The following is a 47,990-nucleotide window of genomic DNA, read 5'->3' on the forward strand; positions in this document are numbered from 1 at the left end:
CCGGGAGGCGCTCGACCGCGCCGCCCCGGACAATCCCGTGCTGCTCTCCCACGCGTCGGGACATATGGGGGCGGTCAATTCGGCGGCGCTCCGGGAGATGGGGATCACCGCGGACACCCCCGATCCGGACGGCGGGCGGATCGGCAGGGTGGACGCCTCCCGGGAACCGGACGGCTATCTCGAGGAGACGGCGTTCATCTCCCGTTCCAACGCGGTCCCGCTGCCCTCGGAGGAGGAGCGGTTCCGCCAGATGGAGATGGCGCAGGACGCCTACCTGCGGTACGGCATCACGACGGCGCAGGACGGCTTGACCCGTCCGGCCGAGTGGGAGCTGCTGAAGGGGATGTCGGAGGCGGGGAAGCTCCGGCTCGACGTGGTGAGCTACCTCGATCAGAAGCAGTGCCCCGGGCTTCTCAGGGAGAACCCGGAGTGGTACGGCCGGTACCGCGGGAACCTGCGCATCGGCGGATATAAGATTTTCCTCGACGGCTCGCCGCAGGGACGCACCGCGTGGATGAGCGAGCCCTATGAGGGCGCGGCGGACGGCTACCGGGGCTACCCCTCCTATACCGACGAACAGCTGGAGGCCTTCGTGCGGCAGGCGGTGGACGAACGGGTGCAGCAGCTCGTGCACTGCAACGGCGACGCGGCCTGCGGACAGCTCATCGGCGCTTACCAAAAGGTCGCGGGCGGGGACCTGGGGCTTCGCCCGGTGATGATCCACGCGCAGCTCGTGCGGGAGGACCAGCTCGCCGAGATGGCGAAGCTCGGCATGATCGCCTCCTTCTTCGTGGCGCACACCTGGTTTTGGGGGGACGTGCACCTCAAGAATTTCGGCGCGGCCCGCGCCGAAAAGATCAGCCCCGCCGCGAGCGCGCTCCGGGAGGGGGTCGTCTACACCTTCCACCAGGACACGCCGGTCATCCAGCCGGATATGCTCTTCACCGTCTGGTGCGCGGTCAACCGGCGCACCAGGGCGGGCGTTGTGCTCGGCCCGGAGGAGCGGCTCTCCGTAACGGACGCGCTGCGCGGGGTCACGGCGAACGCGGCCTACCAGTATTTTGAGGAGGACCGGAAGGGGACCATCCGCGCGGGCAAGCGGGCGGATCTGGTCGTGCTCGACCGCAATCCGCTGGATGTCCCGGCGGAGGAGCTGAAAAACCTGCGGGTGCTGGCGACCATCAAGGCGGGGGAACCGCTCTATCGAAAGGAATGACAGCAAGTTGAACTACCGTGAAGAGATCGCGGCCTACCGGCCGCGCGGGGAGGAGGAGGCCGCCGACCAGGCGCTCATTCTCTCGATGATCGAACATTTTCCCGATACGGTGCTCACACGCGAATGCCTCGCGGGGCACATCACCTCGTCGGGCTTTATCGTCAATGAGACGCGCGACAAGACGCTGATGGCGTGGCACAACATCTACCGCTCGTGGGCGTGGACGGGCGGCCACGCGGACGGCGCGCCCGACCTGCTCGCGGTCGCGCTGCGGGAGGCGCGCGAGGAGACGGGCATCCTGCGGGTGTCGCCCCTCTCCCGGGAGATTGCGGGGCTGGACGTGCTGACGGTGCCGGGGCATGTGAAGCGGGGGAAATACGTCCCCACCCACCTGCACCTGTCGGTCTCCTACCTGCTGTCCGCGCCGGAGGACCAGCCGCTGGCCGTCAAGAGCGACGAGAACAGCGGGGTGCAGTGGATCCCGATCAGCGAGATCGAAAGCTACAGCAGCGAACCGGAGATGTACCCCGTCTACCGCAAGCTGGTGGAACGGATGCGAAAGCTGCCGTGAGGCTGGAGGAGATCGTAGAACCGCTGCTCGGCTGGTACGCGGAAAACGCCCGCGACCTGCCCTGGCGGCGGGAGGTCACCCCCTACCGCGTGTGGATCTCCGAGATCATGCTCCAGCAGACCCGCGTGGAGGCGGTCAAGGGGTATTTCGCGCGGTTTATCGGCGCGCTGCCCGGCCCGGCGGAGCTGGCCGCCGTCGACGAGCGGGAGCTGCTGAAGCTGTGGGAGGGACTCGGCTACTACAGCCGCGCCCGCAACCTCCAAAAGGCCGCGCGGGTGATCATGGAAACGTACGGCGGGGAACTGCCCGCCTCCCACGAGGAGCTGCTGACGCTGCCGGGCGTCGGCCCCTACACGGCCGGGGCGGTCGCGTCGATCGCGTTCGGCCTTCCCGAGCCCGCCGTGGACGGCAACGTGCTGCGGGTGCTCTCCCGGCTGACGGCGGATAACAGCGACATCGCGGACCCCGCGGTCAAGCGCGCCGCCGAACGGACGGTGCGCGGGATCATCCCCGCCGGGCGCGCGGGGGCGTTCAACCAGGCGCTCATGGAACTGGGCGCGACCGTCTGCGCGCCGAACGGCCCGCCCGCCTGCGGGCGCTGCCCGCTCGCGGGCCTCTGCGCGGCGCACGCGGCGGGAAACGAAACAGCCTATCCCGTCAAGGCCGCGAAGAAGGCGCGCCGCGTCGAGGAGCGCACCGTGCTCCTGCTCGTGCGGGACGAGCTGCTCGCGCTGCGCCGCCGCCCGGCGAAGGGGCTGCTGGCGGGGCTGTGGGAGCTGCCCAACCTGCCGGGCGCGCTCGACGGCGCCGGCGCCGTCGAGGCGGCGCGGACGCTGGGGCTGGCCCCGCTGCGGGTGGAGCCGCTCGGCCCGGCCAAGCACATCTTCACCCACATCGAGTGGCACATGACCGGCTACCGCGTCACCGTCGAGGAGGCGCAGGCGGGGGAGGGGCTCGAGTGGATCGATCCCAGGGGGCTGCGGGAGGACTATCCGCTGCCCTCCGCGTTTTCGGCCTACCTCGCGCCCTATCTCGCTGCGGGCGGGTGACGCCGCCCGGACGTCAGGAGAAATCCGATGGAAGTCCGGCGACCGGAGATGGGAGACCGCCCGTTGGGCGGTCTCTTTTTGTCAGGGAGATTTTTCAAGCGGGGTTGCCGAAACAGGGAAAATGTGCTATAATAACACCATCCTAAACTGGGGGAATGTTTCGTCCCCCTGTAAGCTGTAACCGGGACCGCCGGGCCCGCCCCGCGGCCGTGTGCGCCATGACGGATGGCCGTCTGCCGAGATTCGATTCGACAGGCGGCTTTGCGTTATTCAAAGTTTGGAAACGAATTGTCCATAATTTTTTGGTATAATAAGGTGATTCATTAAATCAATAAAAACATAAAGAGGAACAGAAAGGGAGTGTGACACATGTCGTCCAACAACCCGTATTCCGAGATTACGCAGGAAATACTGGACCTTTCCGAGCTCTGTCGGAAGGGCAGCGCCATTGACCCCGCGCTGTATGAGAAACTGGACGTGAAACGCGGCCTGCGCGACATCAACGGCAAGGGCGTGCTCGCGGGGCTCACCGAGATCTCCGAAATCCAGTCCAGCATGGTGGACGAGAGCGGCTCGACCATCCCCTGTGAGGGCAAGCTCTTCTACCACGGCATCAACATCAAGGACCTCGTCTCCGGATTCATCCGCGAAAAGCGGTTCGGTTTCGAGGAAGCCGTCTACCTGCTGCTCTTCGGGCAGCTGCCCAGCGAACGGCAGCTGAAGGATTTCTCGGCCCTGCTCGCCCGTTACCGCACGCTCCCGACCAGCTTTGTGCGCGACATCATCATGAAGGCGCCGAGCCGCGACATGATGAACACCCTCGCGCGCAGCGTGCTCACCCTCTATTCCTACGACGACCGCGCTGACGACATCAGCATCCCCAACGTGCTGCGCCAGTGCCTCCAGCTCATCGCGCTCTTCCCGCTGCTGTCGGTTTACGGCTACCAGGCCTACAACCACTACCACGAGGGACAGAGCCTCTATATCCACGCGCCCGACCCCGAGCTTTCGACGGCAGAGAACATCCTGCGCATCCTGCGCCCCGACAGCAAGTACACCGCCCTGGAGGCCCGCGTGCTCGACGTGGCGCTCGTGCTCCACGCGGAGCACGGCGGCGGCAACAACTCGACCTTCACCACCCATGTCGTCTCCTCCTCCGCGACCGACACCTATTCGGTCATCGCGGCCGCGATCGGCTCCCTCAAGGGCCCGCGGCACGGCGGCGCAAACATCAAGGTCGTCAAGATGTTCGACGACATGAAGAAGACCCTGCCCGACTGGACCGACGAGGACGCCGTGCGCGGCTACCTCAAGGCGCTGCTCAACAAGCAGGCGTTCGACCACGCGGGGCTCATCTACGGCATGGGCCACGCGGTCTACTCCCTCTCCGACCCGCGCGCCGACATCTTCCGCGCGTTCGTCAAATCGCTGTCGGAGGAGAAGGGGCTCGACAAGGAATACGAGCTCTACTCCCTCGTCGAGCGGCTCGCCCCCGAGGTCATCGGCGAGGAGCGCCGCATCTACAAAGGCGTCTCCGCCAACGTCGACTTCTACAGCGGCTTCGTCTACAGCATGCTCGACCTGCCGACCGAGCTGTTCACCCCGATCTTCGCCATCGCGCGCATCGCGGGCTGGAGCGCCCACCGCATCGAGGAACTGTGCAACGCGGGCAAGATCATCCGCCCCGCCTACCAGAGCGTGGCGCCCCGCGCCGACTACATCCCGCTGCACGAGCGGCAATAACGGAAGCCCAGAGGCCCGCCGTCCGGCGGGCCTCTTTTTTGTGCGCCGAAATCCATAAAGGCGGGGGCGGGGACGGGCCTGCGATTTGTCGATTTTGCGGGAATGGCATTTTGGGAGAAGATGTGTTAAGATAGACTGATGGAAAGAGAGGGGTACGGAATGAACCGGCAAATCAAAACCAGCGAGCTGCTTCGGCGGTTCGCTCCTTATTTTAAGAAATACCGCGGGGTGCTGGCGCTCGACCTCTTCTGCGCCTCGCTGACGACGGTGTGCGAGCTGGTGCTGCCGCTGATGGTGCGGTATATCACCGACCTCGGCATGAACGACCTGGCGAGCCTCACCGTTTCGCTCATCCTGAAGATCGGGCTGCTCTATCTGCTGCTGCGGGTGATCGACATGGCCGCCAACTACTACATGCAGAACATCGGCCACATCATGGGCGCGCACATCGAGACGGACATGCGCAGCGACCTGTTCGAGCATCTCCAGCGGCTCTCCTTCACCTATTTCGACAGCACCAAAATCGGCCAGCTGATGGCGCGTATCACGAGCGACCTGTTCGACGTGACCGAGTTCGCCCACCACTGCCCCGAGGAGTACTTTATCGCGGCGCTCAAGATCGTCGTGTCCTTCATCATCCTCGCGAACACCAACCTCTGGCTCACGCTGATCATCTTCGCGCTCATCCCGCTGATGGTCCTCTGCGCCACCTATTTTAACCAGCGGATGCGCCGCGCCTTCAAAAAGTCGCGCAACCAGATCGGCGAGCTCAACGCGCAGGTGGAGGACAGCCTGCTCGGCATCCGGGTGGTCAAATCGTTCGCCAACGAGCAGATCGAGCGGGAGAAGTTCCGCGAGGGCAACGAGGAATTCCTCGACATCAAGCGGGAGCAGTACCACTACATGGCGGGCTTCGGCAGCGTGACCCGCATCTTCGACGGCATCATGTACGCCGCCGTGATGATCGCGGGCGGGCTCTTCATGATCTACGGGCAGATCAACGCGGCCGACCTGATGGCCTACCTGCTCTATGTGACGACGCTGCTCACCACCATCCGCAGGATCGTCGAGTTCACCGAACAGTTCCAGCGCGGCATGACGGGCATCGAGCGGTTCCTTGAGGTGGTCGACGCGCCGGTGGACATCCACGACGCGCCCGGCGCGAAGGAGCTTCGGGACGTGGCGGGCGACATCGCCTTCGAGCATGTGGCCTTCCACTATTCGGACGACGACCACTGCGTGCTCTCGGACATCAACCTGCATGTGCGCCCGGGGGACAGCGTGGCCCTCGTCGGGCCGTCGGGCGGCGGCAAGACGACGCTTTGCAGCCTCATCCCGCGCTTTTACGACGTGACCGAGGGGCGCATCCTCGTCGACGGGCAGGATATCCGCGGTCTCACGCTCGAGTCCCTGCGCAAGAATATCGGCGTCGTGCAGCAGGAGGTCTACCTCTTCGCGGGCAGCGTCTTTGAAAATATCTCCTACGGCCGCCCGGGGGCGAGCCGCGAGGAGGTCGTCGAGGCGGCGAAGCTCGCGGGCGCGCACGACTTCATCATGGAGTTCCCCGACGGGTACGACACCTACGTGGGGGAGCGCGGAGTGCGCCTCTCGGGCGGGCAGAAGCAGCGGATCAGCATCGCGCGGGTCTTCCTCAAGAACCCGCCCATCCTCATCCTCGACGAGGCGACCTCCGCGCTCGACAACGAGAGCGAACGGATCGTCCAGCAGTCGCTTGAGACGCTTGCGAAGGGGCGGACCACCTTTACGATCGCCCACCGCCTGACGACCATCCGCGGCGCGCAGCTCATCCTCGTGCTGACCGAGGAGGGGATCGCCGAGCAGGGCACCCACGCCGAGCTGATGGCGAAGGGCGGGCTCTACCACCGCCTCTACAGCATGTACACCGAGATGGAATAGGCTTTTGGCGCGGAAGGATCGATGAAATGGTAAGGGATATGACGGCCGGCAGCCCGTCGAAGATCCTTGTGACCTTCGCGCTGCCCATGATCCTCGGCAACGTCTTTCAGCAGCTCTACAACATCGTGGACTCGGTGGTGGTGGGGAACTTCGTGGGCTCCGACGCGCTCGCGGCGGTCGGGGCCTCCTATCCGGTCACCTTCCTGTTCATCGCGGTCGCCACCGGCGCCTCGATCGGCTGTTCGGTGGTGATCTCGCAGTTTTACGGCGCCAAGCGGATCACCGAGATGAAATCGTCGGTCTTTACCGCGCTCACCTCGATGATGACGCTGAGCGCCCTGCTTTTGCTCGCCGGGCTGCTGCTCGCGCGCCCGCTGCTTTTGCTCATGCGCACGCCGGGCAACATCTTTTCCGACGCGGACGCCTACCTGCGCATCTATGTGGCGGCGGTGCCCTTCCTATTTCTCTACAACACCTCGACGGCCGCCTTCAACGCCCTCGGGGACAGCCGCACCCCCCTCTGGCTGCTGATGCTCTCGTCGGTGACCAACATCTTCCTCGACCTGCTCTTCGTCATCCGGTTCGGGATGGGGGTGCCGGGCGTGGCGTGGGCGACCCTCATCGCGCAGGCGCTCGCCTCCCTGCTGGCGTTTTTCGTGCTGCTGCGCCGCCTCAGGCGGATGCCGTGCGAGGGGAAGCCCCGCGTCTTTGAATGCGAGCGCCTCCGGCACATCTGCCGGGTGGCGGTGCCGTCGATCGTCCAGCAGTCGATCGTCTCGTTCGGCGCGCTCTTCGTGCAGGCGCTCGTCAACGGCTACGGCTCCGACGTGATCGCGGGCTACACCGCCGCGACCAAGATCGACAGCATCGCGATCATGCCGATGCTCAACGTCGGCAACGCCGTCTCCTCCTTCACCGCGCAGAACATCGGCGCGGCGAAGCCCGGGCGGGTGGGGAAGGGCCTGCGCGCGGCGGTCGTGATGTCGGCGGTCATCGGCGGCGCGACCACCGCCGTGCTGTGGGGGTTCGGCCCGCAGTTCGTCGGGCTCTTCGTCGATTCCTCCGCCAACGCCGCAGTGATCGCGGCGGGCGTCGAATACCTCACCGTCGTCTCCCTCTTCTACGCGGCGATGGGGATCATGTGCGATTTCAACGGCGTGCTGCGCGGCGCGGGGGACATGAAGGTGTTCATGATCGGGACGCTGGGCAATTTTTCGGCGCGCGTCGTCCTCGCCTACACGCTCGCGGCGTTTATCGGGGAGGCCGCCGTCTGGTGGTCGATCCCGATGGGCTGGACGATCGGCCTCGTCATCGCGGCCGCCCGGTTCTTTTCGGGCGGCTGGAAAACGAAATCCATCATTGAGGACGCGCCCCGCTGAAGGCGCGCCCGGACAGGAGCTCTATGCCAGCACAATCGCTTGCCGGAAAGGCGCAGCGCGCCGAGGTCCGGTCGGAATATTTCCGCTACCTCGTCCCGACGATCATCGGACAGGTGGCGCATTGCTGCTACTGCCTGGCCGACGTCTTTTTCGTCGGCATGGCGGTGGGGGAAAACGGGCTCGCGGCGCTCAACGTCGCGCTGCCCATCTTTACCGTCTACACCACCTTTTCCATCCTGATCGGCGTCGGCGCGGCGACCACGATCTCGGTCTGCCGCGGCGAGGGGGACCCCGAAAGCGGCGACCGCGTCTTTACGATGGCGGTCGTTTCGGTGCTTGCGGCCGGCGCGCTGCTCTCCGTCTTCGGGACGCTCTTCCTGCGGCAGATCGCCTGCCTCTTCGGCGCGACCGACCTGATCGTCGGGAACGTCGTCGCCTACCTGTCTCCGATCAGTCCCCTCTGCTTCGTCTATATGCTTTCGAGCGCGATGTGCGTCATCGTGCGCAGCGACGGCAATCCCCGGCTCGTGATGGTCGCGGGAGCGGCGGGCAACGCCGCCAACATCCTGCTCGACTATCTCTTCGTGATCCCGCTGGGGATGGGGACGTTCGGCGCGGGGCTTGCGACAATCATCGGCCCCTTCATCACCTGCGGGCTGCTGAGCCTGCACTTTGTCACCCGCCGTAACGAGGTGCGCTTCACCCGGCGGTTCTTCTCTCCCCGCCTCTGGTGGCGGATGGTCAAAAACGGCGCGGGCTCGGGGGTGCTTGAGACCTCGGCGGGCTTCGTCATTCTCATGTTCAACATCGTGCTCATCCGGGTGGGCGGGGAGACGGCGGTCGCGGTCTTCTCGATCATCTCCAATATCGGCTATGTGGGCAAGGGCATCTTCAACGGCATGGCGCAGGCCGCCCAGCCGATCATCTCGATCAGCTACGGCTCGGGCTGGTACGGGAGGATGAAGGCGGTCGACCGGGTCGCGGCGGCCACGGCGGTGCTCTTTTCGCTCGCGGTCTACGGGGTCATCCTGCTCTTCCCGGGGCAGATCATCGGGCTTTTCATCTCGACCGACGCGCGGGTGCTCGCCATCGGCGTGCCCGCCGTGACGCTCTACTTCCTCTCGCTGCCCTTCACCGGCGCGAACACGATCCTCATGTACTATTTCCAGTCGATCGAGCAGTCGCTCTGTACGACGGCCGTCGCACTGCTGCGCGGCATCGTGCTCGTCTACCTGGCGCTGCGGGCCTTCTCCGCGCTGTGGGGACTCAGCGGCGTGTGGCTCGCGCTTTTCGCGGCGGAGGCGCTCACCTTCGCGATCTTCTTCCCCGTCAAGCTGCGCCTCAACCGCGGGTTCCGGGAGACGGACGACGGCCCGAAGCAATCTCTGTGAGGTGGATGATATGAAAAAGCTGGTTTTTTGCCTGTGCGTTTTCCTCCTGCTGTCCGGCTGCGCCCGGCCGATGAGCATGGACACCGTCGGGAAGGAGCCGAATTTTGCCGGGGTCGTCGAAGAGGCGCGCGAGGGGAGCATCCTCGTCCGCGTCAACGAAGACGAGGAGGTCTGCCGTACCAGCGATCTCGTCAGCGTCTCGCTGGACGCGGCGCTGGAGGACAGCATGACGCACTTCAGCGTGGGGGACGCGGTGCGCGTCTACTACGACGGGACGATCGCCGAGAGCTACCCGGCGCAGGTCGACACGGTGTACGCGATCATTCTGGTGAAGCCCCCGGAGGACGGGCAGGCCCGGTGATTGCGGTCCGCGGGCGGGTGGAAAAACCGCTGGCAGAAAGAGTATGACATGTCGTGCAATTCGACAAAAAGAATCCTGCAAGATCGTACATTTTAAATCAACCCTCCAATCTTTCAAAACGGTGCATTTTCCAATTGAAAATGCTGGCGGAATCCTGTAAACTGGAAGTGTATTTTGATTGCGGAGGTGGCGGAAATGGCTCTTCTGATGGGCGAATGCGGATCATCAAGGGAGAGCTGCATCCGGCTGGCAGGCGGCCTTTTGGGGCGCGCGGCGGGCGGGTCCGCCATGCCTTCGCGGAAGTAGTGCAGGTTGCGAGCGATCGCAGCCTGTTTTTCATTTGCAGAAAACAAAATCGGAAATGGAAAGGGAAGTGTCGGAATTGGCGGACAAAAAAGTAGCGGTTATTATGGGCAGCGACAGCGACCTGCCGGTCGTCAAGGGCGCGATCGATACCCTCAAGGGGTTTGGCATCGGCGTGGAGGTCCACGTCATGAGCGCGCACCGGACCCCCGCGCTCGCGTGCGAGTTCGCGGCGTCGGCGCGCGACCACGGCTTTGCCGCGATCATCGCGGCGGCGGGCAAGGCGGCGCACCTGGCGGGTGTGCTGGCGGCGCACACGACGCTGCCGGTCATCGGCATCCCGGTCAAATCCTCCACCCTCGACGGTCTGGACGCCCTGCTCGCGACGGTGCAGATGCCCTCCGGCATCCCGGTGGCGACGGTGGCGATCGACGGCGCGCAGAACGCGGCGATCCTCGCGGCGCAGATCATCGGCGTGACCGACGCGGAGGTCGCGTACAAGCTGTCGCTCAGGAAGGAAGAGATGAAGCAGGGCGTCATCGAGAAGGACCGCAAGCTCCAGGAGCAGCTCGGCTGATCTCTCCGCCAAAATGCGCACGATCATCGGAAGATTCAAATACTTCAGGACTTTAGGAGGAAACAGAAATGGAAAAAAGGGAACAGCTCTACGAGGGAAAAGCCAAGAAGGTCTTTGCGACCGACGACCCGAACGCCTACATCGTCTCCTATAAGGACGACGCGACCGCCTTCAACGGCCAGAAGAAGGGCACCATCGCCGAAAAGGGCATCATCAACAATAAGGTCTCCAACCACCTGATGAAGATGCTCGAGGAGAACGGCATCCCCACCCACCTGATTGAGGAGCTCTCCGACCGCGAGACCCTCGTTAAAAAGGTCACGATCGTCCCGCTCGAGGTCATCGTCCGCAACATCGCGGCCGGCTCCCTCTCCAAGCGGCTCGGCCTGCCCGAGGGCAAGAAGCTCGCCAAGACGGTGCTCGAGTACAGCTACAAGGACGACGAGCTCGGCGACCCGATGATCAACGACTACCATGTGTTCGCGATGGAGCTGGCCACCCCCGAGGAGCTCAAGACGATCGCCGGCTACGCCTTCAAAATCAACGACCTGCTCGCCGCCTACCTCAAGGATCTCGGCATCGAGCTCATCGACTTCAAGCTCGAATTCGGCAAGACCCCCGACGGCCGGATCATCCTCGCCGACGAAATTTCTCCCGACACCTGCCGCTTCTGGGACAGCAAGACGGGCGAAAAGCTCGACAAGGACCGTTTCCGCCGCGACATGGGCGGCGTCGAAGGGGCGTACCACGAAGTGATGCGCCGCCTGCTCGGCGAATAAATGAGAGAGATCCACGAATTTCCGATGGAGGGAATCGATTTGTACAGCGAACTGCATGAGGAGTGCGGCGTTTTCGGCATCTACGAAAACAGCCGCACCGACGTGGCGACCAGCGCCTATTTCGCGCTTTACGCGCTCCAGCACCGCGGCCAGGAGAGCTGCGGTATCGCGGTGAATGACGACGGCGTCATCAACTGCCACAAAAACGTGGGCCTTGTGCCCGACGTCTTCAACCGGGACGTGCTCGAAAGCCTCGGGCAGGGCAATATGGCGGTGGGCCACTGCCGCTATTCGACGACGGGCAACGGCAGCGTCGTCAACGCCCAGCCGCTCGTCGTGCGCCACTGCAAGGGCACGATGGCGCTCGCCCACAACGGCAACCTCGTCAACGCCCCCGACCTGCGCCGCCAGCTCGAAATGAACGGCGCGATCTTCCACACGACCAACGACAGCGAGGTCATCAGCTATATCATCACCCGCGAGCGGCTGCTCTCCCCGAGCATCGAGGAGGCGGTCGCCAAGGCGATGTACACGCTCAAGGGGGCCTATTCGCTCATCGTCATGTCCCCCAAAAAGCTGATCGCCGCCCGCGACCCCAACGGCTTCCGGCCGCTGTGCGTCGGCAAAACGGAGAACGGCTATGCCTTCGCCTCTGAGAGCTGCGCCTTCGACAGCATCGGCGCGCAGTTTTTGCGGGATGTCGAGCCGGGCGAGATCGTGGTCGCCGAGGACGGGGAGCTCCGGAGCATCCGCACCCACTGCGGCGGCAGGAGCAGCTTCTGCGTCTTTGAATACGTCTACTTCGCGCGCCCCGACTCGGTGGTCGAGGGGGTGAGCGTCCACGAGGCGCGCCAGCGCGCCGGGCGGATCCTCTACCGCGAGCACCCGATCGAGGCGGACGTCGTCATCGGCGTGCCCGATTCGGGCCTCGACGCGGCGCTCGGCTATTCGCGCGAATCGGGCATCCCCTACGGCGTCGGCTTCATCAAGAACCGCTACGTCGGGCGCACCTTCATCCAGCCCACCCAGGGCCAGCGGGAAAACGCGGTGCGCATCAAGCTCAACGTCATCGCCGAGACGGTGAAGGACAAGCGGGTCGTGCTGATCGACGATTCGATCGTGCGCGGGACCACCTGCGGGCGGATCGTCAAGCTGCTGCGGGAGGCGGGCGCCAAGGAGGTGCACTTCGCCGTTTCCGCGCCGCCCTTCCGGAATCCCTGCTTCTTCGGCACCGACATCGACAGCCGCGACAAGCTGATCGCCTGCAGGATGACGATCCCCGAGATTGCAAAGACGATCGGCGTCGACTCCCTCCATTACCTGAGCGTCGAGGGGGTCCAGCAGATCGCCCGCGGGGCGCACTGCGGCTTCTGCGTCGGCTGCTTCACGGGCGAATACCCGATCAAGGTGCCCGACGAGACCCCTAAGGACAAGTTTGAACACAAGATCAGCGAGAAGGCCAAGCGGAGGGAACAGGCATGAACAACAGCTATTCCGAGAGCTATAAGGCGGCGGGCGTCGACGTCACCGCCGGATACAGGGCGGTCGAACTGATGAAGTCGCATGTGGCGCGCACGATGACGGGCGGCGTGCTCGGCGGTCTCGGCGGGTTCGGCGGCCTCTTCGAGCTCGATTTGGCGGGCATGCCCAACCCGGTGCTCTGCGCGGGCACCGACGGGGTCGGCACCAAGCTGAAGCTCGCCTTTTTGATGGACAGGCACGACACCGTCGGCATCGACTGCGTGGCGATGTGCGTCAACGACATCATCTGCTGCGGCGCGAAGCCGCTCGTCTTTCTCGATTACATCGCCTGCGGCAAAAACGTCCCCGAAAAGATCGCGCAGATCGTTTCGGGCGTCGCGGAGGGCTGTGTGCAGGCGGGCTGCGCGCTCACCGGCGGCGAGACCGCCGAGATGCCCGGCTTCTACCCCGAGGACGAGTACGATCTCGCGGGCTTCGCGGTGGGCGCGGTGGACAAGTCCAAAATCCTCGACAACACCACCGTCGCGGCGGGGGACGCGCTCGTCGGCATCAAGTCGAACGGCGTGCACTCCAACGGCTTCTCCCTCGTGCGCAAGGTCTTCGACGTGGAGGCCCCCGGCGTGCTCGACCGCTACTACGACGAGCTGGGCGCGACGCTCGGCGAGGCGCTGCTCGCGCCCACCCGCATCTACGTCAAGCCGGTGCTCGCCGTGATGGACGAGCTCGCCGTCAAGTCGGTCGCCCACATCACGGGCGGCGGCTTCTACGAAAACATCCCGCGCGCCCTGCCCGAGGGCAAGCGCGCCCTCATCAGCAAGCGGCTCGCGACGCCCCTGCCCCTCTTCGACATGATCCAGCGGATCGGCGGGATTTCCGAGCACGACATGTACAACACCTTCAACATGGGCACCGGCATGGTGCTCGTGGTCGATAAGGACGACGCGCAGCGCGCGGTCGAGATCCTCAACGACCACGGCGAGCGCGCCAGGGTGATCGGCTATGTCGACGACGGCGAGCGGGGGGTCGAGCTATGCTGAAACGGGTCGTGGTGCTCGTTTCGGGCGGCGGGACCAATTTGCAGGCGCTCATCGACGCGAAGGCGCGCGGAGAGCTGCCGAGCGCCGAGCTCGCCGGGGTCGTCTCCTCGAAGGAGGGGGCCTTCGCGCTCGAGCGCGCCAAAAAGTCGGGCATCCCCACCGAGGTGGTCCCGCGGAAGGCCTACGCCTCCCGCGCCGATTACGACGAGGCGATCATCGCCGCGCTCGAGCGGTTCGAGGCGGACTACGTCGTGCTGGCGGGCTTTCTCTACGTGCTGGGGGATAAGGTCGTCGAAAATTACGACCGCAGGATCATCAATGTGCATCCGGCGCTCATCCCCTCCTTCTGCGGGGACGGAATGTACGGCCTGCATGTGCACGAGGCGGCGCTCGCCTACGGCGTGAAGGTCACCGGCGCGACGGTGCACTTCGTCAACGAGGTGACCGACGGCGGGCAGATCATTTTGCAGAAGGCGGTCGACGTCCTGCCGGGCGACACCCCCGAGCGGTTACAGAGGCGCGTCATGGAGCAGGCCGAATGGGTGCTGCTCCCGAAGGCGCTGGAATTGGTATGCAGCGGACAATTGGAGGGAATGGAATGAAACAGGACATCGCAAAGCTGCTCAGAGAGAACGCCTACCCGGGCCGCGGCATCCTGCTCGGGCGCAGCGCGGACGGGAAACACGCCGTCGCCGCCTATTTCATTATGGGGCGCAGCGAGAACAGCCGCAACCGGATTTTCGTCACTGACGGGGAGGGTATCCGCACCGAGGCGTTCGACCCGGCCAAGCTCTCCGACCCGTCGCTCATCATCTATTCGCCGGTCCGGGTGCTCGGCGACACGACGATCGTCACCAACGGCGACCAGACCGACACGATCTATGACTTTCTCCAGAGGGGCGGCTCCTTCGCGGACGCCCTGCGCACCCGCACCTTTGAGCCGGACGCCCCCAACTACACCCCGCGCGTGTCGGGGCTGCTGCACGGCTTCGACTACCGCCTCTCGATCCTGAAGAGCGCGGACGGCGACCCCTCGTCGGTGCGCCGCTACTTCTTCCAGTATTGGGACCCGCGCCCGGGCGAGGGGCACTTCATCCACACCTACCGCTGCGACGGCGACCCGATCCCTTCGTTCGAGGGAGAGCCGGAGGAGGTGGCGGTCGAAGGGGATATCGACGCCTTCACCGGCACGCTCTGGGAGAATCTCAACGACGCGAACAAGGTCTCCCTTTTCGTCCGCTACATCGACGTGGCGGCGGGCACCTGCGAGACGCGCATCGTCAACAAAAACCACTGAGGAGGACGGCGGCATGGCAAAGGAACTGGAACTGAAATACGGCTGCAACCCCAACCAGAAACCCGCGCGCATCTTTATGAAGGAGGGCGAGCTGCCGGTCGAGGTCCTGAACGGCAAGCCCGGCTTCATCAACTTCCTCGACGCGTTCAACTCCTGGCAGCTCGTGCGGGAGCTGAAAGCCGCGACGGGACTTCCCAGCGCGGCGTCCTTTAAGCATGTGAGCCCCGCCGGGGCGGCGGTCGGCCTGCCCCTGAGCGAGGTGGAAAAGAGGATCTACTTTGTGGACGACCTCGAACTCAGCCCGATCGCGAGCGCTTACGCGCGCGCGCGCGGCGCCGACCGCATGTCCTCCTACGGCGACTGGGTCGCGCTCTCCGACGCCTGCGACGTGCAGACCGCCAAGCTGCTCGCGCGCGAGGTGTCCGACGGCGTCATCGCGCCCGGCTATACCGACGAGGCGCTCGAAGTGCTGAAGACCAAGCGCAAGGGCGGCTACAACGTCGTCAAAATCGACCCGGCCTACATCCCCGCGCCGGTCGAGCACAAGGACGTCTTCGGGATCACCTTTGAGCAGGGGCGCAACGAGCTCAAGATCGACAACACCCTTCTCGAGAACGTCGTCACCGACTGCAAAACCCTGCCCGACGACGCGAAGCGCGACCTTGTGATCGCGCTGATCGCGCTCAAATACACCCAGTCCAATTCGGTCTGCTACGCCAGGGGCGGCCAGTGCATCGGCATCGGCGCGGGCCAGCAGAGCCGCATCCACTGCACCCGCCTGGCGGGCAACAAGGCGGACATCTGGTGGCTGCGCCAGCATGAAAAGGTGCTGAACCTGCCCTTTAGGGCGGACATCCGCCGCCCCGACCGGGACAACACGATCGACGTGTACATCTCGGACGACTGGATGGACGTGCTGGCGGAGGGGACGTGGCAGCAGTTCTTCACCGAGCGCCCCGTCCCGCTGACGCGGGAGGAGAAGCGCGAGTGGCTCGACAGGCTCGACGGCGTTTCGCTCGGGTCGGACGCGTTCTTCCCGTTCGGCGACAACATCGAGCGCGCCCACCGTTCGGGCGTGCGCTACATCGCGCAGCCGGGCGGCTCGATCCGCGACGACAACGTGATCGAGACCTGCAATAAATATGGCATCGCCATGGCCTTCACCGGCATCCGGCTTTTCCACCACTAAGGCGCGCCGGAACTGAGATCACAACAACAGGAGGACGGCCTCATGAAGATTCTGGTAGTCGGCGGAGGCGGACGCGAACACGCGATCATCCGCAAGCTCCGCGAGAACCCCGAGGCGGAAACCATCTACTGCGCGCCCGGCAACGGCGGCATCGCCGCCGACGCGGAGTGCGTCCCCATCAAGGCGACCGACCTCGACGGGATGGTCGCGTTCGCGAAGGAGCACGCGGTCGATTTGGCGGTCGTCGCGCCCGACGACCCGCTCGCGCTCGGCATGGTCGACGCGATGAACGCCGCGGGCGTCCGCACCTTCGGACCCAACAAGGCCGCCGCCCGCATCGAGGGCAGCAAGGTCTTCGCCAAAAACCTCATGGAGAAATACGGCATCCCGACCGCGAAATACCGCACCTTTGACAGCGCCTCCGAGGCCGTCGCCTACATCGAGACGCAGAACGCCTTCCCGACCGTCGTCAAGGCGGATGGGCTGGCGCTCGGCAAAGGGGTCGTCATCGCGCGGGACCTCGCCGAGGCGAAGGACGCGGTCCGCTCGATCATGGAGGACAAGCTCTTCGGCGCGTCGGGCAACCGCATCGTCGTCGAGGAATTTTTGACCGGGCCCGAGGTGAGCGTGCTCTCCTTCTGCGACGGGGAAACGGTGGCGCCGATGATCTCGTCGATGGATCATAAGCGCGCCTTCGACGGGGACGAGGGCCCCAACACGGGCGGCATGGGCACCGTCGCGCCCAACGCCTGCTACACCCCGGAGATCGCCGCGGAGTGCATGGAGCGTATCTTCAAGCCCACCCTCGCGGCGATGCGGGCGGAGGGCTGCCCCTTCTCCGGATGCCTCTATTTCGGGCTCATGCTCACGCCGGACGGCCCGAAGGTGATCGAGTACAACTGCCGGTTCGGCGACCCCGAGACGCAGGTGGTGCTGCCGCTCCTCAAAACCGACCTGCTGGAGATCATGCTGGCGATCGACGAGCGCCGGCTCGGGGAGCTTCCGGTGGAATTTTCCGACGAAAGCGCCGCCTGCGTCGTGCTCGCGAGCGGCGGCTACCCGCTCAAGTACCAAACCGGCCTTCCCATCGAAGGGCTCGGCGCGGACGGGCAGGTCCCGGGCGCGACAGTCTACCACGCGGGCACCCGCCTTGAGGAGGGCGTCTATAAGACGGCGGGCGGCCGCGTGCTGGGGGTCACCTGCACCGCCCCGACGGCCGGGGAGGCGCTCCGAAACGCCTACCGCGCGGCGGAGGGCATCCGGTTCGAGGGGGTGCATTTCCGCCGGGACATCGGCGCGCGCAACCACAGATAACAAAAAAAGGAAGGCCGCGCGCGGCCTTCCTTTTTTGGCGCGCGGCCGCCCGCCCGCATAGACTGTAGGGGAGGTGGTGCGCATGGCGACAGGTTCGGAGGGCGTGGTCGGGGCCGCGGGGATCGAAGGGGTGTTCGTTTCGGACGCGCAGGTCAACCGCGCCGCGCGGGCGGCCGCGGAAGCCGCGGGGCAGGCCTCCTCCACGGGGGCGGCGGGCCCCTTCTCCGCGGCTTCGGGGGCGGCGGACCCAACGGGTCCCACCGGTTCCACGGGCTCCACAGGCTCCACGCGGCCCACCGGGCCGCAGGCCCAGAGCGGCCAGGGCGCGCAGTTCGTCTACGCGGCGGCGACCGTTGCGAACGTGCTCTGCGACAACCTGACGCAGACGCAGATCAACCTGCTGGCGAACTTCCTGTCGGTGGTGACCACCTGCGTCTACGCCATCCTGACGGTGGAGAACCCGACCGACGTGCTCGAAGCGTGACGAAAGTTGCACTTTTCCGCGATGCTTGCTATAATGTGTGCATTGGCTTTGCCGACGCACACATTCTTTTTTGGATTCTTTCCAAATCATGTGCAGTAAATTGCAGCTTTCCCTTCACTATATCAGTGAACCGTTTGCAAGAAAATGGTGGTAAATGAAGATGGTTGTTGACGTTACGGCGGTGCGTGAGGCCCGCCTCGGAGACAAGGATAGTTTCGCAAGGGTTTATCAGCAGATCGCTGATGACCTTTATCGTGTTGCGCTCTATTCGCTGGGCAACGCCCATGACGCGCAGGACGTGGTAAGCGAAACCTTCATCGAGGCGTTCAAGGGCATCAAGAACCTGCGGGACGACAACAGCTTCCGGCCATGGATCATGCGGATCCTTTCGATCCGCTGCAAGCGGAAGATCGGGCAGTATATTTCGGGGCGCAACGAGCTGGATATCGACGATTTCCTCGACCTCACCGAGGAAGGGGAGGGCGTGGAGGAGCACTCCACCCAAAAGCTCGCGCTCGTATCCGCGCTGGAAACCCTCACGCCGCAGGAGCGCCAGATCATCGCGCTGGCGGTGGTGCAGGGCTACACGGTGCGCGAGACTGCCGAGATCCTGGGGGCGCCGCAGGGCACCGTGAGCTCCAAGCTGCACCGGACGCTCAAAAAACTGCGCGCCCAGCTGGAAAAATAACCCGAAAGGAGTGAATGTGCGTGAAGCCCGACAGACAGGAAGAGTTGCAGGAATCGTTGGATTTTCTGCGCGGCAGATTCGAGGAACTGAATCGTGACATCAAGCTGCCACATTCACTCGACGCGGAGGTGCTACGCGCGCGGCTGGAGGAGATCGAGGAGGTCCCGGAGGAGAGATCCGGGAAGGTCATCCGGTGGCGCGCGATCGCGAGCGTCGCGGCCTGCTTTGTGGTGGTGCTCGGCGCGGTATGGTTTTTGAATTCAGGCGCGGCGAAATCCGCCGACCTGCTTAACGGCCCCGCTTTGGCGGAGGCGGAAACGGCGGAGATGCCGGAGACGGCGGCCGATATGGCCGCGGCCCCGGCGGACGCGCCGGCTGAGGCGGCCATGCCGATGCTGGCGTCCGCGGCTTCCGGCGGCGCGGAAGCGGCCTATTACGCGGCGGACTACACCGAGGTCCGCGACACGATCTACCGGCTGGCAGGGGACCGGATGCTCAAGGGCAGCTTCAGCGGAGACCTGTACCTTGCGGACGGGGCGGCACCGGAGGCGGGCGCGGTGGAAGACGCGGCCCCCGCCGCGGATGCCGGCGGGATGATCCGCAGCGCGCCCGCCGCGTTCTCCGGCACCAACGTGCAGGAGGCGGGGGTCGACGAGGCGGACATCGTCAAGACGGACGGGAAATACCTCTACAGCTACGTCTATCAGAATACGACGAGCCAATCCCCGGCGATTTTCATCGCGGATGCGCAGAAGATGACCCTGACCGCGACGATCGAGGTCGATCCCGCGATCGATGAATTCTATCTCGACGGCGACAGGCTGGTCACCGTCGGTTACAGCGCGGACGAACTCCCGGCGCCGAAACAGACGGTGGTCGAGGCGACGGACGACAGCCTTGTCGACAGGTCCGCCGCATCGGGCGACGCGGCTTCATGGAACGGCGGGAGCTGGGACGGCGGAGTGGAGATGACGGTCTACGACATTTCCGACCCGGCCGAACCGCAGGAGGTGCGCACCTTCCGGCAGGACGGCAATTACGTCTCCTCCCGCCTGATGGACGGGACCCTCTATCTCGTCAGCCGGAAATATGTCTACGCGGATCTCACCGATAAGCGCACCCCCATGAGCGACATCGTACCGGTCTGCTTCGAGAGCGGCGCCGCCGAACCCCGGCTTCTGCCCGCGGACAAAATCGCGATCGCGCCGGATTGCAGCTCCGCGGATTACGCGGTGGTTTCCGCCGTCAATGTGCGGACGGGGAAATCGGACACCCGCGCGGTGCTCGGCGGGGGAGACGGCGTCTACATGTCGGCCGACAACCTCTATGTCTATTATGACTCCTGGCGCGGGTCCGTCTCCGATTCGGAGAGCTACCGCCGCACCGGGATCGTCAAGTTCTCCGCCGGCGGCAAGCTGGACCTCATGGGGACCGCGTGGATCGACGGATACGTCGACGGGCAGTTCGCGTTCAGCGAGCTCGACGGCAACCTGCGGGTGGCCGCCACGGCGGAATATCCCGTGAAGGGCGTAAGCAACAACCTCTATGTGCTCGACAGCGGTATGCGGCAGATCGGCCGCCTCGAGGGGCTCGCGCCGGGCGAGCGCATCTATTCGGTACGCTACCTCGGCGAGATGGCCTACGTCGTGACCTTCCGGGAGACCGACCCGCTCTTCGCGATCGACCTTTCGGACCCGCGCGCGCCCAAGGTGCTCGGGCAGCTCAAGATCCCCGGATTTTCGGAGTACCTGCACCCGCTGGACGACGGGCTCCTGCTCGGCATCGGGCAGAGCGTCGACGAGCGTGGCACGGCGAACGGCGTCAAGCTCTCGATGTTCGACGTCTCCGACCCGCTTAACCCGAAGGAGCTCTACGTCTACAACTTCGGGGGCGAGGGCGTCTGGGCGGAGGCGCTGTCCAACCACAAGGCCGTCCTCTTTGACGAGGAACGCTCCCTCTTTGGGTTTGCGGTGGATACGGGCTTCGGACGGATCGTCAGCCGCTACTACGTGTTCAGCTACGGGAAGGACGCGGACGGCTTTACCCTCAAGGCGAAGATCAGCCACGACGATTTCGGACCCAACGCATTTTCCGGGGTGAACCGGGGACTCTACATCGGGAACACCCTCTATACCTTCTCGCCCGACTGGATCGTGAGCTACGACCTCGACAGCTTTACGCGCAAGGAAATCCTGCGGCTCAAATGACATTCCCAAAACGGCCGCCGCCGGCGGCTGTTTTTGGGTTTCCGCCGGGGTAAGCTCCGGCCGCGCGGGAACGATGAGAAAGAGACGGCGGGGGAACGGCGTCCGCCGTTCCCCTGCCTTTGGGAGGACCGTGAAATGCGGATTCTGGTGGACGCCGACGCCTGCCCGGTCAAGGATCAGATCGCGCGGCTTGCGAAAAAGCGGGGGATCGCCGTCGTCATGGTGATCGACAATACCCATGTCCTGAGCGACGGCTACAGCACCGTGATTACGGTGGATAAGGCGAGGGACAGCGCGGACATCAAGCTCGCGAACCTCATGGAGCGCGGGGACGTCGTCGTGACGCAGGATTTCGGCGTGGCGGCGATGGCGCTGGGCAAGGGCGCGCGCGCCCTCAACCAGAACGGGATGGTGTACGATTCGGGCAATATGGACCGGCTGCTCTTCGAGCGGCACCTGGGGCAGAAGGTGCGCCGGGCGGGGGGCAGGACGGGCACGATCAAAAAGCGCACGGCCGCGGACGACGAAGCGTTTTCCCACGCGCTGGAGACCCTGCTGGACGAATAGAGTCAAAAGACGCCCGCGAGACGCGGGCGTCTTTTATTTCCCGGGAATCCTGCCGTGGGCCGCTTTTAGACGCTGCGCACCATCCGTTCGTAGGTGCCGCGTTCCTCGATCGTTTCCCTGGAGGCGGCGACCGCGCCGTTGGCGACCGGCGCGCCCTTTTGCAGGGCTTCGAAGTCGGAGCGTTTGATGAGGTAGCCGGTCACGCGGATCACGTCGCTCTCCGACTCGTAGGTGGAGATATACTGCATGCCGACCCGGAAGGCCCCCTTGAAGACGTCGAGCACGGCGGCGGGGTTTTGGAGCGCGGTCCGGTCGAAGGGGAAGATGTCGCCGATCCCCGACGGGAAGAAGCGGTGGAACATCCCCGCCTGCCGCAGGTGGTCGTAGAGGGGGATTTCGCTGCCGATCGCGAGGCGCACGCCGGGGGTGACGCCGTTGTCGCCGACGGCGCCGACCTGCGCGTGCAGCAGGAAGCGGTGCCCGTTGACCTCGCAGTATTTGCTCTGGAAAGCGTTCACCTGCCGTTCGATCGCCTCGACGATCCGCAGGCCGAGCCGGTTGGCCTCCTCGTCCGGACCGTAGCGGCCCGGCCTGCCGCAGAGGTCCATCAGGGTGTTGACGCACTCGTTCATGCCGACCAGCCCGAACAGCCCGACGAAGCGTTCCCGCTCCAGGAACCCCTCCTTGACAAGAAAATTCGTCCGGAAGAAGGGGATCTCCTCGGCGATAAAGCGGATTTTCGCCTCCATGAACCGGCAGGCGGCGTCCACCGCCTCGGGCAGGCGCACGGAAAAGAATTCGTCGAGTCTGCGGCACCGTTCGGCGATCCGGCAGAGCCGCATGCGCGAGAGGGAGTAGGCCCCGCCGCCGACATAGAGGCCGTTGTAGCAGCTTGCGATCCCATACCGTTCCCCGATGCGGGAACGGTAATAGGGGTCATGGGCGAACGCGGGGTTCGCGCACTTCAGCGCGCTGGAGACGCATTTGACCGCGAATTCGTCAGGCGTGACCGCGGGGTCGTAGAGCAGCGTGAGATTGGGGACGGCGTTTTGCAGCTCGGGAAGCAGCTCGACGACCAGCTCCCCCGTGACGGTGGCTTCGGGGCCGATGTTGGCGTGGCAGAAGCTGTCGCTCACCGTCCGGTCGAGCGCCGTCAAAAAGAGGCGCAGCATGCCGCGCGCCTCATCGCGCGGGACCTCCCGGACGAACGGCTCGAGCATCCGGTCGATCCGTCCGATGTATACGGGATAATGGGTCACCGACGGGACATGGGAATAGAAGATCATCAGCGAGGCGAGCGCCTCCGCCAGCGTCCCGGGCGGCGGGAGGCGGAGGAACGCGCAGCCCCGCTCCATAAACCGTTCGTAGTCGGGGAGGATGTAGCGGGGGCAGAGGGGGGCGTGCCCGTCGTTGTGGTCGCAGAGAATCTCCTCCTCCACGAGCCGCTGGAAGTTGTCCGGCACGCCCGCCGGGTAGCCGCAGAGGTTTTCCGCGAACTCCGCCAGGGAAAAAACCGTCTGCATGTGCGTCTTGGTGGGGTCCTTAATGATCTCCAGGACCTGCCGCTGGATCGATTCCATTGGATCGCCGCCTTTCCGGTGATTGTTCTGTTTCCATCATAGGCCGGCGGTCCGGCAAAGAAAATGACAATTGACATCTTATCAAAAGTGTTTTATGCTGGTGACGGAAAGGGGGATATCCAATGGAATTCGCGGAGGGCCTCACGGAGCTCATGGATGCCGCCGCACGCGGGGAAGCGGGCCCCGAGCTGCTGTCCCGCTGCTGCGGGCCGGGACTGCGCGCGCGCAGGGTCAAAAGAGGGGAGCGGATCCTCCACGCGGGGTTCCCCATCCGCTCCGTCCGGATCATGCTGTCGGGGCGGTGCCACGTCCTCACGATCTCCCGCGACGGCCGCAGCTTCATTGCCTACGTCAACGAGGGCTTTCAGATTTACGGCCTCACCGAGCTGCTCTGCGGCGGAGAGGCCTTCAGCGCGTCGATCACCGCGGAGGAGGACTGCCTCTTTGCCGAGGCGGACGCGCGGCGCTTCTGCGCGCTGCTTGAAAATAGCGGCGGTTTTTCCGGCGTGGTGCTGCGCTACCTCGCGTCCCTTGTGGAGCGGGCGATGCAGACCAGCGTCCGCCGCCGGTTCGCGGGCGGATACGAGGCGGTGCTCCTCTACCTCCACGAGCGGGTCCGGCAGGAGACGCCGCCGGTATCCGTCCGGATCAACCGGCGCGTCCTCTCCGAGCTGCTGGGGTTGAACCTGCGCACCCTCTACCGCTATTTCGACCGACTGGAGGCGGAGGGCTACGCCGTACGGGAGCACGGCAGGCTGGCGCTGGACGGGCGTGCGCTCGGGAAGCTGGAAGCGGCGGCCCGGGAGATTTATGAACGCATGTGACGGAAAAGTGCGGCCCCGGAACCGGGGCCGCGCTTTTGTATGGGAGAATGGGGATCAGCCGAGAAGCTGGGCTTCGAGGCGGTCCCAGTTGAGGGAGATCATCGAGGGAGCGATCACGCCGCGCTCGGTGATGAGCCCGGTGATCTGGTGCGAGGGGGTCAGGTCGAAGAACTGGTTGATGACCTCGATCCCTTCCATGCTGTCGAAATCGCCGGGGGAGACGATCTCCGCGGGGGTGCGGCGCTCGAGCACGATCGGGTGCCCCTGCGCGGTGCGGCGGTCGAGCTTATAGATTTCGCTGGCGATGTAGACCGGCTTCTTGCAGGAGAGCGCGAGCTGGGAGATCAGCGCGGTGCCCATCTTGTTGGCGACCGAACCGTCCCATGCGATGGTGTCCGCCCCCATGATGATGAGGTCGCAGGCGGGCATGAACTCCCAGATGGAGGCGTCGGTGACATAGGTGACGGGGACATGCAGCTCCTGGAGGATCTTTGCCGCGACACGGGATTCACGCAGGGGCCGGGACTCGGTGCAGATCAGGCTGAACCGTTTCCCCTGCTTGGCGGCCGCGGTAAAGACGCTCATCAGGGCGCTCGAATAGCTGTGCATCATGACCGTGCAGCCGTCCTGGATCAGGTTGGCCCCGTTCTCCCCGAGGTGGTCGACGGCGCTGAGGGAATATTGAATGATCCGCTGGCAGAGCGCCGCGATCTCGCCGGTGATGGTGGAAATCTCCGTGCCGGCGGGGAAGGAGTCGAGCTTTTTATAGACGAGGGACTTGGAGTTATAGATGGTGGCCATCGTGGGCTTGAGGCTGAGCAGCTCGCTCGAAATATAGTCGAACCGTTCCCTGAGCGCGGCCACGTCCGCGAATTCCTCCTGGGTGCAGGCGAGGCGGTAGGCCCACGCGGCGGCGCGCCCGAACGGGCTGCCGCCCTTGACGTTCATATTGCGCACCTCGTCGATGACGTGCTGTGCCGATTGGAATTGGATGTCCTGTAACATGGTGATCGCTCCTTTATTAATATGGTATCTTATTGAATCCGGCCGATGAAAAAGCAGGGGATGTCCAGTTCCGCGGCGAGCGCCGCGCCCGATTCCTCCGGCAGGCTGACCAGCACGGCGGTGCAGGAGCCGGCGGAGGTCTTAAGGTCGACGGGAGGCTGCTCGACGGGCAGGAACCGCCGGCCGACACATTCCGCGAGCTGGCCCGCCTCATACAGGACGCCCTTCGAGCCGACGGGGAGGATCTCGTGGACGAAATCCAGCTCCCGCAGCTTCGCCACGGTGGAGATTTTGGCGACGGTGCCGTCGCGTTCGCTGTAATGCTCGATGATCCCGCTCTGCGGGACGCCGGCGCAGTAGACCGCGTCGCCCGGACGGGTGCGGCCGAGCCGGAGGGCGGCGTCGCTCACGAGCCCGACGACGGTGACGCCGATGCCCGTCTGGAGGGTGCGCATGTTGTCCTCGGTGCTGCCGGTGAACTGGATGCTGTCCAGCAGCCCGCAGCGGTCCAGCTCCTCCTGCATGGCGGAGATGATTTTCCGTCCGCTCGGCTCCATCTCCACGCAGAGATTGTCCGCAATGACGATGGGGGTGGCGCCGGTGGCGAGCACCTCCATGGTGGGGACCTTCAGCGCGCTGACCGCGGTCTCGTCATAGGTGTTGCGGTGGGTGTCGTTCGGCTTTTCCCCGTTGGAGGCGTTGGAATCGCAGGCGACGACAAGGCTCACTTCCCCCAGCAGCCGGAGGATGGAGAGGTCCCGGTATTTGCGGATCCGGGAGGAAAAGCTGTGCCTGCGGGTCATCTCCAATAGCTCTTCATATTCATTCCAGATGGTCTCGGGCGTGAAAGCATCCATAAGGAATCCCTCTTTTCCAGACTTGATGGATTCACTATAACACAAGATGATATAGTTGTATAGATGTTTTTACAATTTTTACGATTTGCACAGATTTCACCCGGAAATTTCTCCATGGGGGCTGGGCGTTTTGCATAAAGCGCCGCAATCCAGCATGAAATGCGAGAAAACGCGGGCATTTGATGGGGGAAAGAGGCTCATTCTGCATAATAAAATTGAAAATTGAAAAAGAAAACTATTGACAATTACGGAGAGCGCATGCTACCCTTATGCCATAAACATATAGACAACTAAATCTATAAAACACTAAATCTTTCCACTGAACAACCAGGCGGTTGCACCGAAGGAGGTTATCGGATGGCTCCTGTCGTAAGGATGGAATCCATTACAAAACGCTTTGGGGCGCTCGTGGCGAACGACCGGATCGACTTTTCGCTGGAGGCCGGCGAGACGCACGCCCTCGTCGGGGAAAACGGCGCGGGCAAGACGACGCTGATGCGGATCCTTTACGGACAGTACGCGCCGGACGCGGGCAAGATCCTGATCAACGGGGAACCCTGTTCCTACCACGTCTCGGGCGCGCTTAAGCACGGGATCGGCATGGTGCACCAGAACTTCATGCAGATCGACCATATGAGCATCACCGAGAACATCATCCTCGGTCACGCGCCCACCCGGGCGGACTTCATCGATTACCGGGCGGCCAAGGAGAAGATCCGCGGGCTGCTCGCGCGCTTCGGCATGCAGAAGATCTCCCCCGACACGCCGATCGGGAACCTCTGCGTGGGGGAGCGCCAGAAGATCGAGATCATCAAGGCGCTCTATCTGGGCGCGCGGGTGCTCATCCTCGATGAGCCGACGGCGGTGCTGACGCCGCAGGAGTCGGACGAGCTCTTCAGCGTCATCGACGAGCTCAAAAAGGACGGCACCTCCATCGTTTTCATCTCCCACAAGCTGCGGGAGGTCATCCGGGTGGCGGACCGTATCACCGTCATGCGCAAGGGGCGGGTCGTGGCGCATTTCAAGCGCGGGGAGGCCTCCGAGACCGACGTGGCGCGCGCGATGATCGGCAAGCAGGACGTCCAGCTGATCCAGAACAGCGAGCGGGGCGAGGTGGGCGAGCCGGTCTGCGTCTGCAAGAACCTCTGGTATATCGACGGAAGCGGCATCCCGCGCATCCGGGACCTCACCTTTGCGGTGCGCCGCGGGGAAATCCTCGGCGTGGGCGGCGTGGAAGGGAACGGGCAGACGGAACTCATCAACCTGCTGATCGGGATGTTCCGCCTCTCGGGCGGCAGCATCCTGCTGGACGGCGAGGACGTCACCCGCCTGCCGATCCGCCAGCGGCGGGCCAAGGGGGTCGGCTATATCTCGGAGGACCGGATGACGACGGGGCTGGCGCTGCAGGCGAACGCGGACGAGAATCTCATCTGCGGGGTCGCGGGACAGCCGCCCTTCAGCAGGCGCGGGATTCTGCGCGGCAGGGCGATCGCGGAAAACACGACGGAGATGGTCCGCAAGTTCGACATCCGCGGCCTCACGCAGGACAAGCCCGTCCGGTCCCTCTCGGGCGGCAATATGCAGAAGATCGTACTGGCGCGGGAGATCAGCCGGAACCCCAAGCTGTTGATCGCGGCGCAGCCGACCCGCGGGCTCGACATCGGCGCGATCAACTTCGTGCGGGAGCACCTGCTCGAACAGAAGCGGCGCGGGACGGCGATCCTGCTCGTCTCCGCCGACCTCGAGGAGCTGATGAGCCTGAGCGACCGCATGATTATCCTCTACGAGGGGCGCTGCTCGGGCGAGGTGACCGACATCCCCTCGGCGACCGAGGCGGAGATCGGGCTGATGATGGGCGGCATTACAAGCTCGGAAAGGGAGGCGAACTGAGATGGGAGAGAATGTCATGGAACGGAAGCTCCCGGAGGTTTCCTTGAAGAAGCTGCTGGGCGGCCTGTCCCCGGTGGTTGCGGTGCTGATCGCGTTCGCAGTCGCGGGGCTGGTCGTGCTGGCTTCGGGCGGCAACCCGCTCGAGGCGTACCGGGCGCTGGCCAAGGGCGCGCTGGGAAGCTGGGTCGGCATCAAGAACACTATCCGTTACACCCTGCCGATCATCCTGCTGGCCTTTTCCTTTTCGATCTGCAACCGCTGCGGCTATTTCAACATCGGCCAGGAGGGCCAGATGTATTTCGCGGCGCTGGGCATCGCCTTCGTGCCGCAGGTCATCCCCAACGCGCCGCTCTGGGTGCAGGCCGTCGTCATGGTGGCGGCCGGGGCGCTCTTCGGAGGACTCATCTCGCTGCTGCCGGCGGTGTTCAAATTTCTGTTCGGGGTCAACGAGGTGGTCATCGCCATCCTGATGAACTATATCATCCTGCTGCTGACCGACTATCTGCTCAACAACGGGCCGATCGCAAAGGCGGACACCACCGTGCCGATGTCGGTGAACCTCGCGCCCTCCCTCAACACGACCCTGATCCTGGTCGCGGTCGTCGCCATCATCATCGCCTACGCGCTCTGCATCCGGGGGACCGTCCCGGGCTATGAGCTGCGGATGATCGGGCACAATCCGAAGTTCGCCAAGGCGTGCGGCGTCAAAACGATCCGGATCGTCCTGGTCGTCGCGCTGCTGGGCGGCGTCTTTTCGGGGCTGACCGCCGCGGGCGAGGTCATGGGCGTCTACCACAAGGTCTACAACAATTTCGCGGTGGACATGGGCTTCAACGGCATGACCGCCGCGCTCATCGGCAAGGATTCGACGCTCGGCATCATCTTCGGCTCGCTCATCCTCGGCGCCCTGCAGAGCGGCGCGGTGACGCTGTCGGTCGAGACGAGCGTCCAGGCGGAGATGGTCCAGGTGGTCAAGGGCTTCGTCATGCTCTTCGCCACCATCAACATCCTGCGGTACCTGCTCCAGAGCAGGCGGAAGGAGGGGAAGACGGCATGATCAATGTGGAACAGCTGTTGAACCTGTCGGTCCGGCTGGCCGCGCCGGTCATCCTCATCTGTCTGGGCGGCCTCTTCTCCATCAAGGTGGATATCTTCAACCTCGCGCTCGAGGGCTTCACCCTCTTTGGGTGCTTCGCCGCCGTGGTCGGGACCTATATGACGCAGAGCGTTATGGGCGGCATCCTCTTCGCCGTCCTGCTGACGCTGCTTGTCGCGCTGGTCTACGCGCTCTTCGTCTTTGAATTGGATGTCGACCCGATCATCTGCGCGCTGGCGTGTACGACGATCGCCACCGGCCTGACGCGGTACCTGCTCGTCCCGATCTTCGGCGCGAGCGGGCGGTTCATCCTGCCGTCCGAGCTCGCGCTGCCGACCATCCACTTTGCCTTCCTCGAAAAAATCCCGCTGATCGGGCCGGTCCTGAACGACCACTCGATCCTCGTCTATCTGGCGCTCCTCCTGCCGTTCGCGGTCCACGTCTTCCTCTACCGGACGAACATGGGCCTGTCGGTGCGCGCGATCGGGAAAAACGCCGACGCGGCCCTCTCGGCGGGCATCGGAATCAAGCGCATCCGCTATTTCGCGCTCGCTCTAAACGGCGTCTTCTGCGGGCTGGCGGGCGCGCAGCTCGCGCTTTCCCTCAACATGTTCAACGTCGGGATGACCGACGGGCGCGGCTTTACGGCGATCGCGGTGCTTGTGCTCACAGGGGCGGAGCCGGTGCTTTCGCTGCTGGCCTGCCTGATGTTCGGATTCTCCGACGCGCTGGTGCTGACCCTTTCTGGCAGGGGCTACCCGGTGCAGATCCTCTCGATGCTGCCCTATGTGCTCGCACTGATCGTGGTCATCGCGCCGCTGCTCATCAAGAGCCTTGTCAAATGGCTGCGGAAGCGCTCCGCGGAAAAGAAGCTGATTGTTATGGGGTCCGACGTTACCGCCGGAGACCGTCAATAAATCAATTCAAAGGAGAACGGAAAATGAAAAAGTCTGTAAAGATCCTTGCTCTCGCAATGGCGCTGGTTCTTGTCGCGGCGGCGTTTACCGCCTGCGGCGGCCAAAAGGCGCCGGAGACTTCCGCCCCGGCCGCTCCCGCGGAAGACGCTTCCGCCCCCGCGCCCGGCGATGGGGACGCCGCGGAAAAGAGCTACAAGGTGGCGCTCGTCTCCGACATGGCCGTCGACGAGGCGGAATGGCTTCAGAACCTGGTTGCCGGCCTCGGCGACTACCAGACCGAGCATCCGAACATCGAGGTGAAGGTGGTCGAAGCCACCCAGTCGAGCGAATACGAGCCCAAGACCCGCGCGCTGGCGCAGGCGGGCTACAACATCATCATCACCACCAACTCCAGCATGGCCGACGCGACGACCGCCGTGGCCGCGGATTTCCCGGACATCCTCTTCGGCAGCCTGGACGGCGTGATCTCGGACATCGCGGACTATCCCAACCTGCAGGAATTCGGCCTGAACCGCACCGAGACCGGATACCTTGCCGGCGTGGCGGCCGCCTGCGCGACCAAGGCGAATAAGGTCGGCATCGTGGCGGGCGCGGACGAGCCGGTCATCAACGCGATCGTCGCCGGCTGGCAGCAGGGCATGCGCAGCGTCAACCCCGACATCGAGGACATGGTCGCCTATGCGAACACCTGGACCGACCCGACCAAGGGCAAGGAGCTCGGCCTCATGCTCGTCAACGAGGGCTGCGACGTGATCGCGGCCGCGGCGGGCGGCACCGGCGTCGGCGGCGCGCAGGCCGCGGCGGAAAAGGGCGTCTACTTTGTCGCGTGGGACGTGCACTATCAGGACGTGCTGGGAGACCTGGAGCTGGGCAGCGCGGTCAACTTCTTTGACAAGATGGTCATCCAGTTCATCGAGGACGCGATCTCCGGCAATTTCCAGGGCGGCAAGCGCGTCGATTACGGCATCTCCGAAGGCGTCTGCACCTTTGAATATCTGGACAACTCCCCCCTGAGCGACGAGGCGAAGGAGAAGATCAAGGCGGCCTACGACGATATCATCGCGGGCAAAATCGACATCTCCACCGAGCCGCTGCACAAGTAAGCGGAAGAGAGAAGCGCGAACCCTCCGGGGGATTCCCCGGAGGGTTTCGCGGAAAACCGGCGGCGCGCGGCGGCCGCCGAATTGGTTGACACAACCAATTGGAATGTGTATTATGAAAACAGGAAGAGACATACATACAGACGTTTGATTAAATGGAGCTCGCATGACTCCGGAATTCGGGTGAAGAGATGAGTGCGCTGAAGAGGGTCGCCGGGGTTTCCCTGTACCACCAGATCATGGAAGACCTTCGCGAAGAGATCCAGGGAATGGCCTATGGGGAACAGATTGAAACGGAGCAGCAGCTCGCGGAAAAGTACGCCGTGAGCCGGGGCACCGTCCGTCAGGCGATCACCGCGCTGGTGAGCGAGGGCCTGCTGACCAAGATCCAGGGGAAGGGGACCTTCAAGAGCGGCGTCGCGCTCGACCGCTCGACCGCGGTCGTCAAGAGCTTCACGGACCAGCTGCTGGCTTCGGGGCTCGTGCCGGGAATCCGCGACGTGAACCTCGAATCCGATTTTGCGGACGAGCGGACGGCGAAACATTTGGGGCTCGCGCCCGGCACGCCGATCTGGCGGCTCTCCCGCGTGAGGCTGGCGGACGGGGTGCCGATCTCCTACTGTACGGCGTACATCAACCCGGCCTACGCGACGGGCCTCTGCGCGGGCGACCTTGAGATGTCGCTGATCGCGATGTTTACCGAAAAGCTCGGCGTCCCGCTCCAGCATGGGGAGAGCTTTGTGACTGCGACGCTGGCCAGCGAGGAGCTGGCGCAGCGGCTGGGCGTCAGCACCTCCACCCCCATCCTGCGCCTGGAGCATGTCGGCTTCCTGGCGTCGGGGGACCCGGTGTTTTTCGACGTCACCGACTCGATCGGCGAGCGGTACGTCATGCAGATCGAACAGGGCTCCTACGGCAGGGGCTGAGGGATCCCGGTCGACCCGGGGTCCCGGAAAAATCGAAATAATGATCTAGATGTCTATATGATATTGGCCAAGATAAAATGAATCGTGGAGGTATGACTGCAATGAACCTGGAAAGATATTTGGATATCACGCCCGAAATCGCGCGGGCCGTAAGCGAAAACCGTCCGGTGGTGGCGCTCGAATCCACCATCCTCAGCCACGGCATGCCCTATCCGCAGAATCTGGAATTCGCGCACAAGGTGGAGGAGATCATCCGCGCCGAGGGCGCGGTCCCCGCCACCACGGCGATCCTCGGCGGAAAGCTCAAGGTGGGGCTGACGGCGGACGAGCTCGAGCGGATGTGCAAGCCGGGCGACATCGGCAAGGTGAGCCGCCGGGATGTGGCGGTCTATCTGGCGCAGAAGCGGGACGGCGCGACGACGGTCGCCACGACGATGCTGATCGCCTCGCTGGCGGGGATCCGCATCTTCGCGACCGGGGGGATCGGCGGCGTGCACCGCGGCGCGCAGGAGACCTTCGACATCTCGGCGGACCTACAGGAGCTCGCGAACACGCCGGTCGGCGTGGTCTGCGCGGGGGCGAAGAGCCTGCTCGACCTTGGCCTCACGCTGGAATACCTCGAGACGTACGGCGTGCCGGTGCTGGGGGTGCGCACGGAGGATTTCCCGGCCTTTTACTGCCGCAGCAGCGGCCTGAAGGTGGATTACCGGATCGACACCGAGGCGGAGATCGCCGGCATCCTCCGTACCAAATGGGAGCTGGGGCTCAAGGGGGGCGCGGTCATCGCGAACCCGATCCCGGAGGAGTACGCGCTCGACTACGACGAGATGGAGCAGGTGATCACCAAAGCGCTCGACATGGCGAAGGAGCAGGGCGTCCACGGCAAGGCGACGACCCCCTTCCTGCTGGCTGCGATCAAGGACATGACCCACGGCGTGTCGCTGGCGAGCAACCTGGAGCTCGCCTACAACAACGCGCGCGTGGCGGCGCGGATCGCCGTCGCGTACTGCAAATAACAGGCGGCAAAAAACGGCCGGCCGGCAAATGCCGGTCGGCCGTTTTGATGCGTTGTTTTGTCAGCGATCAGTCGCTGGTGTAGGGGAGCAGCGCGATATGACGGGCGCGTTTGATCGCGAGGGTCAGCTGGCGCTGGTGACGCGCGCAGGTGCCGGTGACACGGCGGGGAACGATCTTCGCGCGCTCGCTGAGATACCTTCTCAGGCGGGGGACGTCCTTATAATCGATCGGGCCGAGCTTGTCGACGCAGAAGGAGCAGACCTTTTTACGGCCTTTTCTGCCGCGCGGGCCACGGTTATCGGATCTGTCGTAAGCCATGATTCTAACCTCCTTGTAATGATATGGGGTTCACAGGTGGAAGAATGCGGTCAGAAGGGAAGGTCGTCGGAATCGGACGACATCTCGGAGAAGTCGCCCACATCGCCGCTCGCATAGGAGACGGCGGGCTCCGGCGGGGCCTGGGTGGGAGCGGGAGCGGTATAGCCCTGCTGGGAACCGCCGGCGCTCTTGCTCTCGCCGAACTGGACGTTGTCCGCGACCACTTCGACGGCACGGCGCTTGTTGCCGTTGCGGTCCTCGTAGCTGCGGGTCTGGATCGAGCCTTCGACAATGATCATCTTGCCCTTGCTGAAGTACTTCGACACGAATTCGGCGGTCTGGCGCCAGGCCACGACGTCAATGAAGTCGGTCTGGCGTTCCCGGTCCCGGGAGTAGTTCCTGTCGACCGCGACGGTGAAGGTGATGACCGACACACCGTTCGGGGTCTGGCGCAGTTCCGGGTCGGCCACGAGGCGGCCCATGATAATCGCCCTGTTTAACATCGCGGTACACCTTCCTTACGCTTACTGCTCGGCGGGAGCAGCGGGTTCCTCGGCCGCGGGAGCGGCGGGGGCTTCTTCCTCCTTGGGCTCCTCCTTCGCCTCTTCCTCGTCTTTCGCGACGATCAGCGAACGCAGGACGCCGTCAGTGATCTTGTAGATACGGTCGAGCTCGGCGGGGAAATCGGGCTTCGAGGTGAAGTTGATCACCACGTAGTAACCGACGGTCTCATCGTTGATCGGATACGCCAGGGCGCGCTGTCCCCAGGTGTCGACCTTGGTGATGGTACCGTTCTCGCCGATGAGGGAAGAGAACTTCTCCACGAGCGCGTTGACGCTCTCCTCGCCGTTCTTCATGCTGAATACCATTACAGTTTCGTAGTTGGCTGTGAGCTGTGCCATTTGAACACCTCCTTTTGGACTTTAGGCCCTCTCTCGATGGAAAGGGCAAGGATGTTTGCAGCGCGGAAGGAATTCCGCGGCTAACCAGTAAATTATAGCAGGATTGCAGGAATTCGTCAAGGCCCGGACACTCCTTTTTTGTACAAGCTTTCGCTGTTTTCCGCCCATGAAACTGTGCTATACTATGGAGAGGAAACGGCCGGGACACACAAAAGCGACAGGGGGCTGACGACATGAGGATTCTGACATCCGAACAGATGAAGACGGTGGAACGCAATTCCCTCAACTATTCGATGAGCTGCGAGCGCCTGATGGAGAACGCGGGCAGCGCCGCGGCCGCGGCGATCCGCCGGGCGGCGGACGTGGAGGGGCGGTACGTCACGATCTTCTGCGGGCGGGGCAACAACGGGGGCGACGGGTTCGTCGCCGCGCGCCGTCTCAGCGAGGCGGGCGCGAACGTGGCGGTCGTGCTGACCGACGGGGACCCCAAGACGCCCGAGGCCGCCGAGATGCTCCGGCGGATCGGCGTGATGGACATCGCGGTCGTCGGCTACGGGGACGACCCCGAATACCTGACCGAGCGGCTCGCCTCGACCGACCTGCTGGTCGACGCGATCTACGGCACCGGCTTCCACGGCGAGCTCGACGGGCGCCACCGGGACGTCTGCCGCCTGATCAACGGCGTGGGCGTGCGGGTCTTCGCGCTCGACATCCCCAGCGGGGTAAACGCCGACACGGGGGAGGCGGACCCCTGCGCGGTGCGCGCGGGCATGACGGTCGTCTTCGACAGCGACAAGCCCGCCACCGCGATGCCCGCCGCCGCGGAGTACTGCGGCGAGGTGGTCGTCGCGGACATCGGTATCCCGCCCGAGGCGCACGAGGGGGTGGAGCCCCTCTTTACCCTCGTCGACCGCGGCTGGGTCTTCGACCGGCTGCTCCGCCGCCGCCGCGACACCCACAAGGGGGATTACGGCAAGCTCTTAAACGTCGCGGGCTCCCAGCGGTACATGGGGGCGGCGGTGCTCTCGACGCTCGCCGCGATGCGTTCCGGCGCGGGCTACGTGACGCTCGCCTCCACCAAGGAGGTCTGCCGCACCGTGCTGCCCATGCTGCCCGAGGCGGTGCTGCTGCCGCTCGCGCAGAACCCCGACGGCTCCCTCTCCTACAAGGCGATGGACGCGCTGCTCGAGGCGGCGGAACGCAGCACGGCGGTGCTGGTCGGAAACGGCCTGGGGACCGGGCCGGACGCCTGCCGCATCGTCTACGAGCTCGTGCGGCGGGTCTCCCGCCCGCTCGTCATCGACGCGGATGGTATAAATGCGCTCGCGCGGAATATAGATATACTGAAGGACAAAAAGGCGGAGGTCATTCTCACGCCCCACCTGATGGAGCTTTCCCGGCTGACGACGCTGCCCCTCGAGCAGCTGAGGCCCGACCCGCTGACCGCCGGGAAGGCGTTCGCGCGGGAGTACGGGGTCACGGTGGCGCTCAAGGGCGCCCACACGCTGACCGCCGCGCCCGGGGAGCGGGTGTGGATCAACACGACGGGCAACGCCGGGCTTGCCAAGGCGGGCAGCGGCGACGTGCTCGCGGGGCTCGTGGGCGCGCTCGCCGCGCAGGGCAGGAGCCCGGAGGAGGCTGCCGCCTGCGGCGTCTGGCTGCACGGCATGGCGGGCGACTACGCCGCCGGGGAGTTTTCCCAATATGCGATGCTCGCCCGCGATGTGATCGACGCGCTTCCGCGCGTGTTTGCGGATAACGACCGGTAGATAAAGGAGGAGTCCCGATGATGAAACGGGTGTTCGGCATCCTGCTGGCGGCGGCGCTGCTGCTGGGCGCGGCGGGCTGCGGCGCGAAGGCGCGGGAGGAGTCGGCGGCGGAGCAGATGCGTCAGAACCTCAGTCAGTCGTTCCAGACCACGGCAAAGGTTCGCTACGGCGGGCTGGAGACGGAGATGACGATCTACAAAAAGCCGATGAACTGCGCGGTCGTGACCTTCCAGTCGCCCGAGAGCATCCGGGATATGAAAATGACCTTCTTTACCGACAAGGTGACCGTCCAGTACGGGGACCTCAGCTTCGACTTCACGCCCGACAGCGTGCCGGGCAAGGCCGCCTCCAAGATGATCCTGTCGGCCCTCAACGCCGCGCTCAACGACCAGGGGGTCCGGTTCGAGGAGCAGGACGGAAAGCTCGTCGTGACCGGGAAGATCGAGGAGGGGGACTTCTCGCTTGTGGTCGACGGGGAAAACGGAAATATCCTGAAACTGTCGATTCCGCAGAACGACTTCGAGGTGGAGATCCTGAATTTCAAGATTCTTGAATGAACCCGGAGGTTTCAAACGGCCCGCACCGTAAGGTGCGGGCCGTTTTTGCTGTCAAAAAGACGCGCCCGGAAATAGAATGGTAGAGGCGCGGGAACATTTTTCCCCCGCGCTGTTTAAACCATGCCCTGGAGGTTCAAAATATCGGTGCAGGATAACGCGTTAAAAATGCGAATACGGGCGGCGTGCTCGCCCGCCCATAACCACGGAGAGTGATGGACGTGACCGTAAAAAGGGGAGAGATCTACTACGCCGATCTCAGCCCGGTAGTAGGCTCGGAACAGGGCGGTGTGCGGCCGGTGCTGATCGTTCAAAACGACGTCGGAAACCGCTACAGCCCCACGGTGATCGCCGCCGCGATCACCAGCCAGAAGGAAAAATCCAAGCTGCCCACCCACATCGAAATCCATTCGGACGGGTGCGGCCTGTCGAAGGACTCGGTGGTGCTGCTCGAGCAGATTCGCACCATCGACAAAAAACGCCTCAAGGAGAAGATGGGCCGTCTCGACGACGGCTCGATGGGACAGATCAACCATGCCCTTTCGATCAGCTTCGGATTGGGCGACACGGGCAGCCAGTTCACGCCTACATAAACGCGTGGGCGAACTGTCTTTATAAAGCGCCGGCGGTTTTTCCCCGGCCATATAACGCCCCGCCGGGGTCTCCCCGGCGGGGCGTCCGCTTGCGGGGACGCGCGGAACCTGATAAGATGGGGATACGAAATGAACGGAGGCGTCAGTTTATGGAAAACCTTGAGCACCGGGTCGCGGAATCCCGCACCGAGCAGATACAGATCGTCATGCCGGGCTATACCAACGGCAACGGCCGCCTCTTCGGCGGCAAGCTGGTGGCGTGGATGGACGTGGTGGCGGCGGTGACGGCGCGCAGGCACGCCCACCGGGACGTGACGACCGTCTCGATCGACAACCTCCAGTTCAAAAAGGCCGCCTACGCCAACGACACCGTCCTGCTGATCGGGCAGATCACCCACGTGGGGGTCACGTCGATGGAGGTGCGGGTGGAGGCGTTCGTCGAACGGCTGGACGGGAGCAAGGAGCTTGTGAACCGCGCCTATTTCACCCTCGTCGCGCTCGATTCGCACGAGCGCCCCACCCCGGTGCCCCGCCTGGTCCCCGAGACGGACGAGGAGCGCGCCGAGTGGGAGGCGGGCACGCGCCGCACCGAGCTGAGGCTCCAGCGCCGCATCGAACAGTTTTAAAGAGCGCCGCGCGCAAAAAGCAGGGCGTCCGCCATCCGGCGGACGCCCTGCTTCCATCAGTAGGCGATCTCGCATTTGAGCATCCCGTAGCCGTCCGGAAAGATGCGCAGGATCTTCCCGTAACAGGCCGCGCCGGTCGGCAGCTCGGGACAGAGGATCGCGGACGGCCCCGCCCCGAGGTTCCCCACGTCGATGGGCGGCCCGTCCTCCACGACGGCGCTGACCTGCATATAGTCGCTGAAGCGCGCGTCGGGCAGGTGGCGGATGATGACCGCCTGCCCGGGGACGCAGACGGCGAGGCGTGCCTGCCGCCCGTGCAGAAAGCTCCCGGTGACGAAGGCGCGGCGGGCAAACTGCGGGCGGGCGCCGGCCGGCGGCATGCCGCCGGAAAAGGCGGCTTCCCCGCCGCCGGAAGGCCCCCATATCGAGGGGGAGGCGGCCTCCGTGAAGGCGGGCGCCTCCCATGCGTCCCACGGGGAGGACGCCGCGCGCACGGGGGCGGGCGGCGCCCATTCGTTCGGGGGATATGGGGGAAGCCTCCGGACGTGCGGCGGCTCGTCCCGCCGGGGAGCCGCGCCGGAAATCGGCGGCGCGGCGCGGTCGAGCAGCCAGTCGAGCCGGGCGGCGGGGGTGGCGGAGGGCGCGGGCCCCTCCTCCGCGGCAAATACGGCCGGGGCCGGTCCCTCCGGAACTGTCCGCGCGGCGGGGGCGGGCTCTTTCTCCGTCCATGCGGCCGGGACGGGCCTTTCGCGGACGGGCGGCCCGGTCGGGGCGGCGCCCGGTATCCCGCGGGGAAACGCGGTGGTCTCCGGAAGGGGAAGCTCCTCCGGTTCCCCCGAGGGGAACATGTCGTCCCCGTCGGCGGAAAGCTCCCCGGCGGCGGGGGAGAAGAGGGCGCGCCGCTGCCAGAAATAGGCGAGGTTGCAGGCGCAGAGCACGGACACGGCGACGGCGGCCCAAAGGGGCGGCTGGGGGAAGAGCCCGCCGGGCGGCGCAAAGAAGCAGGCGGCCGCCAGCGTGAGGCAGGCCGCCGCGTTGACGCAGAAGGAGAGGCGGTCATAAAAGCGCAGGAAGAGCAGGTCGGCCAGCGCACAGCCGCCCGCCGCCATCCAGACGACGGCGCCGGGGAGGGGAGGCGCGCCCGAAAGGATCACGTATCCGAGCAGGAGCCCGCCCGCGATCCCCAGGAAGGGAAGCAGCATGTTGGCGTAGAATTTGAGCCAGACGACCCGCCGCAGGGAAGTGGCCGCGAGCCGCCGGTCGAGCGCGCGGGAAAGGGAAAGCGCCTGCGCGTAGGCGAGCGGGTCGTCGTAGCGCGGCCGCCGCAGGAAAAGCCGCAGGTAGATTCCGGCGCCCCACAAGATGCAGGCGGCGCCGAACAGGCCCATCAGCCCAAACATGAGATGCCCTCCCGGATGTCGAAATCTGTCGAAATTAAGCATAGCATATCCGCGCGGCTTTTTCAATCACCCGGGAGGAAACAAAAGGAACCGCCCGGCATAAGCCGGGCGGTTCCCGAAACGTTTCAAATGGCCGGTCAGTCCCGCTTGATGAATTCCTGAATGAGGGAGGTCGCGGGCACCAGCGCCTGGTCGATGCCGAAGAAGTGCCGGGCGGAGTCGGTCAGCCGGCCGATTGTCTCGCGGTAGGGGGAGTCCGGGTCGGTCTGCCGCAGCATTTCGGCGAGGGTGTCGTGGTAGAGAAAGGGCTCGTAATCGTGGGTGGAATTGATGTGCGCGTCCGCAAATTCGCGGAAGGGCCGGATATAGAGGTCCTCGCCGCGCAGCACATAGTCCCACATCCGCAGCGTCTCCTCCGCGCCGGTGCCCCGGTAGTAGAAATCGCGCAGCAGCCGCCGGGTGAGGCGCAGGTCGCGCGCGCCCAGCAGGATGCGCCCGCCGTCGTCCACGAAGTCGCTGTGCACGCTGATGTAGAGCTTGACGGTGCGGTGCGGGGCGAGCGTGTCGGTGAGCAGCGGGTTGAGGGCGTGGATGCCCTCGATGATGAGGTAGGTGTGCTCGTCGTAGGAGATTTCAAAGGTCTTCTCCGAGCGGCGTCCCGCCGTGAAATCGAAGATGGGGAACTGCGCGCGCCCCGTCTGCAGCAGGCGCTGCACCGTTTCGCGGAAGCAGTCGAGGTCGAGCCCCTCGACGCTCTCATAATTCTGGTAGCCGTCCTCCCAGCGGGGCAGCTGGTCGCTCGATTTATAGAAATTGTCCAGCGAGATGCGGTTGACCACCTTGCCGCGCTCGCGCAGCTCGTGCGCGATCTTTTTGGCGGTCGTGGTCTTGCCCGAGGCGGACGGCCCGGTGATCAACAGGATGTGGATGTGCCGTTCGGTGACCCGGTCGCAGACGGCGGAAATCTTCTGGAAATACACGCCCTCCTCCCGGCTGACGAACACCTCCGGCCGCGCGGCCAGTTCCTCGGCGATCGAAGCGGTGTGGACCCGTTCCATTTCAGGATTGTATTTCATCAGGATTCCCCCCGGTTTCATCATATGGTTTTCAATCTAACGATAGCACAATCACGCGGTTCCCACAAACCAGAATCTTCCTGTGCAAAAAGGGCGGCCATACGGCCGCCCTCCCGGCTCCGACCGATCAGACCACGGTCTTCCAAAGGCCGTGCAGGTTGCAGTAGGCGAATGCCGCGACGGGCTCGTCGTCCTCGAGCAGGAAGGTGACCTTCGGCTCGCCGCCGACAGGCAGGCTCTTGCGCTGGCCGCCCTTGGCGGTCTGGAGATAGACCCACGCGATGTGGTGCTCCTCGGTCATCGGATGCGGAACGCTCCCGACCGAGACGGTGACCTGCTTGCCGGACACCTCGACCACAGGCAGGTGCTTTTCGCCCGCCGCGTCGGTGGTGTTGGGGACGAGCTCGGTCATCGGCTCGCCGCAGCAGATGATCTTGACGCCCGCGTTGTGGATCATGCCGACAAGGTTCCCGCAGTGCTTGCAGATGAAAAATTTCTGTTCCTGACTCATGGATGTTTCCTCCTTTGATGTCTGCGTTGTTGCCGCGCCGTTTCGGCGCGGCTGAAAATGGCGGGGCTGCCCGCCACTGTCAACAGGATTATGCGGCCGCGGCGCCGGACGGCCCCCGGCCATTGGCTGATCTTTATTATAGCATATCCTATGCCGCGCTTCATGAAAAAAGAGCGAAAAATTCGTGAACGGCAAGTCCGGTCACGGCAGGGACGCCATGCGCTTCCGCTCCCCTGGGAAAAGGACCGGACGGCCCCGGGATTTAGGATGTCCAACCCACGCGCGAATATTGTTTTTATTGAAACCTCATAGGAACAGCCGGAAAAAAATCTTCACGCGGGTGGGGTTTTGTGGTATAATACCAATGGAAAGGGGAATGGGTTTGCAAGCAGTCCGGCCGAAGGAGGCGGAACCGAATGGAGATGCTGGAATGGATCCCGGTAGAGCAGGCGGGGCAGATCGAAACGGTGTGCGAACTTGCCCGGGAAATCTGGACGGATCGCTATCTGGGGGCCTATGGGTCGATGGAACTGGACTATCTGCTCAGGACCTGGCAGTCTCCCGGGGCGGTCCGCCGCCAGATCGACGGAGGGTATATGGAGTACCGGCTCATCTGCTATGATGGGGCGGAGGTCGGGTATGCCGCCCTCCGGGAAAAGGAGGACGCCCTCTGGATGTACCATGCCTATATCCGCGGGGAATATCACGGGAACCGCACGGTGACCGGGATGCTGGAACTCATCGAGAGGGAGTGCGCCGCTCGGGGGCTTGCCCGCGTATATGCGGTGGTGGACCGGAAAAACAGCCGCGCTTTGGACTACTGCGAGCGGCTGGGGCTGCGCCTCCTGGAGAGGCGGACATGGGAGGCCGGCCCGGGTTTCCCGATGGAACTCTGCGTGTTTGAAATGAAGATCAGAAAATAAATATCGGAACTATTACTATTATATCACATCTTTTGAATTTGAAAAGAGGGAACGGCCATGTTTTTTCACAAATTCGGTGACACCTATGCCATCCGCCTCGAACGCGGGGAGGAGCTGGCCGCGTCGTTGAAGGAGCTGTGCGTCACGGAGCGGGTCCGGCTCGGAACCCTCTCCGGGCTGGGCGCGATGGACCATGTTGTGGTCGGCGTCTACGATCTGGCAGAGAAGCGCTTCTGCCCGAATGTCTTTGACGAGCCGCTTGAGATGACCGGCTTGGAGGGCAGCGTCACGGAACGGGAGGGGGAGCCCTACCTGCATATCCACGCCTCCTTCGGCCGCGCGGACGGGTCGGTGATCGGCGGGCATCTGAGCGAGGCGCGCGTCAGCGCGACTGCCGAACTTTTCCTGCGCGCGCTTGCCGGCCGCGTCGGCCGCGTCTTCGATGAGGAGACGGGCTTGAACCTGCTGGATTTCCGGCTGGAAGGATAAGAGGCGAAAAATGTGAAAAACCCTCTTGATTTTACCTGCCGATTATGCTAATATAATATAGCCGTCCGGATATGGCGCAGTTTGGTAGCGCGCTACCTTGGGGTGGTAGAGGCCGTGGGTTCAAGTCCCGCTATTCGGACCAGAAGAAAAAGCCCGCAAACGTGCATGAAAAGCTCGTTTGCGGGCTTTCTTCATGCATATAACCGGAAGGAGGAAACAGGCGTTTTTGATCAACTACGACACTTATACGACACTTGTACCGGATCAGCAAAAGAATCGGGCCCGCCGGAATCATCGGCGGGCCCGATTTGGCCATCCACGGATCCGGAAGCTTTATCCGGGCAGCTGTGCTATGCCGCAGAGCCGGTTTTCATAAAACTTTGGCGAAAACAGGGACAAGGCGTTTTCAAACGGCACGAGATTTTCGGTCAGGCGTTCCAGACCGAGGCGGGGCATCAGATCAAGCGCTTTCGGAACGTCGAGCGCGCCCTGCTTCAAGACCTTGATCCGGGGCTCCTTGAAATAGAAGTCGGAGAGATTGACCGAAATTTTTGACCCCGGCCGGTAGACATAGGGGATGACAAGGGAACCGCCGTACATGAGGACGTCCATCGCTTCGCGGAGCAGAGGAAGGCTCCCGCCGCAGTCGATGACCGCATGAAAACCGCCGGAGGCCTCGTTGATTTCGGTCGACAGCATCAGCAGGTTGTCCGTGCCGAACCGCACCACATGGTCGGCCCCGAACCGTTTCGCGTACGGAAGCATCCGCGGGTTGGGACTGACCACGGTTACGGAGCGCACGCCGCAGAGCTTTGCATACCAGGCGATCAAGAGGCTCTTGTGATTGACGCCGAGGATTGCGATCGAGGAATCGGCGTCGATCTCCGCTTCATGGAATACACGCAGGCAATCCAGGACGTCCTGGAAAAAGACGCCCTGTTCCAGCGGCAGAGAATTCGGAATTTTGTAGATATAGGCCTCCTTCCAGGTCATGTATTCCGCGAAGGAGGTGGTGCAGTAGGTCATGTTGGGGCAGTACAGCGGCCTGCCGGTGCTGCACTGGTAGCACATCCCGCAGTTCGCGCGGTAAAACCAGACCACCCGGTCCCCCTCCGACAGCCCCTTGCGGTAGGCGGCGGGACCGAGCTCTTCGATGATCCCCGAACCGGCCTGGCCGAACATATAGGGGTTGGGGATGATCATGTTTCCACCCAAATAGAGTCCGAGGTCGTCCGGCGGGAGAAGCGCGTATTGAATTTTCACGAGGATGTCGTCTGGATAGATGATTTGTGGCTTCGGAAGGTCGTTGAAACGAACCTTCCCATGAGAGATGCCGAGGATTTTCATATCCGCGCCTCCTGATTTCCCTGATACAAATATGCGCGCATCCGTTTCTGGAACTCCAACGGGGTCATGCCGACCTCTTTTTTAAAACGCAGCGCGAAATAGTGCGCGTTGCTGAAACCGCACAATTCCGCCACCCGATGCACACGGAGATGGCCGGAGGAGCTCAGCAGGAGCCGCGCCCTGTCGATCCGGATGTGATTAAGGTAATCCACGAGGGTCCGACCGGTTTCCCGGTGGAATCGGCGGCTCAGATAGGGCTCGCTCACATCCAAAAATCGAGCCGTTTCCGCCAGCGCGACCTCCTCAAGGCCGTTGAGCCGCTCATAAAAGAGGTAATGCGTGTCGCGCGGCAGTTCGAGGGCGTCCAGCCGGGAAGCCAGTTCCCGAAAGCGTTTGGAATCGGAGGAGACGGACTGCTGCAGCAGCACGGCGCATTCCGCGTCATACTCCATCAGGCGGCGGGGGCCCGCTCCGCCGCAGGCGGCGGCTGCTTTTTCGACCGCGTCCGCCTTTCCGGAAGGCGCAGGATGAACAGGCTGAACGCGTCTCCATATTCCGCGGTGGAAAAGCAGGGAATGATCATCGCGGGGCTCAACAACCTGCACAGCTGCGGCCCCGTGTTTGACGGCGTCAACTTTGACGGAGACGACGCGCTGGCGATCATCGAGTCGGGTAAGGCCAACTACGTCGATATCCTCGGCGGCTTTAACCGGGACGAGTTCCATTACTATTACGATTTCTGCGACATGAAGAAGATGGACGACACGACGCTCGTCAATCTCTTCGGAAAATACGCGCACTACGCAAAACGGACGCTGGAACGGCAGGTTCCGGAAGGGGACGACCGGAAGATGATCGACGTCGTCAGCAAATACCTCTACGGTAACGCCACCATCCAGTTGTTCGACGCCTACGCGAAGGCGGGCCGCGGAAACAGACTCTACCTTTACCGTCTGGATTGGGATAAGATGCCGATGCGGGCGCACCACGGCATCGACAGCGCCTTTGTCATGGGCGACGACAAGGAATGGCCGGGCGTAGAGACGTACGAAGGCTTTGAAGAGTTGTCGGCCACGATACTCGGGGCGTGGAAAACGTTCATCAAAGACGCTTACCCGCAGGCGCCCGGCATGCCCGAGTGGCCCGTATACACGGCGGACGATAAGCGTCTGATGCGCTTTGATACGACGGTCGAGGTGATCGACGCACCCAAAGTCGATCTGGACCCGGATATCCCGCACCAGATCTTCGCACTTTGAAACTGCCGGTGGAGAGTGAGCATACATACGGCCGGGAGGACCCGCTTGCGGGTCCTCCCGGCCGTTTTTTGCGTGCATGTTTTGCTTTTGTTGTTACCGGGTATTTATAGAAATGGAATGAGAATCTCATTTATCTGTAAAAAACACTAAAAAACCCACCTGAAAATCGTGATAGTTTATAGAAAATCAAAAAAGGGATTGACCGGCGAATGGTATAATGGTATATTGGTCTTACCAAAGGAGGGAGTGTTATCTTTAGTAAAATTCAAGCGGGACCAAAGATCCCGGAGTTAGTAATGAAAACCCTGCTGGACGCGATCTCGAGCGGGAAAATCCGGATCAACGAGGAATTGCCGCCCGAACGGGAGCTTGCGGAAAACCTGGGAATTGGGCGCGGCTCCCTGCGGGAGAGCTTGGCGGTACTGGAATTTCTGGGTGTCATTGAGAGCCGTGGAAACCGCAAGGTCGTCATCAAAGGCGCGGAATATTTTGAAAAGGCGATCTCGATGATCCGCATTTCGGACCAGGATGATATCATGTTTGATTTCATCGAGTTCAGGCGGATGCTGGAGTCCACAATCGTACGGCTTGCCTGCGAGCGCGGCTTGGAGGAGGATATCCGGCGAATTGAAGCTGCGGTGGAAAAGCAGCGCATGGACCCTGAAGACGTCGCAATCGACCACGAGTTCCACATGGGACTGGCCGAGGCAAGCCACAACGCGTTTATGGTGGCGGTTGAGGATTTCGTGGTGAGCATGCTCGCCGACATCCGCGCCAGAGGACTGGCGGTGGAAGGCAGAGCTGCCAAAATCGTGGAGGAGCACGACGGGATCCTGCAGGCGGTGCGCGGCCGCGACAAGGCCTTAGCGAAAGAGCGTATCTGCGCCCATCTGGACAACATTGAAATGATCGTCCGGATGGACCCTCAGACGAACCGCAAGCACGGGCGGGAATAAACCGCCGCGGCGTTTGACGTAGCGCAGTACATGTTGAATCAGAACGTTTTGTTTTATTGCGCCCAGCAATAAGGCTTGTTTCTTATACGCATTTTTAAGGGAATCGGTCCTTTTTTCAAAATTGACATCGTGGGTTTCGTCTTATTGCATGCCGAATGCAATGGGATAGATTCGTTGTACCCAAAAACAGGCTGGAATTATGGTAAGCAAGGTGAAATTGTGCGCACAAGGGAGCCTTCGTTATAAACGTGCTGCCCCTCGGGACAGGACAGACGAACTGGGAGGGATGAAATCACAATGAGCAATGTGTGCCACGGTGGAAGAACGATCGAGATGATTGAAACGGCGGCCAGCCACACCCGCACGGAGCGGGACCGGAAAAAAATCATGCAGGGGATTCCAAAGGAAACCCTGCGCCGGATGTATGTCGATATGGTCCGCACAAGAACGCTGGATGAAAAGATCAAGGAGATGCTGAACCGGGGATTTTCCATCTCCGAACACTCCACGCTGGGTCAGGAAGCGGGCCCGATCGGCGCCTGCGCCGCGCTCGCGGAGAGCGATTACATCATGCCCTATCACCGGGGATGGGCTTGGGCGATCGGGAAAGGAATGAAGCCGCACATCCTGCTTGCCGAGCTGCTGGGAAAAAAGACGGGCTACAACCGGGGAAAGGGCGGTCCGCATTTGGGCTGCTACGAGCTTGGAATTCTGGGTCGGCCGGGAGTCCAGGCGGCGCACCTGCCGATTGCGGCGGGCGTCGGGCTGAGTATGCGGATGCAGGGGCTTGACCGGGTGTGCGTCGCATTTTTTGGGAACGGCGCGAGCAACAACGCCAATTTTCACGAAGGGCTCAACCTGGCCGGAGTCTGGAAAGCGCCGGTGATCTATTTCTGTGAAAACAACCTCTATCAGATCACCTGCACGATGGAGGAGACGACTGCCTGCGAGGATATCGCGGACCGCGCGGCGGGTTATGGGATGCCCGGCTATATCGTCGACGGAAACGATGCGGTTGCGGTCTATGACGTCACCCGGCAGGCGGTCGAGCGTGCACGCGCCGGGAAAGGTCCGACGCTGATTGAGACAAAGACCTACCGTTGGGAAGGCCACAACCCGATTGACCGGAACGCGATGGGAGGGTACCGTACGCTGGAAGAGATCGAGGAATGGAAACAGAAATGCCCCATCCGCCTGATGGAGGAAAGCCTGCTCGAGTTCGGCTGCCTGAAGGAGGCGGAAATCGCGGTGATCAAAGCGGACGCCGTCGCCGAAATGGAAAAGGCCGCGCAGTTTGCAATCGAAAGCCCTTACCCGGAACGGGAGGAATACTATCAGGACGTTTACGCCGATTGAGGAGGGATATGCAGTGGGCAGGATCATCACATTTTCCAATGCGCTCAAAGAGGCGCTGTCCGAAGAGATGGCGCGGGATGAAAGAGTTTACCTGATCGGACAGGATTTAAAATACAACGTTTGGGGGGTCACAAACGGCCTGAATCAGAAGTTCGGAGACGGACGCGTCCTGCACGCGCCGATTTCCGAAAATGGCTTCGTCAGCTCGGCGCTGGGGTCCGCGCTTGTCGGAAGCAGACCGGTCGTGGAGCTGATGTACAGCGATTTCCTTCTGCTGGCGGCGGACGCGGTGGCAGACGAAGCGGCGAAATACCGCTATATGAACGGCGGCGGGGCATTTCGGGTCCCCATGACGATCCGGGCGGCCGGATGCGGCGTCGGTTCCGGCTCGGGCGCGCACCACGCGCAGGATTTGGAGGCCACCTTCATCCACTTCCCGGGCCTTAAAATTGTGATCCCCTCCACGCCCTACGATGCGAAGGGCCTGCTGAAAACCGCGATCCGCGACAACAACCCGGTGATTTTCTTCGAGCATAAGCTGCTCTACGGGACAAAGGGCGAGGTCCCGGAGGAGGAATACACCATCCCCTTCGGACAGGCGGCCGTCCGGCGGGAGGGCGCGGACGTGACGATCGTGTCGTGGGGATATCCGCTGAAAAAGTCGCTCGAGGCCGCGGAGCTCCTGCAAAAGGAGGGGATCGAGGCGGAGGTGTTGGATCCGAGGACGCTGGTCCCCTTTGACAAGGAGGCGCTGCGCGCCTCCCTCTCCAAAACAGGACGGCTCGTCGTGGTTGAGGACGGCGTGAAGCGGGGCGGCGTCGGCGGAGAGATCGCCGGGATCGCGGCGGAAGAGATGCTCGACTGCCTCGACGCGCCTGTGCGCAGGCTCGGTGCGGTGGACGCGCCGCTCCCCGCGGGGCGCTATGGGGAGAAGATGATGGTTCCCTCGGTCGAGGAGATCGTCGGGGCGGTTAAAGAGATCGTATGAGGAGGAATGGAATGTGTCTGTGGAAGTGACGCTGCCGAGCCTGGGCGTGGCCATTTTGGAGGCGACGGTCGTGAAATGGCTCAAGGAGGAGGGCCAGCCGGTGGCGAAGGAGGAACCCATCGCGGAGGTCGAGTCGGATAAGGTGTCGTTTGAAGTGGTA

General features: G+C 63.6%; 49 protein-coding genes and 1 tRNA gene. 39 read left to right on the forward strand and 11 right to left on the reverse strand.

Annotated features, from left to right (window positions below; all coding sequences use genetic code 11):
* The 20 genes from ACZO3G_RS02440 to ACZO3G_RS02535 form a co-directional block, all read left to right on the forward strand.
* Positions 1-1,216: amidohydrolase (locus ACZO3G_RS02440; RefSeq protein ID WP_486846767.1), on the forward strand; the 1,216-nt coding region annotated here is incomplete at its 5' end.
* A gap of 7 nt (positions 1,217-1,223) precedes the next feature.
* Positions 1,224-1,787 (forward strand): NUDIX hydrolase, encoded by a 564-nt coding sequence (locus ACZO3G_RS02445; RefSeq protein ID WP_101550008.1) that lies wholly within the window; start codon positions 1,224-1,226, stop codon positions 1,785-1,787.
* Positions 1,784-2,836: an A/G-specific adenine glycosylase gene (gene mutY / locus ACZO3G_RS02450; protein WP_276870130.1), complete on the forward strand. Its 1,053-nt coding sequence runs from the start codon at positions 1,784-1,786 to the stop codon at positions 2,834-2,836. Before ACZO3G_RS02445 ends, mutY begins: the two co-directional genes overlap by 4 nt.
* Before the next feature lie 369 nt (positions 2,837-3,205).
* Positions 3,206-4,579, forward strand: coding sequence for a citrate/2-methylcitrate synthase (locus ACZO3G_RS02455; protein WP_101550010.1), 1,374 nt, complete (start codon positions 3,206-3,208; stop codon positions 4,577-4,579).
* A 159-nt stretch (positions 4,580-4,738) separates the two neighbouring features.
* A complete protein-coding gene (locus ACZO3G_RS02460; protein ID WP_101550012.1) occupies positions 4,739-6,496 on the forward strand; it encodes an ABC transporter ATP-binding protein in 1,758 nt (585 codons plus the stop codon).
* Between the two features lie 26 nt (positions 6,497-6,522).
* The gene (locus tag ACZO3G_RS02465) at positions 6,523-7,875 is read left to right on the forward strand and encodes an MATE family efflux transporter (RefSeq protein ID WP_276870125.1); all 1,353 of its coding nucleotides are present in this window, start codon (positions 6,523-6,525) and stop codon (positions 7,873-7,875) included.
* A gap of 23 nt (positions 7,876-7,898) precedes the next feature.
* Positions 7,899-9,266, forward strand: a complete 1,368-nt coding sequence (locus ACZO3G_RS02470) for an MATE family efflux transporter (RefSeq protein WP_276870123.1) — start codon at positions 7,899-7,901, stop codon at positions 9,264-9,266.
* A gap of 10 nt (positions 9,267-9,276) precedes the next feature.
* Positions 9,277-9,627 (forward strand): DUF3221 domain-containing protein, encoded by a 351-nt coding sequence (locus ACZO3G_RS02475; protein ID WP_277138525.1) that lies wholly within the window; start codon positions 9,277-9,279, stop codon positions 9,625-9,627.
* 409 nt (positions 9,628-10,036) lie between these two features.
* Entirely contained in the window at positions 10,037-10,507 is a 471-nt protein-coding gene (gene purE, locus ACZO3G_RS02480) for a 5-(carboxyamino)imidazole ribonucleotide mutase (RefSeq protein WP_373690862.1), read from the forward strand.
* A 68-nt stretch (positions 10,508-10,575) separates the two neighbouring features.
* Positions 10,576-11,286, forward strand: coding sequence for a phosphoribosylaminoimidazolesuccinocarboxamide synthase (gene purC / locus ACZO3G_RS02485; RefSeq protein ID WP_101550022.1), 711 nt, complete (start codon positions 10,576-10,578; stop codon positions 11,284-11,286).
* 24 nt (positions 11,287-11,310) lie between these two features.
* Positions 11,311-12,768, forward strand: coding sequence for an amidophosphoribosyltransferase (gene purF / locus ACZO3G_RS02490; RefSeq protein WP_418452802.1), 1,458 nt, complete (start codon positions 11,311-11,313; stop codon positions 12,766-12,768).
* Positions 12,765-13,805 (forward strand): phosphoribosylformylglycinamidine cyclo-ligase, encoded by a 1,041-nt coding sequence (gene purM / locus ACZO3G_RS02495; protein WP_101550024.1) that lies wholly within the window; start codon positions 12,765-12,767, stop codon positions 13,803-13,805. The genes purF and purM overlap by 4 nt, the downstream gene beginning before the upstream one ends.
* Entirely contained in the window at positions 13,799-14,407 is a 609-nt protein-coding gene (purN, locus tag ACZO3G_RS02500; protein WP_418452793.1) for a phosphoribosylglycinamide formyltransferase, read from the forward strand. The genes purM and purN overlap by 7 nt, the downstream gene beginning before the upstream one ends.
* Positions 14,404-15,102: an IMP cyclohydrolase gene (locus tag ACZO3G_RS02505; RefSeq protein WP_276870115.1), complete on the forward strand. Its 699-nt coding sequence runs from the start codon at positions 14,404-14,406 to the stop codon at positions 15,100-15,102. The genes purN and ACZO3G_RS02505 overlap by 4 nt, the downstream gene beginning before the upstream one ends.
* Positions 15,103-15,115: 13 nt before the next feature.
* Complete coding sequence (locus ACZO3G_RS02510; protein WP_276870113.1) at positions 15,116-16,291, forward strand: phosphoribosylaminoimidazolecarboxamide formyltransferase; 1,176 nt, start codon at positions 15,116-15,118, stop codon at positions 16,289-16,291.
* Positions 16,292-16,333: 42 nt separating this feature from the next.
* Positions 16,334-17,605, forward strand: a complete 1,272-nt coding sequence (gene purD / locus ACZO3G_RS02515; protein WP_276870109.1) for a phosphoribosylamine--glycine ligase — start codon at positions 16,334-16,336, stop codon at positions 17,603-17,605.
* An 82-nt stretch (positions 17,606-17,687) separates the two neighbouring features.
* Entirely contained in the window at positions 17,688-18,089 is a 402-nt protein-coding gene (locus ACZO3G_RS02520; RefSeq protein ID WP_101550032.1) for a hypothetical protein, read from the forward strand.
* Positions 18,090-18,243: 154 nt separating this feature from the next.
* On the forward strand, positions 18,244-18,777 hold the full coding sequence (locus ACZO3G_RS02525; RefSeq protein ID WP_101550034.1) for an RNA polymerase sigma factor: 534 nt from the start codon (positions 18,244-18,246) through the stop codon (positions 18,775-18,777).
* 20 nt (positions 18,778-18,797) lie between these two features.
* Complete coding sequence (locus ACZO3G_RS02530) at positions 18,798-20,984, forward strand: beta-propeller domain-containing protein (protein ID WP_276870104.1); 2,187 nt, start codon at positions 18,798-18,800, stop codon at positions 20,982-20,984.
* A gap of 135 nt (positions 20,985-21,119) precedes the next feature.
* On the forward strand, positions 21,120-21,551 hold the full coding sequence (locus tag ACZO3G_RS02535; protein ID WP_276870101.1) for a YaiI/YqxD family protein: 432 nt from the start codon (positions 21,120-21,122) through the stop codon (positions 21,549-21,551).
* A 65-nt stretch (positions 21,552-21,616) separates the two neighbouring features.
* Here the strand turns inward: ACZO3G_RS02535 and ACZO3G_RS02540 are convergent, their stop codons facing one another.
* Complete coding sequence (locus ACZO3G_RS02540; protein ID WP_276870098.1) at positions 21,617-23,131, reverse strand: YjjI family glycine radical enzyme; 1,515 nt, start codon at positions 23,129-23,131, stop codon at positions 21,617-21,619.
* Positions 23,132-23,253: 122 nt separating this feature from the next.
* Between ACZO3G_RS02540 and ACZO3G_RS02545 the strand changes: the two genes are divergently transcribed.
* Positions 23,254-23,955 (forward strand): Crp/Fnr family transcriptional regulator, encoded by a 702-nt coding sequence (locus ACZO3G_RS02545; RefSeq protein WP_101550041.1) that lies wholly within the window; start codon positions 23,254-23,256, stop codon positions 23,953-23,955.
* Between the two features lie 54 nt (positions 23,956-24,009).
* Here the strand turns inward: ACZO3G_RS02545 and ACZO3G_RS02550 are convergent, their stop codons facing one another.
* The gene (locus ACZO3G_RS02550; RefSeq protein WP_101550043.1) at positions 24,010-24,960 is read right to left on the reverse strand and encodes an eIF2B alpha/beta/delta subunit family protein; all 951 of its coding nucleotides are present in this window, start codon (positions 24,958-24,960) and stop codon (positions 24,010-24,012) included.
* Between the two features lie 29 nt (positions 24,961-24,989).
* Positions 24,990-25,817 (reverse strand): hypothetical protein, encoded by an 828-nt coding sequence (locus tag ACZO3G_RS02555; RefSeq protein ID WP_276870092.1) that lies wholly within the window; start codon positions 25,815-25,817, stop codon positions 24,990-24,992.
* 357 nt (positions 25,818-26,174) lie between these two features.
* Between ACZO3G_RS02555 and ACZO3G_RS02560 the strand changes: the two genes are divergently transcribed.
* The 6 genes from ACZO3G_RS02560 (at position 26,175) to ACZO3G_RS02585 (ending at position 32,762) form a co-directional block, all read left to right on the forward strand.
* Positions 26,175-27,707, forward strand: coding sequence for an ABC transporter ATP-binding protein (locus ACZO3G_RS02560; RefSeq protein WP_276870090.1), 1,533 nt, complete (start codon positions 26,175-26,177; stop codon positions 27,705-27,707).
* A gap of 16 nt (positions 27,708-27,723) precedes the next feature.
* On the forward strand, positions 27,724-28,764 hold the full coding sequence (locus ACZO3G_RS02565; protein WP_158595621.1) for an ABC transporter permease: 1,041 nt from the start codon (positions 27,724-27,726) through the stop codon (positions 28,762-28,764).
* Positions 28,761-29,720, forward strand: a complete 960-nt coding sequence (locus ACZO3G_RS02570; protein WP_276870085.1) for an ABC transporter permease — start codon at positions 28,761-28,763, stop codon at positions 29,718-29,720. Before ACZO3G_RS02565 ends, ACZO3G_RS02570 begins: the two co-directional genes overlap by 4 nt.
* Positions 29,721-29,743: 23 nt before the next feature.
* Positions 29,744-30,823: a BMP family ABC transporter substrate-binding protein gene (locus ACZO3G_RS02575; RefSeq protein WP_158595622.1), complete on the forward strand. Its 1,080-nt coding sequence runs from the start codon at positions 29,744-29,746 to the stop codon at positions 30,821-30,823.
* A 188-nt stretch (positions 30,824-31,011) separates the two neighbouring features.
* Positions 31,012-31,746, forward strand: coding sequence for a GntR family transcriptional regulator (locus ACZO3G_RS02580; protein WP_101550054.1), 735 nt, complete (start codon positions 31,012-31,014; stop codon positions 31,744-31,746).
* Positions 31,747-31,847: 101 nt separating this feature from the next.
* Positions 31,848-32,762 (forward strand): pseudouridine-5'-phosphate glycosidase, encoded by a 915-nt coding sequence (locus tag ACZO3G_RS02585; RefSeq protein WP_121586802.1) that lies wholly within the window; start codon positions 31,848-31,850, stop codon positions 32,760-32,762.
* Positions 32,763-32,829: 67 nt separating this feature from the next.
* Here the strand turns inward: ACZO3G_RS02585 and rpsR are convergent, their stop codons facing one another.
* The 3 genes from rpsR to rpsF are packed head-to-tail and all read right to left on the reverse strand — an operon-like array spanning position 32,830 to position 33,983.
* Positions 32,830-33,081: a 30S ribosomal protein S18 gene (rpsR, locus tag ACZO3G_RS02590; protein ID WP_101550058.1), complete on the reverse strand. Its 252-nt coding sequence runs from the start codon at positions 33,079-33,081 to the stop codon at positions 32,830-32,832.
* A 50-nt stretch (positions 33,082-33,131) separates the two neighbouring features.
* The gene (locus tag ACZO3G_RS02595) at positions 33,132-33,584 is read right to left on the reverse strand and encodes a single-stranded DNA-binding protein (protein ID WP_101550060.1); all 453 of its coding nucleotides are present in this window, start codon (positions 33,582-33,584) and stop codon (positions 33,132-33,134) included.
* A gap of 21 nt (positions 33,585-33,605) precedes the next feature.
* Positions 33,606-33,983, reverse strand: a complete 378-nt coding sequence (gene rpsF / locus ACZO3G_RS02600; RefSeq protein ID WP_101550064.1) for a 30S ribosomal protein S6 — start codon at positions 33,981-33,983, stop codon at positions 33,606-33,608.
* 233 nt (positions 33,984-34,216) lie between these two features.
* On the opposite strand from rpsF, the gene ACZO3G_RS02605 reads away from it, so the two are divergent.
* The 4 genes from ACZO3G_RS02605 to ACZO3G_RS02620 all read left to right on the forward strand — a co-directional run bounded on the left by ACZO3G_RS02605 (position 34,217) and on the right by ACZO3G_RS02620 (position 37,525).
* Positions 34,217-35,752, forward strand: coding sequence for an NAD(P)H-hydrate dehydratase (locus ACZO3G_RS02605; RefSeq protein WP_276870075.1), 1,536 nt, complete (start codon positions 34,217-34,219; stop codon positions 35,750-35,752).
* Positions 35,753-35,769: 17 nt separating this feature from the next.
* Positions 35,770-36,309 (forward strand): hypothetical protein, encoded by a 540-nt coding sequence (locus ACZO3G_RS02610; protein ID WP_276870073.1) that lies wholly within the window; start codon positions 35,770-35,772, stop codon positions 36,307-36,309.
* A gap of 218 nt (positions 36,310-36,527) precedes the next feature.
* Complete coding sequence (locus ACZO3G_RS02615) at positions 36,528-36,899, forward strand: type II toxin-antitoxin system PemK/MazF family toxin (protein WP_101553195.1); 372 nt, start codon at positions 36,528-36,530, stop codon at positions 36,897-36,899.
* Between the two features lie 149 nt (positions 36,900-37,048).
* Complete coding sequence (locus tag ACZO3G_RS02620; protein ID WP_276870069.1) at positions 37,049-37,525, forward strand: acyl-CoA thioesterase; 477 nt, start codon at positions 37,049-37,051, stop codon at positions 37,523-37,525.
* A 56-nt stretch (positions 37,526-37,581) separates the two neighbouring features.
* Here ACZO3G_RS02620 and ACZO3G_RS02625 read toward each other — a convergent pair whose 3' ends face one another.
* The 3 genes from ACZO3G_RS02625 to ACZO3G_RS02635 form a co-directional block, all read right to left on the reverse strand.
* Positions 37,582-38,925, reverse strand: a complete 1,344-nt coding sequence (locus tag ACZO3G_RS02625; RefSeq protein WP_276870067.1) for a hypothetical protein — start codon at positions 38,923-38,925, stop codon at positions 37,582-37,584.
* A gap of 137 nt (positions 38,926-39,062) precedes the next feature.
* The gene (locus tag ACZO3G_RS02630) at positions 39,063-40,001 is read right to left on the reverse strand and encodes a uridine kinase family protein (protein WP_276870066.1); all 939 of its coding nucleotides are present in this window, start codon (positions 39,999-40,001) and stop codon (positions 39,063-39,065) included.
* A 127-nt stretch (positions 40,002-40,128) separates the two neighbouring features.
* Positions 40,129-40,512 (reverse strand): desulfoferrodoxin family protein, encoded by a 384-nt coding sequence (locus ACZO3G_RS02635; RefSeq protein ID WP_101550074.1) that lies wholly within the window; start codon positions 40,510-40,512, stop codon positions 40,129-40,131.
* 416 nt (positions 40,513-40,928) lie between these two features.
* Here ACZO3G_RS02635 and ACZO3G_RS02640 point away from each other — a divergent pair, with 416 nt between their 5' ends.
* From ACZO3G_RS02640 to ACZO3G_RS02650, 3 genes are all read left to right on the forward strand, one after another.
* Positions 40,929-41,435 carry a GNAT family N-acetyltransferase gene (locus ACZO3G_RS02640; RefSeq protein WP_276870065.1) on the forward strand — a complete coding sequence of 169 codons (507 nt, stop codon included), beginning with the start codon at positions 40,929-40,931 and terminating at the stop codon, positions 41,433-41,435.
* A gap of 57 nt (positions 41,436-41,492) precedes the next feature.
* Positions 41,493-41,924 carry a PPC domain-containing DNA-binding protein gene (locus ACZO3G_RS02645; RefSeq protein ID WP_276870062.1) on the forward strand — a complete coding sequence of 144 codons (432 nt, stop codon included), beginning with the start codon at positions 41,493-41,495 and terminating at the stop codon, positions 41,922-41,924.
* A gap of 65 nt (positions 41,925-41,989) precedes the next feature.
* A tRNA-Pro gene (locus tag ACZO3G_RS02650) sits at positions 41,990-42,066 on the forward strand.
* A gap of 191 nt (positions 42,067-42,257) precedes the next feature.
* Here the strand turns inward: ACZO3G_RS02650 and ACZO3G_RS02655 are convergent.
* Both ACZO3G_RS02655 and ACZO3G_RS02660 read right to left on the reverse strand, forming a co-directional pair.
* Positions 42,258-43,271 carry a zinc-dependent alcohol dehydrogenase gene (locus tag ACZO3G_RS02655; protein ID WP_276870059.1) on the reverse strand — a complete coding sequence of 338 codons (1,014 nt, stop codon included), beginning with the start codon at positions 43,269-43,271 and terminating at the stop codon, positions 42,258-42,260.
* Positions 43,268-43,699 (reverse strand): helix-turn-helix transcriptional regulator, encoded by a 432-nt coding sequence (locus ACZO3G_RS02660; RefSeq protein WP_276870058.1) that lies wholly within the window; start codon positions 43,697-43,699, stop codon positions 43,268-43,270. Before ACZO3G_RS02660 ends, ACZO3G_RS02655 begins: the two co-directional genes overlap by 4 nt.
* Positions 43,700-43,798: 99 nt before the next feature.
* Here ACZO3G_RS02660 and ACZO3G_RS02665 point away from each other — a divergent pair, with 99 nt between their 5' ends.
* From ACZO3G_RS02665 to ACZO3G_RS02685, 5 genes are all read left to right on the forward strand, one after another.
* Positions 43,799-44,530, forward strand: coding sequence for a carboxylesterase family protein (locus ACZO3G_RS02665; protein ID WP_276870056.1), 732 nt, complete (start codon positions 43,799-43,801; stop codon positions 44,528-44,530).
* A gap of 296 nt (positions 44,531-44,826) precedes the next feature.
* Complete coding sequence (locus ACZO3G_RS02670) at positions 44,827-45,486, forward strand: FadR/GntR family transcriptional regulator (RefSeq protein WP_101550084.1); 660 nt, start codon at positions 44,827-44,829, stop codon at positions 45,484-45,486.
* A gap of 297 nt (positions 45,487-45,783) precedes the next feature.
* Entirely contained in the window at positions 45,784-46,842 is a 1,059-nt protein-coding gene (locus tag ACZO3G_RS02675; RefSeq protein WP_276870052.1) for a thiamine pyrophosphate-dependent dehydrogenase E1 component subunit alpha, read from the forward strand.
* A gap of 13 nt (positions 46,843-46,855) precedes the next feature.
* Positions 46,856-47,830, forward strand: a complete 975-nt coding sequence (locus ACZO3G_RS02680; protein WP_207654181.1) for an alpha-ketoacid dehydrogenase subunit beta — start codon at positions 46,856-46,858, stop codon at positions 47,828-47,830.
* Between the two features lie 70 nt (positions 47,831-47,900).
* Positions 47,901-47,990, forward strand: a 90-nt coding sequence (locus ACZO3G_RS02685) for a biotin/lipoyl-containing protein (RefSeq protein WP_486846787.1), incomplete at its 3' end; no start/stop codon positions are given.

Source organism: Anaerotruncus sp., from assembly GCF_057433415.1.

What these genes read in the sequence shown, in the direction of transcription:
- ACZO3G_RS02455 (WP_101550010.1), top strand. Translation starts at nt 3,206, where the DNA reads ATGTCGTCCAACAACCCGTATTCCGAGATTACGCAGGAAATACTGGAC.
- ACZO3G_RS02460 (WP_101550012.1), top strand. Translation starts at nt 4,739, where the DNA reads ATGAACCGGCAAATCAAAACCAGCGAGCTGCTTCGGCGGTTCGCTCCT.
- ACZO3G_RS02465 (WP_276870125.1), top strand. Translation starts at nt 6,523, where the DNA reads ATGGTAAGGGATATGACGGCCGGCAGCCCGTCGAAGATCCTTGTGACC.
- ACZO3G_RS02470 (WP_276870123.1), top strand. Translation starts at nt 7,899, where the DNA reads ATGCCAGCACAATCGCTTGCCGGAAAGGCGCAGCGCGCCGAGGTCCGG.
- ACZO3G_RS02475 (WP_277138525.1), top strand. Translation starts at nt 9,277, where the DNA reads ATGAAAAAGCTGGTTTTTTGCCTGTGCGTTTTCCTCCTGCTGTCCGGC.
- purE (WP_373690862.1), top strand. Translation starts at nt 10,037, where the DNA reads ATGGGCAGCGACAGCGACCTGCCGGTCGTCAAGGGCGCGATCGATACC.
- purC (WP_101550022.1), top strand. Translation starts at nt 10,576, where the DNA reads ATGGAAAAAAGGGAACAGCTCTACGAGGGAAAAGCCAAGAAGGTCTTT.
- purF (WP_418452802.1), top strand. Translation starts at nt 11,311, where the DNA reads ATGGAGGGAATCGATTTGTACAGCGAACTGCATGAGGAGTGCGGCGTT.
- purM (WP_101550024.1), top strand. Translation starts at nt 12,765, where the DNA reads ATGAACAACAGCTATTCCGAGAGCTATAAGGCGGCGGGCGTCGACGTC.
- purN (WP_418452793.1), top strand. Translation starts at nt 13,799, where the DNA reads ATGCTGAAACGGGTCGTGGTGCTCGTTTCGGGCGGCGGGACCAATTTG.
- ACZO3G_RS02505 (WP_276870115.1), top strand. Translation starts at nt 14,404, where the DNA reads ATGAAACAGGACATCGCAAAGCTGCTCAGAGAGAACGCCTACCCGGGC.
- ACZO3G_RS02510 (WP_276870113.1), top strand. Translation starts at nt 15,116, where the DNA reads ATGGCAAAGGAACTGGAACTGAAATACGGCTGCAACCCCAACCAGAAA.
- purD (WP_276870109.1), top strand. Translation starts at nt 16,334, where the DNA reads ATGAAGATTCTGGTAGTCGGCGGAGGCGGACGCGAACACGCGATCATC.
- ACZO3G_RS02520 (WP_101550032.1), top strand. Translation starts at nt 17,688, where the DNA reads ATGGCGACAGGTTCGGAGGGCGTGGTCGGGGCCGCGGGGATCGAAGGG.
- ACZO3G_RS02525 (WP_101550034.1), top strand. Translation starts at nt 18,244, where the DNA reads ATGAAGATGGTTGTTGACGTTACGGCGGTGCGTGAGGCCCGCCTCGGA.
- ACZO3G_RS02535 (WP_276870101.1), top strand. Translation starts at nt 21,120, where the DNA reads ATGCGGATTCTGGTGGACGCCGACGCCTGCCCGGTCAAGGATCAGATC.
- ACZO3G_RS02540 (WP_276870098.1), bottom strand. Translation starts at nt 23,131, where the DNA reads ATGGAATCGATCCAGCGGCAGGTCCTGGAGATCATTAAGGACCCCACC.
- ACZO3G_RS02545 (WP_101550041.1), top strand. Translation starts at nt 23,254, where the DNA reads ATGGAATTCGCGGAGGGCCTCACGGAGCTCATGGATGCCGCCGCACGC.
- ACZO3G_RS02550 (WP_101550043.1), bottom strand. Translation starts at nt 24,960, where the DNA reads ATGTTACAGGACATCCAATTCCAATCGGCACAGCACGTCATCGACGAG.
- ACZO3G_RS02555 (WP_276870092.1), bottom strand. Translation starts at nt 25,817, where the DNA reads ATGGATGCTTTCACGCCCGAGACCATCTGGAATGAATATGAAGAGCTA.
- ACZO3G_RS02560 (WP_276870090.1), top strand. Translation starts at nt 26,175, where the DNA reads ATGGCTCCTGTCGTAAGGATGGAATCCATTACAAAACGCTTTGGGGCG.
- ACZO3G_RS02565 (WP_158595621.1), top strand. Translation starts at nt 27,724, where the DNA reads ATGGAACGGAAGCTCCCGGAGGTTTCCTTGAAGAAGCTGCTGGGCGGC.
- ACZO3G_RS02570 (WP_276870085.1), top strand. Translation starts at nt 28,761, where the DNA reads ATGATCAATGTGGAACAGCTGTTGAACCTGTCGGTCCGGCTGGCCGCG.
- ACZO3G_RS02575 (WP_158595622.1), top strand. Translation starts at nt 29,744, where the DNA reads ATGAAAAAGTCTGTAAAGATCCTTGCTCTCGCAATGGCGCTGGTTCTT.
- ACZO3G_RS02580 (WP_101550054.1), top strand. Translation starts at nt 31,012, where the DNA reads ATGAGTGCGCTGAAGAGGGTCGCCGGGGTTTCCCTGTACCACCAGATC.
- ACZO3G_RS02585 (WP_121586802.1), top strand. Translation starts at nt 31,848, where the DNA reads ATGAACCTGGAAAGATATTTGGATATCACGCCCGAAATCGCGCGGGCC.
- rpsR (WP_101550058.1), bottom strand. Translation starts at nt 33,081, where the DNA reads ATGGCTTACGACAGATCCGATAACCGTGGCCCGCGCGGCAGAAAAGGC.
- ACZO3G_RS02595 (WP_101550060.1), bottom strand. Translation starts at nt 33,584, where the DNA reads ATGTTAAACAGGGCGATTATCATGGGCCGCCTCGTGGCCGACCCGGAA.
- rpsF (WP_101550064.1), bottom strand. Translation starts at nt 33,983, where the DNA reads ATGGCACAGCTCACAGCCAACTACGAAACTGTAATGGTATTCAGCATG.
- ACZO3G_RS02605 (WP_276870075.1), top strand. Translation starts at nt 34,217, where the DNA reads ATGAGGATTCTGACATCCGAACAGATGAAGACGGTGGAACGCAATTCC.
- ACZO3G_RS02610 (WP_276870073.1), top strand. Translation starts at nt 35,770, where the DNA reads ATGATGAAACGGGTGTTCGGCATCCTGCTGGCGGCGGCGCTGCTGCTG.
- ACZO3G_RS02620 (WP_276870069.1), top strand. Translation starts at nt 37,049, where the DNA reads ATGGAAAACCTTGAGCACCGGGTCGCGGAATCCCGCACCGAGCAGATA.
- ACZO3G_RS02625 (WP_276870067.1), bottom strand. Translation starts at nt 38,925, where the DNA reads ATGTTTGGGCTGATGGGCCTGTTCGGCGCCGCCTGCATCTTGTGGGGC.
- ACZO3G_RS02630 (WP_276870066.1), bottom strand. Translation starts at nt 40,001, where the DNA reads ATGAAATACAATCCTGAAATGGAACGGGTCCACACCGCTTCGATCGCC.
- ACZO3G_RS02635 (WP_101550074.1), bottom strand. Translation starts at nt 40,512, where the DNA reads ATGAGTCAGGAACAGAAATTTTTCATCTGCAAGCACTGCGGGAACCTT.
- ACZO3G_RS02640 (WP_276870065.1), top strand. Translation starts at nt 40,929, where the DNA reads ATGGAGATGCTGGAATGGATCCCGGTAGAGCAGGCGGGGCAGATCGAA.
- ACZO3G_RS02645 (WP_276870062.1), top strand. Translation starts at nt 41,493, where the DNA reads ATGTTTTTTCACAAATTCGGTGACACCTATGCCATCCGCCTCGAACGC.
- ACZO3G_RS02655 (WP_276870059.1), bottom strand. Translation starts at nt 43,271, where the DNA reads ATGAAAATCCTCGGCATCTCTCATGGGAAGGTTCGTTTCAACGACCTT.
- ACZO3G_RS02665 (WP_276870056.1), top strand. Translation starts at nt 43,799, where the DNA reads ATGAACAGGCTGAACGCGTCTCCATATTCCGCGGTGGAAAAGCAGGGA.
- ACZO3G_RS02670 (WP_101550084.1), top strand. Translation starts at nt 44,827, where the DNA reads ATGAAAACCCTGCTGGACGCGATCTCGAGCGGGAAAATCCGGATCAAC.
- ACZO3G_RS02675 (WP_276870052.1), top strand. Translation starts at nt 45,784, where the DNA reads ATGAGCAATGTGTGCCACGGTGGAAGAACGATCGAGATGATTGAAACG.